The sequence below is a fragment of the Cellulomonas sp. P5_C5 genome, assembly GCF_054049655.1.
The window spans coordinates 53,176-108,535 of sequence record NZ_JBFULY010000009.1 but is presented as its reverse complement, the minus strand read 5'-3'; the positions used below and the strand labels follow the sequence as shown (position 1 = coordinate 108,535).

Annotated in this window: 55 protein-coding genes and 1 riboswitch (2 of these 56 running past the window's edge); of the genes, 33 read left to right on the top strand and 22 right to left on the bottom strand. The window is 72.7% G+C overall.

Features of this window, described 5'->3' with window-relative positions; genetic code table 11:
• The 3 genes from ACXJKF_RS10820 to ACXJKF_RS10810 form a co-directional block, all read left to right on the top strand.
• Positions 1-781: the 3' portion of a hypothetical protein gene (locus tag ACXJKF_RS10820; RefSeq protein WP_456787719.1), read on the top strand. Its footprint begins 371 nt before the window's first position; the window shows 781 of its 1,152 coding nt (coding positions 372-1,152); its start codon lies off the left edge, out of view; it ends in the stop codon at positions 779-781.
• Between the two features lie 130 nt (positions 782-911).
• Entirely contained in the window at positions 912-1,049 is a 138-nt protein-coding gene (locus ACXJKF_RS10815) for a hypothetical protein (protein ID WP_456787718.1), read from the top strand.
• 48 nt (positions 1,050-1,097) lie between these two features.
• Complete coding sequence (locus ACXJKF_RS10810) at positions 1,098-2,693, top strand: asparagine synthase-related protein (RefSeq protein WP_456787717.1); 1,596 nt, start codon at positions 1,098-1,100, stop codon at positions 2,691-2,693.
• Positions 2,694-2,766: 73 nt separating this feature from the next.
• Here ACXJKF_RS10810 and ACXJKF_RS10805 read toward each other — a convergent pair whose 3' ends face one another.
• Both ACXJKF_RS10805 and ACXJKF_RS10800 read right to left on the bottom strand, forming a co-directional pair.
• Entirely contained in the window at positions 2,767-3,114 is a 348-nt protein-coding gene (locus ACXJKF_RS10805; RefSeq protein WP_456787716.1) for a VOC family protein, read from the bottom strand.
• Positions 3,111-4,994 (bottom strand): ABC transporter ATP-binding protein, encoded by a 1,884-nt coding sequence (locus ACXJKF_RS10800; RefSeq protein ID WP_456787738.1) that lies wholly within the window; start codon positions 4,992-4,994, stop codon positions 3,111-3,113. Before ACXJKF_RS10800 ends, ACXJKF_RS10805 begins: the two co-directional genes overlap by 4 nt.
• 98 nt (positions 4,995-5,092) lie before the next feature.
• On the opposite strand from ACXJKF_RS10800, the gene ACXJKF_RS10795 reads away from it, so the two are divergent.
• Positions 5,093-5,536 carry a MarR family winged helix-turn-helix transcriptional regulator gene (locus tag ACXJKF_RS10795; protein ID WP_456787715.1) on the top strand — a complete coding sequence of 148 codons (444 nt, stop codon included), beginning with the start codon at positions 5,093-5,095 and terminating at the stop codon, positions 5,534-5,536.
• An 11-nt stretch (positions 5,537-5,547) separates the two neighbouring features.
• Here the strand turns inward: ACXJKF_RS10795 and ACXJKF_RS10790 are convergent, their stop codons facing one another.
• Positions 5,548-6,300 carry a class I SAM-dependent methyltransferase gene (locus ACXJKF_RS10790; RefSeq protein WP_456787714.1) on the bottom strand — a complete coding sequence of 251 codons (753 nt, stop codon included), beginning with the start codon at positions 6,298-6,300 and terminating at the stop codon, positions 5,548-5,550.
• Between the two features lie 87 nt (positions 6,301-6,387).
• On the opposite strand from ACXJKF_RS10790, the gene ACXJKF_RS10785 reads away from it, so the two are divergent.
• A complete protein-coding gene (locus ACXJKF_RS10785) occupies positions 6,388-7,653 on the top strand; it encodes a threonine/serine ThrE exporter family protein (RefSeq protein ID WP_456787713.1) in 1,266 nt (421 codons plus the stop codon).
• 4 nt (positions 7,654-7,657) lie between these two features.
• On the opposite strand, the gene ACXJKF_RS10780 is transcribed toward ACXJKF_RS10785, so the two are convergent.
• Positions 7,658-9,430, bottom strand: coding sequence for an ABC transporter ATP-binding protein (locus tag ACXJKF_RS10780; protein WP_456787712.1), 1,773 nt, complete (start codon positions 9,428-9,430; stop codon positions 7,658-7,660).
• Positions 9,431-9,615: 185 nt separating this feature from the next.
• Between ACXJKF_RS10780 and ACXJKF_RS10775 the strand changes: the two genes are divergently transcribed.
• From ACXJKF_RS10775 to ACXJKF_RS10735, 9 genes are all read left to right on the top strand, one after another.
• Complete coding sequence (locus ACXJKF_RS10775; RefSeq protein WP_456787711.1) at positions 9,616-11,082, top strand: pyridoxal phosphate-dependent decarboxylase family protein; 1,467 nt, start codon at positions 9,616-9,618, stop codon at positions 11,080-11,082.
• On the top strand, positions 11,079-12,344 hold the full coding sequence (locus ACXJKF_RS10770) for a lysine N(6)-hydroxylase/L-ornithine N(5)-oxygenase family protein (protein ID WP_456787710.1): 1,266 nt from the start codon (positions 11,079-11,081) through the stop codon (positions 12,342-12,344). The genes ACXJKF_RS10775 and ACXJKF_RS10770 overlap by 4 nt, the downstream gene beginning before the upstream one ends.
• Positions 12,341-12,880 (top strand): GNAT family N-acetyltransferase, encoded by a 540-nt coding sequence (locus tag ACXJKF_RS10765; protein WP_456787709.1) that lies wholly within the window; start codon positions 12,341-12,343, stop codon positions 12,878-12,880. The genes ACXJKF_RS10770 and ACXJKF_RS10765 overlap by 4 nt, the downstream gene beginning before the upstream one ends.
• Positions 12,877-14,631: an IucA/IucC family protein gene (locus tag ACXJKF_RS10760; protein WP_456787708.1), complete on the top strand. Its 1,755-nt coding sequence runs from the start codon at positions 12,877-12,879 to the stop codon at positions 14,629-14,631. The genes ACXJKF_RS10765 and ACXJKF_RS10760 overlap by 4 nt, the downstream gene beginning before the upstream one ends.
• Positions 14,628-16,673: a penicillin acylase family protein gene (locus tag ACXJKF_RS10755; protein ID WP_456787707.1), complete on the top strand. Its 2,046-nt coding sequence runs from the start codon at positions 14,628-14,630 to the stop codon at positions 16,671-16,673. The genes ACXJKF_RS10760 and ACXJKF_RS10755 overlap by 4 nt, the downstream gene beginning before the upstream one ends.
• A complete protein-coding gene (locus ACXJKF_RS10750) occupies positions 16,670-17,236 on the top strand; it encodes a GNAT family N-acetyltransferase (protein ID WP_456787706.1) in 567 nt (188 codons plus the stop codon). The genes ACXJKF_RS10755 and ACXJKF_RS10750 overlap by 4 nt, the downstream gene beginning before the upstream one ends.
• Positions 17,233-18,012 carry a siderophore-interacting protein gene (locus ACXJKF_RS10745; protein ID WP_456787705.1) on the top strand — a complete coding sequence of 260 codons (780 nt, stop codon included), beginning with the start codon at positions 17,233-17,235 and terminating at the stop codon, positions 18,010-18,012. Before ACXJKF_RS10750 ends, ACXJKF_RS10745 begins: the two co-directional genes overlap by 4 nt.
• A gap of 151 nt (positions 18,013-18,163) precedes the next feature.
• Positions 18,164-18,712 (top strand): RNA polymerase sigma factor, encoded by a 549-nt coding sequence (locus ACXJKF_RS10740; RefSeq protein WP_456787704.1) that lies wholly within the window; start codon positions 18,164-18,166, stop codon positions 18,710-18,712.
• A complete protein-coding gene (locus tag ACXJKF_RS10735; RefSeq protein WP_456787703.1) occupies positions 18,709-20,064 on the top strand; it encodes a hypothetical protein in 1,356 nt (451 codons plus the stop codon). The genes ACXJKF_RS10740 and ACXJKF_RS10735 overlap by 4 nt, the downstream gene beginning before the upstream one ends.
• A gap of 60 nt (positions 20,065-20,124) precedes the next feature.
• Here the strand turns inward: ACXJKF_RS10735 and ACXJKF_RS10730 are convergent, their stop codons facing one another.
• Positions 20,125-22,197: a (Fe-S)-binding protein gene (locus ACXJKF_RS10730; protein WP_456787702.1), complete on the bottom strand. Its 2,073-nt coding sequence runs from the start codon at positions 22,195-22,197 to the stop codon at positions 20,125-20,127.
• 327 nt (positions 22,198-22,524) lie between these two features.
• Between ACXJKF_RS10730 and ACXJKF_RS10725 the strand changes: the two genes are divergently transcribed.
• Genes ACXJKF_RS10725 through ACXJKF_RS10695 form a run of 7 tightly spaced genes read left to right on the top strand, consistent with a single transcriptional unit; the run spans position 22,525 to position 30,514 of the window.
• Entirely contained in the window at positions 22,525-25,626 is a 3,102-nt protein-coding gene (locus tag ACXJKF_RS10725) for a Na+/H+ antiporter subunit A (protein ID WP_456787701.1), read from the top strand.
• Between the two features lie 5 nt (positions 25,627-25,631).
• A complete protein-coding gene (locus ACXJKF_RS10720; RefSeq protein ID WP_456787700.1) occupies positions 25,632-26,117 on the top strand; it encodes a Na(+)/H(+) antiporter subunit C in 486 nt (161 codons plus the stop codon).
• Positions 26,114-27,658, top strand: a complete 1,545-nt coding sequence (locus ACXJKF_RS10715; protein ID WP_456787699.1) for a Na+/H+ antiporter subunit D — start codon at positions 26,114-26,116, stop codon at positions 27,656-27,658. Before ACXJKF_RS10720 ends, ACXJKF_RS10715 begins: the two co-directional genes overlap by 4 nt.
• On the top strand, positions 27,655-28,206 hold the full coding sequence (locus ACXJKF_RS10710; protein ID WP_456787698.1) for a Na+/H+ antiporter subunit E: 552 nt from the start codon (positions 27,655-27,657) through the stop codon (positions 28,204-28,206). Before ACXJKF_RS10715 ends, ACXJKF_RS10710 begins: the two co-directional genes overlap by 4 nt.
• Positions 28,203-28,616 (top strand): monovalent cation/H+ antiporter complex subunit F, encoded by a 414-nt coding sequence (locus tag ACXJKF_RS10705; RefSeq protein ID WP_456787697.1) that lies wholly within the window; start codon positions 28,203-28,205, stop codon positions 28,614-28,616. The genes ACXJKF_RS10710 and ACXJKF_RS10705 overlap by 4 nt, the downstream gene beginning before the upstream one ends.
• On the top strand, positions 28,613-29,014 hold the full coding sequence (gene mnhG / locus ACXJKF_RS10700; RefSeq protein WP_456787696.1) for a monovalent cation/H(+) antiporter subunit G: 402 nt from the start codon (positions 28,613-28,615) through the stop codon (positions 29,012-29,014). The genes ACXJKF_RS10705 and mnhG overlap by 4 nt, the downstream gene beginning before the upstream one ends.
• A gap of 51 nt (positions 29,015-29,065) precedes the next feature.
• Positions 29,066-30,514 carry a phytoene desaturase family protein gene (locus tag ACXJKF_RS10695; RefSeq protein WP_456787695.1) on the top strand — a complete coding sequence of 483 codons (1,449 nt, stop codon included), beginning with the start codon at positions 29,066-29,068 and terminating at the stop codon, positions 30,512-30,514.
• A 33-nt stretch (positions 30,515-30,547) separates the two neighbouring features.
• On the opposite strand, the gene ACXJKF_RS10690 is transcribed toward ACXJKF_RS10695, so the two are convergent.
• The gene (locus tag ACXJKF_RS10690) at positions 30,548-30,811 is read right to left on the bottom strand and encodes a DUF4235 domain-containing protein (RefSeq protein ID WP_456787694.1); all 264 of its coding nucleotides are present in this window, start codon (positions 30,809-30,811) and stop codon (positions 30,548-30,550) included.
• A gap of 85 nt (positions 30,812-30,896) precedes the next feature.
• Positions 30,897-31,014: riboswitch (TPP riboswitch) on the top strand.
• A gap of 55 nt (positions 31,015-31,069) precedes the next feature.
• On the opposite strand from ACXJKF_RS10690, the gene ACXJKF_RS10685 reads away from it, so the two are divergent.
• The 4 genes from ACXJKF_RS10685 (at position 31,070) to ACXJKF_RS10670 (ending at position 35,684) form a co-directional block, all read left to right on the top strand.
• Complete coding sequence (locus ACXJKF_RS10685; protein WP_456787693.1) at positions 31,070-32,092, top strand: thiamine ABC transporter substrate-binding protein; 1,023 nt, start codon at positions 31,070-31,072, stop codon at positions 32,090-32,092.
• Positions 32,093-32,094: 2 nt separating this feature from the next.
• Complete coding sequence (locus tag ACXJKF_RS10680; protein WP_456787692.1) at positions 32,095-33,831, top strand: ABC transporter permease; 1,737 nt, start codon at positions 32,095-32,097, stop codon at positions 33,829-33,831.
• Entirely contained in the window at positions 33,825-34,814 is a 990-nt protein-coding gene (locus ACXJKF_RS10675) for an ABC transporter ATP-binding protein (protein ID WP_456787691.1), read from the top strand. The genes ACXJKF_RS10680 and ACXJKF_RS10675 overlap by 7 nt, the downstream gene beginning before the upstream one ends.
• Positions 34,815-34,913: 99 nt before the next feature.
• Complete coding sequence (locus tag ACXJKF_RS10670) at positions 34,914-35,684, top strand: SRPBCC family protein (protein WP_456787690.1); 771 nt, start codon at positions 34,914-34,916, stop codon at positions 35,682-35,684.
• Here the strand turns inward: ACXJKF_RS10670 and ACXJKF_RS10665 are convergent.
• A complete protein-coding gene (locus ACXJKF_RS10665) occupies positions 35,671-36,774 on the bottom strand; it encodes a GNAT family N-acetyltransferase (protein WP_456787689.1) in 1,104 nt (367 codons plus the stop codon). The two genes, ACXJKF_RS10670 and ACXJKF_RS10665, sit on opposite strands and share 14 nt — an antisense overlap.
• 68 nt (positions 36,775-36,842) lie before the next feature.
• On the opposite strand from ACXJKF_RS10665, the gene ACXJKF_RS10660 reads away from it, so the two are divergent.
• A complete protein-coding gene (locus tag ACXJKF_RS10660) occupies positions 36,843-37,475 on the top strand; it encodes a hypothetical protein (RefSeq protein WP_456787688.1) in 633 nt (210 codons plus the stop codon).
• Positions 37,476-37,583: 108 nt separating this feature from the next.
• Positions 37,584-38,831, top strand: coding sequence for an Nramp family divalent metal transporter (locus ACXJKF_RS10655; RefSeq protein WP_456787687.1), 1,248 nt, complete (start codon positions 37,584-37,586; stop codon positions 38,829-38,831).
• A gap of 148 nt (positions 38,832-38,979) precedes the next feature.
• Here the strand turns inward: ACXJKF_RS10655 and ACXJKF_RS10650 are convergent, their stop codons facing one another.
• The 10 genes from ACXJKF_RS10650 to ACXJKF_RS10605 all read right to left on the bottom strand — a co-directional run bounded on the left by ACXJKF_RS10650 (position 38,980) and on the right by ACXJKF_RS10605 (position 48,439).
• Positions 38,980-39,480 (bottom strand): hypothetical protein, encoded by a 501-nt coding sequence (locus tag ACXJKF_RS10650; RefSeq protein ID WP_456787686.1) that lies wholly within the window; start codon positions 39,478-39,480, stop codon positions 38,980-38,982.
• Between the two features lie 614 nt (positions 39,481-40,094).
• On the bottom strand, positions 40,095-41,435 hold the full coding sequence (locus tag ACXJKF_RS10645; RefSeq protein ID WP_456787685.1) for an RNA polymerase sigma factor: 1,341 nt from the start codon (positions 41,433-41,435) through the stop codon (positions 40,095-40,097).
• 176 nt (positions 41,436-41,611) lie between these two features.
• Entirely contained in the window at positions 41,612-42,523 is a 912-nt protein-coding gene (locus tag ACXJKF_RS10640; protein WP_456787684.1) for a hypothetical protein, read from the bottom strand.
• 42 nt (positions 42,524-42,565) lie between these two features.
• Positions 42,566-44,197 (bottom strand): hypothetical protein, encoded by a 1,632-nt coding sequence (locus ACXJKF_RS10635; RefSeq protein ID WP_456787683.1) that lies wholly within the window; start codon positions 44,195-44,197, stop codon positions 42,566-42,568.
• Between the two features lie 106 nt (positions 44,198-44,303).
• Entirely contained in the window at positions 44,304-44,528 is a 225-nt protein-coding gene (locus ACXJKF_RS10630; RefSeq protein ID WP_456787682.1) for a hypothetical protein, read from the bottom strand.
• Positions 44,525-44,923 carry a YciI family protein gene (locus tag ACXJKF_RS10625; protein ID WP_456787681.1) on the bottom strand — a complete coding sequence of 133 codons (399 nt, stop codon included), beginning with the start codon at positions 44,921-44,923 and terminating at the stop codon, positions 44,525-44,527. The genes ACXJKF_RS10630 and ACXJKF_RS10625 overlap by 4 nt, the downstream gene beginning before the upstream one ends.
• 118 nt (positions 44,924-45,041) lie before the next feature.
• Entirely contained in the window at positions 45,042-45,965 is a 924-nt protein-coding gene (locus ACXJKF_RS10620; RefSeq protein WP_456787680.1) for a hypothetical protein, read from the bottom strand.
• 42 nt (positions 45,966-46,007) lie between these two features.
• Positions 46,008-47,645 (bottom strand): hypothetical protein, encoded by a 1,638-nt coding sequence (locus tag ACXJKF_RS10615; protein WP_456787679.1) that lies wholly within the window; start codon positions 47,643-47,645, stop codon positions 46,008-46,010.
• Positions 47,646-47,726: 81 nt separating this feature from the next.
• Positions 47,727-48,077 (bottom strand): YciI family protein, encoded by a 351-nt coding sequence (locus tag ACXJKF_RS10610; RefSeq protein WP_456787678.1) that lies wholly within the window; start codon positions 48,075-48,077, stop codon positions 47,727-47,729.
• Complete coding sequence (locus ACXJKF_RS10605) at positions 48,074-48,439, bottom strand: YciI family protein (protein WP_456787677.1); 366 nt, start codon at positions 48,437-48,439, stop codon at positions 48,074-48,076. The genes ACXJKF_RS10610 and ACXJKF_RS10605 overlap by 4 nt, the downstream gene beginning before the upstream one ends.
• A 111-nt stretch (positions 48,440-48,550) precedes the next feature.
• Between ACXJKF_RS10605 and ACXJKF_RS10600 the strand changes: the two genes are divergently transcribed.
• Together ACXJKF_RS10600 and ACXJKF_RS10595 are read left to right on the top strand one after the other, a co-directional pair.
• Positions 48,551-48,841: an ArsR/SmtB family transcription factor gene (locus ACXJKF_RS10600; protein WP_456787676.1), complete on the top strand. Its 291-nt coding sequence runs from the start codon at positions 48,551-48,553 to the stop codon at positions 48,839-48,841.
• Entirely contained in the window at positions 48,841-49,239 is a 399-nt protein-coding gene (locus ACXJKF_RS10595; protein WP_456787737.1) for a VOC family protein, read from the top strand. Before ACXJKF_RS10600 ends, ACXJKF_RS10595 begins: the two co-directional genes overlap by 1 nt.
• An 86-nt stretch (positions 49,240-49,325) precedes the next feature.
• On the opposite strand, the gene ACXJKF_RS10590 is transcribed toward ACXJKF_RS10595, so the two are convergent.
• Entirely contained in the window at positions 49,326-49,691 is a 366-nt protein-coding gene (locus ACXJKF_RS10590; RefSeq protein ID WP_456787675.1) for a YciI family protein, read from the bottom strand.
• Between the two features lie 96 nt (positions 49,692-49,787).
• Here ACXJKF_RS10590 and ACXJKF_RS10585 point away from each other — a divergent pair, with 96 nt between their 5' ends.
• The 3 genes from ACXJKF_RS10585 (at position 49,788) to ACXJKF_RS10575 (ending at position 51,643) form a co-directional block, all read left to right on the top strand.
• Entirely contained in the window at positions 49,788-50,495 is a 708-nt protein-coding gene (locus ACXJKF_RS10585; protein WP_456787674.1) for an SDR family NAD(P)-dependent oxidoreductase, read from the top strand.
• A 138-nt stretch (positions 50,496-50,633) separates the two neighbouring features.
• Positions 50,634-51,356: a PadR family transcriptional regulator gene (locus ACXJKF_RS10580; RefSeq protein ID WP_456787673.1), complete on the top strand. Its 723-nt coding sequence runs from the start codon at positions 50,634-50,636 to the stop codon at positions 51,354-51,356.
• A 92-nt stretch (positions 51,357-51,448) separates the two neighbouring features.
• Positions 51,449-51,643 (top strand): hypothetical protein, encoded by a 195-nt coding sequence (locus ACXJKF_RS10575; RefSeq protein ID WP_456787672.1) that lies wholly within the window; start codon positions 51,449-51,451, stop codon positions 51,641-51,643.
• Between the two features lie 5 nt (positions 51,644-51,648).
• Here ACXJKF_RS10575 and ACXJKF_RS10570 read toward each other — a convergent pair whose 3' ends face one another.
• Positions 51,649-52,371, bottom strand: a complete 723-nt coding sequence (locus tag ACXJKF_RS10570; RefSeq protein WP_456787671.1) for a YqjF family protein — start codon at positions 52,369-52,371, stop codon at positions 51,649-51,651.
• Between the two features lie 14 nt (positions 52,372-52,385).
• Complete coding sequence (locus ACXJKF_RS10565; protein ID WP_456787670.1) at positions 52,386-53,120, bottom strand: hypothetical protein; 735 nt, start codon at positions 53,118-53,120, stop codon at positions 52,386-52,388.
• 108 nt (positions 53,121-53,228) lie between these two features.
• Between ACXJKF_RS10565 and ACXJKF_RS10560 the strand changes: the two genes are divergently transcribed.
• Positions 53,229-53,945: a TetR/AcrR family transcriptional regulator gene (locus ACXJKF_RS10560; protein ID WP_456787669.1), complete on the top strand. Its 717-nt coding sequence runs from the start codon at positions 53,229-53,231 to the stop codon at positions 53,943-53,945.
• A gap of 136 nt (positions 53,946-54,081) precedes the next feature.
• Here ACXJKF_RS10560 and ACXJKF_RS10555 read toward each other — a convergent pair whose 3' ends face one another.
• On the bottom strand, positions 54,082-55,134 hold the full coding sequence (locus tag ACXJKF_RS10555; protein WP_456787668.1) for an NAD(P)-dependent alcohol dehydrogenase: 1,053 nt from the start codon (positions 55,132-55,134) through the stop codon (positions 54,082-54,084).
• A 39-nt stretch (positions 55,135-55,173) separates the two neighbouring features.
• On the bottom strand, positions 55,174-55,360 hold the 3' end of the coding sequence (locus ACXJKF_RS10550; RefSeq protein ID WP_456787667.1) for an SDR family NAD(P)-dependent oxidoreductase. 635 nt of this gene lie beyond the right edge of the window; only the last 187 of its 822 coding nucleotides appear in the window; its start codon lies off the right edge, out of view; its stop codon occupies positions 55,174-55,176.

The following is a 55,360-nucleotide window of genomic DNA, read 5'->3' as shown; positions in this document are numbered from 1 at the left end:
GGACCCCCGGACCGCCAAGCAGGCCATCACGACCTACGCGCTCGCGGCCAACTCCCAGCTCTACCAGGCCCTCGACGCGCTGACCGCGACGGCCGGGCGGCAGTCGTTCGTCAGCTCGGCGGGCACGACGTACACGCTGCCCATCTACTCGGCGACATCGGCGGGGGCCACGGCCGCGATCAACGGCGGCGCCTCGGCGACCATCGCGTTCGACAGCTCGACGATGAACACGACGCTGTCGCACACCACCGCCCAGGGGTCGGCGAGCGGCTTCTACGACATCTTCTCCGCGGGCGCGGGCACGTCGTTCGACCAGCTCAACACCACGGCGGCGGGGAGCGAGTGGACGATCGAGGGCACGATCGGCAAGTACGCGACGCTGGCCTCGGAGCCGGGCAGCTGGTTCACGAGCGGTGAGCTCACGCGCGCGTACAACGCCAAGAACGACTTCACGGTGTGGGACCAGAACGCGAACGCCGGCACGTGGGACTCGTTCTTCGCGCAGCCGGCCGGGGCGCTCGCGCGGCGCGTCAGCCAGCTGGTGCTGGTCAGCGACTACTCGATCACGGTGACGAGCCACGCGACCTACTCGCAGTCGGACGCCGAGACCATCTCCGCGCACGCGAGCTTCGGCATCTGGCCGTTCTTCTCCGCGGAGGCCAGCGGCACCCAGACCACCCAGGTGACGCTCAACTCCGACTCGACGCTGAAGGTCACGCACACGCTGCCCAAGGGCCTGATCCAGATCTGGGGCGTGACCGTCCAGGACGCGCCCAACTGACGTCCGACGTCCCCGGACCGACGGGGGGTGATCGCGCACGCCCACACGCAGTCCCGCACGACGGCCGGGTCGCCCGACCCGCCCGCAGCACCAGACAGGTGACCGACCGGTCGCCGGACAAGGATCTGACATGAACGACACCTTCGCGCTCGCCGCGACCTTCCGCCCCGCCGCACCCGCCCCGCAGGACCACGACGACGTCGTCGCCCGCATCTCGCTCATCAAGCCGAACGGCTCGGGCGACACGGGCATGGCGGAGGAGCGCTGACACCGTGACCGACGCCGCCCACGCCCCTCGGTCCGGTCGGGAGCCCTCGTGCTGACCCTCGCGATCCACGCCGGTGACCCCGGCACCGCACGGTGGCGCGCTGGCGACGACGGGTGGCACCGCGGCTCGTCCATGGTGCGGCCCGTCGCACCGGGGCTCGTCGACCTGGCCGCGTGGGCGGCGCCCGGCCGCACCGTGCTCCTCGTCGCTCGTCGCGGCGGGGCGCACGGCGCCCGGGGGGCGGGTCCGGGACCCATACCGGACCCGCTCCCCGTGACCGCCGCCCAGCTCGACGCGCACGTCGCGGCGGTGCTCGCGGACCCGGGGGACGTCGTGCTGGTCGACGTGCGTGACCCGGCCACCGTCGAGGTCACGGCGGGGGTGGGGTCGGCGACGCCGCTGTACCTGACCGTCGTCGGCGACGAGCTGCGGGGTGGCTGGGACCTCACCGCGCTGCGTCGCGCCGGCTCGGCCGCGCTGGACCCGGTGCTCGCCGCGCACTACCTGCACCGCAGCGTCCCGTACGCCGCGACGACGCTGTGGTGCGGCGTCCGGCACCTCACCGAGCGGGCGACCGCCCGGTGGACCGGGCAACGGCTCGACCTCCGGTACCCGCCGGCCGCTCCCGACGTGCCGCCCGGGGCGCTGCGCACCGGCGCCGACCCGCTCGGGGCGTTCCGCGGCGGCCTGCGCGCGCTGCTCGTCGACCTGCTCGCCGCGCAGGACGGTCCGGCCGCGCTCGAGCTCAGCGGCGGCGCGGACTCCGCGGCGGTGCTGGCGGCGGCGCGGGACGCTCGCGCGGGGGAGCTGCACACCTACGGGCTGCTGGTCCCCGGGCGGCGTGGGCGCCTCCAGGCCGCGCGGCGCACGGCGCTCGTCGACCGCTTCGGGGCCGTCGACCGGACGCTGGCCGCCGACGCGCACCCGCCGCTCGACCCCGCGGGGCCGCGGCTGGCGGGCGGCACGGCCCTCGGCCCGCACGAGGAGATCTACACCGAGGCGTTCGACGCCCTGCTCGGGATCGCGTCCCGCGACGGCGTCACGTCGATGCTCACCGGCACGGGCGGCGACGAGCTCTTCCTGCCGCACCCGTCGGAGCTCGGCGCCGACGACGTGCGCACCTGGCCGGCCGCACCCGCGCACGTGACCCGCACGGCCACCGAGGCGTTCCAGGACACCCGGTGGACCGTCGACCAGGCGCCGCGCACCGTCGTCCCCCGGTCGACGCTCGGGTCGCTGGCGAGCCGGTCGCCGGTGTTCCTCCGCGCGGGCGTGCTGCCTGTCGCGCCCTTCGCGACAGCGCCCGTCGTGCGGTTCTGCCGGCAGCTGCCCCGCTCGTGGCGGGTGGACAAGGCGCTCGAGCGCCGCTACCTGGCGTCGTGGGGGCTGCCGTGGCAGGTCACCCACCCGACGACGAGCGAGAGCTTCGGCGACTTCTTCGAGGCGACGCTCCGCGGTCCGGCCGTGGGCCTGCTCCGGGACCTCTTCCGCGACCCCCGGCTCGCCGACCTCGGGCTCGTCGACGGGGTGCGCCTGCGGCAGGACCTCGACGAGCACGTGCGCGGCGGGACGGTTCCGTCGCACCGGTTCTACGAGGTCGCCGCCCTCGAGCTCGCCCTGCGGGGGTCGGCCGCCGCTGCGTGACTCAGGACAGGCCGAGCGCCCGCAGCGTCGCCGGGTCGAGGAGGACCGGGCTCGTTCCGGCCGAGGCGGGACCTCATGCGGGCTTCACCACGCACCACTCGTTGCCCTCGGGGTCGAGCAGCACCTGGAACGAGCCGGCGGTGTCGACGTGGATCTCGCCGACCCGCGTCGCGCCCAGCGCCTCCGCCTGGACGGTGGCCGCGGCGATGTCCTCGACCTCGACGTCGAGGTGGACGCGGTTCTTCGCGACCTTGCCCTCGGGCACGCGCTGGAACGCGATCCGGGTCCAGCCCGGCGGGTCGACGTAGTGCCAGCCGTCGTTCCGGCCCACGGGGGTGCCGCCGAGGACGTCGGCCCAGAAGCGCACGAGGACCGCCGGCTCGGCACAGTCGAAGACGACCTCGTCGATGCGTCCGATCATGCGGCGACGGTAGCGCTGCCCTCGAACTGCGTGCGGTACAGCTCCGCGTACACGCCGCCGCGTGCCAGCAGCTGGGTGTGGGTGCCCTGGTCGATCACGCGGCCGTGGTCCAGGACCACGATCGAGTCGGCCTGGCGCACGGTGGACAGGCGGTGGGCGATGACGATGCTGGTCCGACCTGTCAGGGCCTCGTCGAGGGCGGCCTGGACCGCGGCCTCGGAGCCGGAGTCGAGGTGCGCGGTGGCCTCGTCGAGGATGACGACGTCCGGCGCCTTGAGCAGCATCCGCGCGATGGCGAGCCGCTGGCGCTCGCCGCCGGACAGCCGGTAGCCGCGGTCGCCGACCACGGTGTGGATGCCGTCGGGCAGGGTGGCGACGAGGTCCGCGATGTGCGCCTGCTCCAGCGCGCGCTCGATGTCCGCGTCCGTGGCCTCCGGGCGGGCGTAGCGCAGGTTCTCCGCGATGGTGTCGTGGAACAGGTGGGCCTCCTGGCTGACCACGCCGACCGTCGCGCGCAGCGAGGCGGTCGTGACGTCCCGCAGGTCGGCGCCGGCGATCCGGACGGAGCCCTGCGTCGGGTCGTACATGCGCGTGACCAGCTGCGAGATGGTCGTCTTGCCCGCCCCCGAGTGGCCGACGAGCGCGACCATGTGGCCCGCGGGCACGGTGAAGCTGACGTCGTCGAGGGTGTTCGCCGTGACCTCGTGCTGCAGCGTCGCGACCGACTCCAGCGACGCCAGCGAGACCTCGTCGGCACCGGGGTAGCGGAAGCTGACGGCGTCGAGCTGGACCGTCGCGCCGTGCTTCTCCTTGAGTGCGCCGAGGTCGACGGCGCCCGGCTTCTCCGCGACCGTCGGTTCCAGGTCCAGCACCTCGAGCACGCGCTCGAAGCTGACCAGGGCCGTCATCACGTCGACCTGGACGTTGGACATCGCGGTGAGCGGCCCGTACAGGCGGCCGAGGTAGGCGGTGAGCGCGACGACGACGCCGACGGTCAGCTGCCCGCGGATCGCCATGACGCCGCCCAGCCCGTAGACGATGGCGACGGCGACCGACGCGAGGGTGGTCAGGCCGACGCGGAACCAGGTGGAGTAGAGCGCGCGGGTAACGCCGATGTCGCGCACGCGGCCGACCTGGTCGGAGTACATCCGGGACTCGCGCTGCGGGTCCCCGAAGATCTTGACCAGGTGCGCGCCCGCCACGTTGAACCGCTCGTTCATGATCTGCGCGGCGTCGGCGTTCAGGGCGTAGCTCTCGCGGGTGATCGCCGCGATCTTCTTGCCGAACCAGCGGGCCGGGAAGATGAACGCCGGCAGCAGGACCAGGCTGAGCAGGGTCAGCTGCCAGGACATGCTCAGCATCGCCGCGAGCACGAACACGATGGTCAGCGAGTTGCTCACCACGTTCTGCAGGGTCGACGTGAACGCCTGCTGCGCGCCGAGCACGTCACCGTTGAGCCGCTGCACCAGCGCGCCGGTCTTGGCCCTGCTGAAGAAGGCGAGCGGCATGCGCTGCACGTGGTCGAAGACCTCGGTGCGCAGGTCCCGGATCAGGCCCTCGCCCACCTGGGACGACACCCAGCGGTCGGCGACGGACAGGCCGGCCGTCACGATGGCGAGCACCGCGACGACGGCCGCCATGGTGAGCACCACCTGGGTGTCCCCGGCCGTGATGCCGTCGTCGATGAGGGTCTTGAACAGCAGGGGGGTGACCGCGCCGGCGGCCGCCTCGACGGCGATGAGCGCGACGAACACCGCGAGCTTGCCCTTGTACGGGCGCGCGAACTGCAGGATGCGCCTGAGGGTGTCGCGCGTCAGCCGGTGGTCCGCGACCGTGCGGTCCTTGGCGAAGCTGCGCATGTTGGGGCTGCCGGAAGTCATCGACACGGGCACCACCTCCTTGGTCCTGGGCCTTGTGGGCCGATGGTGAGGTTAACTCACTATGTGCCTGGATCACAAGTTGGGGTAGTCTCGCGGCCGTGACCTCCACCGACGGCTCCGGGGAGCTCCTCGAGCTCCTCTACGGCGTGCTCCGTGGCGTCCGCCGCGACGCCGCCGCCCGGCTCGAGCTCCAGGGCACCACCCCCGGGCAGCTGCGGCTGCTCCGCACCCTCCAGCGGTGCGACGGGCCGCGCCGGCTCGGCGAGCTGGCCGCCGCGCTCGACGTCGCGCCACGATCCGTGACGTCGAAGGTGGACGTCGCCGAGGAGGACGGGCTGGTCCGGCGGCTGCCCGACCCGACCGACCGGCGCGCGACCCTGCTGGAGCTCACGCCCGAGGGGCACGCGATGCTCGCCGCGATCTCCGCGCAGCGGCACGAGGGGGCGGCGGAGCGGCTCGGTCGCCTGTCCGCCGACGAGCAGGCCGAGCTGCTGCGGCTGCTGCGGATCGTGGGCGACGGCGTGGCGCCCGCGGAGAGCTGACGCGCCTCTCGTCAGTCCGACTCGCAGACGCAGAGCTGGATCGCCGCGTCGCCGGTGAAGGGTCCGCCAGACCAGTCGCCGAAGCGCTCGACGAGCCGGAGCCCCGCCAGGGAGAGCAGCAGCGGCAGCTCCTGCGGGAAGATGCTCCTGATCTCCAGCGGCGCGACGGCGAAGTCGGGCTCGGCGCCGGCGGAGAAGTGCCAGGTCCCGCGGGTCACCTGCGCGGCAGCGTCGTAGGTCTCGGCGACCTCGACCCGCACGTCGCCACGGACGGGATCCACGAACGCCAACGCGTCGCGCGTGCGGCGGACGCCGTCGGCACCGGCAAGGAGGCGCACGTCCGGGTTGAACACGTCGAAGACGAGACGCGCTCCGGGTGCCAGGTGCGCGCGCACGGACCGGAAGCAGCTCACCAGGTCGGCAGCCTCGTGCAGGTGGAGCAACGAGTTGGCTGCGACGATCACGAGATCGAACGTGCGGCCGAGGTCGAAGTCGCGCATGTCGCCCTGCACCCACTCCACCGCCACCCCGCGCTCGGCCGCCTTGCGACGAGCCTCGGCGAGCATGTCCGGCGAGAGCTCCAGGCCGGTGCACGGATGTCCGTCGGCGGCGATGGGGATCAGCTTGTTCCCGGTGCCGCACCCCAGCTCCAGGACGCGCCCGCCGCGGCGACCCGCCTCGGCCCGGTAGAAGTCGACGGCCGGCCGGCCGCCCGGGAACAGCCGGTCGTACAGCTTCGCATCCGAGTAGAACTGTCCGCTCATGGAGCGCATCCTCCCCAGCCGGTCGGAACCGCGCCAGCGGTGTGCTGCCTGGCGCCGGTGTGCGTGCGAGCACGCCATCATGGGTCTGTGCCCACCGTGCCGGACGACGACGAGCTCGAGCTGATCCGTCGGTCCGGCGTCGTGCTGCGGGTCGGGCGGCTGAGCCTGTCGGCCGGGACGGGCTCCTACCGGGTCAAGGCGTCGATGGCGCGGGTCGCGCACGCGCTGGGGATCGACCGGCACGAGGCGCACGTGACGCTCACGGAGATCACGACGACGTCGCACAGCGGACCCAGCTTCCGCACCGAGGTGACCGAGGTGCGCACGATCGGGGTGAACGTCGACCGGCTCACCGAGCTGGAGCACCTCGCGGGACGCGTGGACGCAGCCGGCCACGTGACGACCGGCGACGTCGCCGCCGAGCTGGACCGCATCGCCGACAAGCCGCCGCTCTACCCGGTCCTGCTCAACGCGTTGTGGGCGGCGATCGCCTGCGCGGCGTTCTCGTTCCTGAACAGCGGCGGCGTCATCGAGATCGTCGGCGTGGTCATCGGCGCGTTCCTCGGCCAGGCGCTGCGCCGCACGATGCTGCACCGCGGGTTCAACCAGTTCGGCGTCACCATGCTGAGCGCCACGGTGGCGTGCCTGGGCTACCTCGGCTTCGTCTGGCTCCTGCAGGCCGTGGACGCCGGGTGGGCCGGCCACGAGGCCGGGTACGTGTCCGCCGTGCTGTTCCTGGTCCCGGGGTTCCCGCTGGTCACCGGGTTCCTCGACCTGGCCAAGCTGGACTTCTCGGCAGGGGTCGCTCGCCTGGTGCACGCGCTGATGATCCTGACGTCCGCCGCGCTGGCGCTGTGGGCGGTGTCGCTGGTCGTCGGGCTCAGTCCCGACCCACCCGTCGGCCCTGCGCTCGATCCCGTGCTCCTGCTCGCGCTGCGCTTCGTCGCCAGCTTCGTCGGCGTGCTCGGCTTCGCGCTGATGTTCAACAGCCCGTGGCGCATCGCGCTCGCGGCGGCCGGGGTCGGCATGGTGGCGAACGTGCTGCGCCTCGAGCTGGTCGAGGGGACGGTGCCTCCGCAGGCGGCCGCGGCGGTCGCCGCGCTGGTGGTCGGGCTGCTCACCGCCGTCGTGGCCCCTCGACTCGACGTCCCGCGGATCACGGTCTACGTCCCGGCCGTGACGATCATGGTGCCGGGGGTCCTCGCGTACCGGGCGGTGTTCCACATGTCCAACGGCAACACCGTGGAGGCGCTGGCGTTCGGGGTCGAGGCCGCTCTCATCGTCGCCGCGCTCGCCATCGGCCTGGCGATCGCCCGCATGCTCACCGACCGCTCGTGGGCGTACGAACGCTGAGGCGTCACACCTGCTGGGCGCGCTGGAGCCGGGCGTAGCGGCCGCCGGCGGCGAGCAGGTCGTCGTGCGTGCCGATCTCCACGACGCGGGCGTCGTCGAGCACGACGATCCTGTCGGCTGAGCGGATGGTCGACAGGCGGTGCGCGACGACGAGCGTGGTGCGGCCCTGCATGAGCCGGGCGAGCGCTTCCTTCACCGCGGCCTCGGACTCGGGGTCGAGGGCGGAGGTCGCCTCGTCGAGCAGGAGGATGCGCGGGTCGCGGACGAGGGCGCGCGCGATGGCGATGCGCTGCCGCTGGCCGCCGGACAGGCGTGCGCCGCGCTCTCCGACGACGGTGTCCCAGCCGTCGGGGAGGGCGTCGACGATCTCGGCGGCGTTCGCGTCGACCAGGGCCTGGCGGACGCGCTCGTCGGAGACCTTCGGCAGGCCGTAGGCGACGTTGTCGCGGATCGACCCCTCGAAGAGCACGGACTCCTGGGGGACGACGGACACGTGCGTGCGGACGGAGCGCAGGTCGAGCAGGGCGGTGTCGACGCCGTCGAGCAGGAGGCGACCGCCGGTGGGCCGCAGGAAGCCGAGCGCCAGGTTCAGCACGGTCGACTTGCCGGAGCCGGAGGGGCCGACGAACGCGACGGTCTGGCCGGACTCGATGGTCAGGTCGATGCCGTCGAGGGCGTCGGTGTCGGCGTCGGGGTAGCGGAAGTGGACGTTCTCCAGGGTCAGCCGGCCCTCGACGTGGTCGACGCGACGCTTGCCCGCGTTGACCTCGAGGTCGGGTTCCTGCATGACCTCGGCGATGGACCGGACGGACTCGAGGCCCTTGGCGCCGATGGGCAGGAGCATGAGCAGCCCGGTGACGGAGCCGGTGATGAGCGCGAAGTAGGAGCTGAGCAGCACCACCTGACCGGCGGTGATGGCGAGGATCCCCGTGATGGACACCCAGGCGGCCAGCACCAGGCAGAGCACCCCGAGCAGCTGGAGGCTCACCCAGCTGAGCGACGCGAACCTGCCGTTGAGGACGTCGAGCCGGTACCCGGCGGACCGCACGCCCTCGGCGCCGACGGCGACCCGCTCCTCGGCGGTGGCCTCGAGCCCGTGCGCCCGGGTGATCGGCATGAGGGTGGCCATCTCGCCGACGCGCGCGGAGAAGTGCTCGACCTCGCGGCGGAACGACTCGTTGCGCTCCCGCGAGCGGCGCGCGAGGACGAACCGGAGCAGCACGGCGAGGGGGATGGTCAGCGCGTAGACGGGCAGGAACTCGGGGACGGCGAGCGCGGTCATGACGATCGCGCCGAGCATCACCATCGTCGCGGACAGCAACGGGTGGGCGATCTGCTGCAGCATCACCTCGACGTTCTCGACGTCGCGGACCACCTTGGTCTGCACGATCGACGCGCTGACCCGGGAGTGGAAGCCGATCGAGAGGCTCTGCAGCCGTGACGTGAGCCCGTTGCGCAGGTCGGCGCCGATCTCGCGGACCGCGCCCATGAAGAGCTTGGTCCACTGCACGTGGTTCGGGTAGTTCTGCAGGAGGGCGGCGACGGCGATGGCGGCCCAGAGCCACAGCTCGCTGGTCGGGCCGCCCGCGACGACGACGTCGATGACCTTGCCGGTGATCACGGGCATGAGCCAGAGCGGGACGTCCTTCATCGTGAAGAACGCGACCGCCGTGAGCACGCGCTTGCGGTGGGCTCCGAGGAGGCGGAACACCGAGCGGACCGGGTGGGCGCCGTCGATGTCGATCACGGCGAGGTAGGGCTGGGGGCCATCTGTCACGGGTTCCATCGTGACATCCGAGGCACCGCGGGGACAGCGCCTTCCCGGATGAGAACGTATCGATTCGATGAACGCCTACTGGTGGACCGCAGGTTGACGGATGTCCGGATTCCGCTACGTTAGGCGATGCTTACTTAGGATCACCTAAGATCGCGATCGTCTTTCGCCGACAAGGGGCTCTCCGCGTGCACCAGCTGCTCTCCGCCACGTCCGCCGACCGCTACGTGGAGGCGATGCGCGAGACCGTCGACCGGCTCGCCGGCCGGCTGCGCGACACCTCGCAACCGTTCTCGGGCGCCAGCCGCGCGCAGCTCCAGCAGCTGGTCGACGCGGTCGACCTCGACGCCGACGGTCTGGGCACGCGCTCGGCGCTCCGGGAGGCCGACGACCTCGTGGGCGAGCACGCGGTCTGGTTCCACCACCCGGCCTACGCGGCCCACCTCAACTGCCCGGTGGCGGTGCCGGCGGTCGTCGCCGAGGCGATCATCGCGGCGGTGAACCCGTCGCTCGACACCTACGACCAGTCGACGATCGGCACCCTGATGGAGCGCAAGCTCGTCGACTGGACGTGCGGGCGGATCGGGTTCGCCGCCGGGGACGGGGTGTTCACGTCGGGCGGCACGCAGTCGAACCTGCAGGCGCTGCAGCTGGCGCGGGAGGCGGCAGTCGCGAGCCGTCCTGCGCAGAGCCGCGCGGACGTCGTGCGTCGGCTCGTCATCGTCGCCACCGCGTCCAGCCACTTCAGCGTGCAGAAGTCCGCGCGCCTGCTGGGGCTCGGTGACGACGCCGTCCTGCTCGTGCGGACGGACGCCCGCGGCCGGATGGACCCCGCCGCGCTGGCGGGGGCGCTGGACACGCTCGCGGCGATCGACCGGGTGGCCATGTGCGTCGTCGCGACCGCCGGGACGACCGACCGCGGCTGCCTCGACCCGCTGGCCCTGATCGCGGACGAGTGCGACCGCGCGGGCGTGTGGCTGCACGTCGACGCCGCCTACGGGTGCGGGCTGCTGGTCTCGCCGACGCGGCGGCATCTGCTGGACGGCATCGAGCGCGCCCGCTCGGTCACGGTCGACTTCCACAAGAGCTTCTTCCAGCCGGTGTCGTCGAGCGCGGTGCTGGTGTCCCGGCCGGACGAACTGCGGCACGTCACCTGGCACGCGGACTACCTCAACCCGGCCGATGCCGAGGAGCCCAACCAGGTGGACAAGTCGCTGCAGACGACCCGCCGGTTCGACGCGCTCAAGCTGTGGACCACGCTGCGCGCGCTGGGTCCCGACGGGATCGGGGAGATGTTCGACGCGGTGCTCGACCTGGCCGCGGCTGTGCACGACGAGATCGAGCGCGACGTGGACCTCGAGCTGGTCGGTCGCACCGAGCTCAGCACCGTCTTGTTCCGGTACCAGCCCGTCGACGTCACGGACGCGCAGGCCGACCGCCTGGTGCCGCTGGTGCGCCGGGTGCTGTTCGAGTCGGGGCGCGCGGCCGTCGCGAAGACCGTGGTGGACGGGCGGCCGTGCCTCAAGCTCACGCTGCTCAACCCGGAGACGACGCTCGCCGACGTGCGCGCGGTGCTCGACCTGGTCCGCGGCGCGGGTGCGGCGCTGGTCGAGGGCGACGACCTGGTCACTGCAGCGGAGGTGGGTGCGCGGTGACTGTCCACGAGAGTGTCCACGACGTCGTCGGCATCGGCATCGGACCGTTCAACCTGGGGCTCGCCGCCCTGAGCGCCCCGCTGGACGACCTCGACACGGTGTTCCTCGACGCGGCCGACGAGTTCCGCTGGCACCCCGGGATGATGATCGAGGGCGCCACGATCCAGGTCCCGTTCCTCGCGGACCTGGTGTCGATGGCGGACCCGACCTCGCCGTACTCGTTCCTCAACCACCTCAAGGCGACCGGGCGGCTCTACCCGTTCTACATCCGCGAGAGCTTCTACCCGCTGCGCGCGGAGTACGACGCGTACTGCCGGTGGGTCGCCGCACAGCTGCCGTCTCTGCGGTGGGGTCGCCGCGTGACCGGGCTGGAGCAGGAGGACGACCACTACGTCGTCACCACCGACCGCGGCGAGACGTTCCGCGGCCGGCACGTGGTGCTCGGCGTCGGCACGCAGCCGGTGCAGCCGTCGACCGTGGGCGGGCCCGTGGTGCACAGCGCCGACTACCTCTCCCACCGGGACGCGCTGCGGGACGCGGGGTCCGTGACCGTCGTCGGCAGCGGGCAGTCCGCCGCGGAGATCTACCGGGACCTGCTGGGCACCACCGACCGGCTCGACTGGGTCACGCGGTCGCCGCGGTTCTTCCCGATGGAGTACACCAAGCTGACCCTGGAGCTGACCTCGCCGGAGTACACCGACCACTTCCACGCGCTCCCGGCGGACGTGCGCTCGCGGCTCGGACGCGAGCAGCGGTCGCTCTACAAGGGCATCAGCGGGGACCTGGTCGACGACATCTTCGACACCCTCTACCGGCTGAGCATCGACGGACCGGTGCCGACGACCCTGCTCACCGACACCGAGCTGCTGGGCGCGACGTGGGACGGTGCGGCGTTCACGCTGACCCTGCGGCACGCCCAGCTCGACGAGGTCTACGAGCGGCGGACGGACGCGCTGGTGCTGGCCACCGGCTACGCCGCGCAGGTGCCCGACTTCGTGCTCGGCATCCGGCACCTGCTCGACTGGGACGACACCGGGCGGTTCGCGGTGGCGCGCGACTACTCGGTCGACGGCGGGCGTGGCCGCGTGTTCGTGCAGAACGCCGAGGAGCACACGCACGGCCTCACGGCCCCCGACCTCGGCTTCGGGGCGTGGCGGAACTCGTCGATCCTCGCGTCGATCACCGGCCGGGAGATCTACCCCGTCGAGCGGCGGATCGCGTTCCAGGAGTTCGGCGTGCCGGCGGGGGTGGCGGTCCGATGAGCATCGCGATCCTCCCGCTCGACCGGCACCGGTACGCACCCCTGGTGCACGCCTGGTTCACGCATCCCGCGTCCGCGTTCTGGCAGCTGGGCGGACTGTCGCTCGACGACGTCCGCGCCTACCTGGCCGCGGTGGCGGCCGACCCCCGGCAGGACGCGTGGCTCGGGTTCGTCGACGACGAGCCGACGTTCCTCGTCGAGACGTACGACCCGACGGCCGTGCTCCTCGACGGTGTCCCCGAGGTGAGGACCGGCGACCTGGGTATGCACCTGCTGGTGTCCCCGCCGGTCGGCCGACCCGTGCGCGGGCTGACGTCCGCCGTGATGCGCGCGACCGTCGCGTTCTGCTTCGACGAGCTGCGGGCCACGCGGGTCGTCGTCGAGCCCGACGTGCGCAACGTGCGGGTCGCGGCGAAGAACGCGGAGGTCGGGTTCCGCGTGCTGCGGGAGATCGACCTGCCCGGCAAGCGCGCCTCGCTCGCGGTGTGCACGCCCGAGGACTTCCATGCACGCGTCACCACGGGGAGCCGACGATGACCGAGCTGCTCATCCGACCGGCCCTCGCGCCGCACCTCAACCCTGTCGCGATGGCCGTCGCGCACCGCCACCTCGTCACCAAGGCGCTGTCGGAGTTCGCGCACGAGCGCCTGCTCGCCCCTGTCGCCGACGGTGCGGGCTTCCGCGTGACCCTCGCCGACGTCGACTACCGGTTCCGTGCCCGCCGGCTGGCGCTCGAGCACTGGGCCATCGACGAGGCCTCGCTGACGCGGACGGTCGAGGGTGCGCCCGCGGAGCTCGACGCCCTGGCGCTGGTCCTCGAGCTGCAGCCGCTGCTGCAGATCCCTGACGCGCTGCTCGCGGTGTACCTGGAGGAGCTGTCGTCGACGCTGGCGAGCGCGGCGTTCAAGGTCCACCACGGCGGCCCGTCGGCGACCGACCTCCTGCACGCCGACCTGCCGACCGTCGAGCGCGCGATGACCGAGGGGCACCCGTCGTTCGTCGCCAACAACGGCCGGATCGGCTTCGGGGTCGACGAGCACGCCGCGTACTCGCCCGAGGCCGGGGCGCCGATCCGCCCACTGTGGCTCGGGGTGCGCAAGGCGGCCAGCCACCTCGCGCTCGGGTCCGGTCTGGACGAGGACGCCTTCTACCTCGACGAGCTGGGAGCGCGGACGCTCGACCGGTTCGAGGCCGTCCTGCTCTCGGAAGGTCAGGACCCCGCCGACTTCCGCTACCTCCCCGTGCACCCGTGGCAGTGGGAGCACCGGGTCGCCGTGACGTTCGCGCCCGACGTCGCGCGTCGCGACCTGGTGCCGCTGGGGAACGCCGACGACGACTACGCGGCGCAGCAGTCGATCCGCACGCTGTTCAACACCACGCGGCCCGACCGGCACTACGTCAAGGTGGCGCTGGCCATCCAGAACATGGGGTTCCTGCGCGGCCTGTCCCCGGCGTACATGCGGGCGACGCCGGCCATCAACGACTGGGTGTTCGAGCTGGTCAGCGAGGACCCGACGCTGGCCGCGTGCGGCTTCCAGGTGCTCCGGGAGCGGGTGTCCGTCGGCTACACCGGGGACGTCTACCACCGGACGCCGGCACCCAGCGCACACCGCAAGATGCTCGCCGCCCTGTGGCGGGAGAGCCCGGTGCCGCTGGTCGGGCCGACCGAGCGCCTGGCGACGATGGCCGCGCTGCTGCACCGGGACGCCGACGGCGACGCGTTCGTCACGGCCTGCGTGCGGGCGTCGGGGCTGGCGCCGCAGGACTGGGTCCGCCGGTATCTGCGTGCCTACCTGCGCCCGCTGGTGCACTGCCTGCTGGTGCACGAGCTGGCGTTCATGCCGCACGGCGAGAACCTCATCCTGGTGCTCGACGGGCACGCAGTCTCGCGCGTGCTCATGAAGGACGTCGGGGAGGAGGTCGCCGTGCTCGGTGCCCGCTCGCTGCCGGACAGCGTCGCGCGCGTCCGGCAGGTGGTTCCCGCCGACGAGCAGGCGCTGGCCATCTTCACCGACGTCTTCGACGGCGTGCTCCGGCACCTCGCGGCGATCCTCGACACGGACGGCGTGCTGCCCCAGGACGCGTTCTGGGCGCTGGTGCGCGAGTGCGTCGACGAGCACGCGGCCGACCATCCCGGCCTGGAGACCGCCGTCGACCTGCGTGCCGACCGCTTCGCGCACTCGTGCCTCAACCGCCTGCAGCTGCGCAACACGCTGCAGATGGTGGACCTGGCCGACCAGTCGTCGTCGCTGATCTACGCGGGCACGCTCGCCAACCCGATCGCATGACCGTCTTCCGCGACTCCCTCGGCGTGCCCCACGTCCGGGCGTCCGATGTTCTGGAGCTGGCTCGCGAGCAGGGGCGCGTCACCGCGCGCGACCGCGGCTGGCAGATCGAGGTCGACCGGTGGCGGGCCGAGGGGCGGCTCGCCGAGCGGGTCGGGGCCGACGGCCTCGAGTGGGACCGGTTCGCGCGGCGGGCACGCCTGGCGGACACCGCGCAGAAGGCGTACGCGGCGCTGGCCGACGAGGACCGCGCGTTCGTCGACGCCTACGTCGACGGCGTGAACGAGGAGAGGGAGCTGGTCGCCACGGAGCGTCGACCCGTCCCGGCTGAGCGCGCCGCCCTCGACGCGCGGTTCGGCTCCGTCCCGGACGAGCCGTGGCCCGCCTGGACGCCCCTCGGGATCATGCTCGTCAACCACGCGCTGTTCTCGATGTTCCCCCGGCTGCTGTGGAACGAGCACGTCCGGCTGACGCTCGGCGAGGACGCGATCGACCTGTTCAGCTCCGCCGAGACCGCGTCGTCGGGATCGAACGGGTGGGCGCTGCACGGGTCGCGCACGGCCTCCGGCAGGCCGCTGCTGGCGGGTGACCCGCACCGGATGATCGAGGTCCCCGGGGTGTACCAGCAGGTCAGGCTCGCGTGCGACGAGTTCGACGTGCTCGGCCTCGCGTTCCCGGGGGTGCCGGGCGTGCAGCACTTCGGGCACACCGGGTCGACCGCGTGGGGGATCACCAACGCGATCGCGCACCACGTCGAGGTGTTCCGGGAGCGGCTCTCGCCGGACGGCCTGTCGGCGCTCGGGCCGGACGGGTGGGCGCCCGTGGCGCGGCACGTCGAGACGATCCGGGTGCGCGGCGGCGCCGACGTCGACGTCGACGTGGTCGAGACCGAGCGCGGTCCGGTGGTCGTCGACGGGTTCAGCATCCGGTTCCCCGCCCGCGTCGCGTCCGACGTCGGGTTCTCGTGCCTGCTCCCGCTGCTCCGGTCCCGCACGGCCGCGGACGTGGTCGACGCCCTGCGGGGGTGGGTGGACCCGGTGAACCGGGTGCTCACGGCTGACACCGAGACGGTGCTCAGCCTCGACGCCGGGCTCGTCGTGACCCGGTCGTCGCCCGACCGTCGGCTGCCGCACGACGCCTGGTCGCCGGCCGCCCGACCGGCGCCGTGGCACCGGCTGGCGGAGCCCACGCGGGTCAGCGACGTGGCCGTCGACGCCAACGAGCGGCCCACGGACCCCGGGCGGGACCTCGGCCGCGCCTATGTGGCGCCGTACCGGGCACGACGGATCCGGGACCTGCTCGACGCGGGCGGCACGTCCGGGCCCGCGGACATGGCGGCGATCCACGGCGACACCCTGCTGGGCAGTGCCGACGAGCTGCTCGGCTGGGTACGTCGGACCGACGACCTGTCGCCGGGGGCCTCGGCGCTGCGCGACCGGCTGCTCGCGTGGGACCGGCACATGGATGCCGACAGCGCCGACGCGGGGGCGTTCGCCGCCTGGCGGACCGAGGTGGCCCTCGCCCTCGTGGAGCATCCGGCGCTGGCGCCCCTGCACGCCCCGCACGGTCGCGGTGCTCTGCTCGACCCCTGGCTGACTGTCGGACCACGGGTCGCCGACGCGCTGCCGCGGCTGCTGGGCGCCGCGACGACCGGGATCGACGGCGTGGCCGTCGCGCGCGTCGCTCTTGAACGGGCAGTGGCCGCCCCGGATGTGCAGTGGGGCGACCGCCATCGCCTTCAGCCGGTCCCGACCCTGCTCGGCTACCCCGGTCCCGTCGTCGACCCGGTCCCGCTGTCCGGCGACACCGACTGCGTCCGCTGCACCGCGAGCGTGCCGGGGGTCAGCGACCGGTCGTGGCGGGGCTCGGTGGCGCGGTGGGTGTGGGACCTCGGCGACCGCCGACGCAGCCGGTGGGGGGTGCCGTTCGGCGCGTCGGGCGACCCGGCGAGCCCGCACGCCACCGACCAGCTGGCGGCGTGGGCGTCGGCGCAGACCGTCGAGATCGTCACCGACTGGGACCTGCTCGAGGAGGAGTCCCGGTGAGCGTCGCCCTGCCCGTCGGTGCGCGCGGAGCCGTCGTGGACGAGCGGTTCGCCGACGGCCTCGGGCGGATCACGACCACGGTCCTCGACCCCGAGGGGGACCTCGACACGATCCACGGCTGGGTGACAGCGCCCGGGACAGGGTTCTGGGGCCTCGCGGAGCTGAGCCGCGACGAGCTGCGGGACACGTACGCCTTCGTCGACAGCCTGCCGACGCACCACGCCTACCTGGTCCGCCGCGACGGCGAACCCGTCGCGCTCCTGCAGGTGTACGACCCCGCGGACGACCCGCTCGGCGAGTGCTACGACGTGCAGCCGGGCGACGTCGGCATCCACCTGCTCGTCGGGGCGCGCGTCCGGCCGGGGTCCTCGACCCGGCTGTTCGACACGATCGTCGGCTTCCTGCGCGACCTGCCCGGTGCCCGGCGGGTCGTCGCCGAGCCCGACGTCCGCAACGACCGCGCCCTCGCCCGCATGACCCGCACCGGCTTCGTCGCCGGACCCGTCATCGAGCTGCCGCACAAGCGCGCCCAGCTCGCGTTCCTCACCCTGGAGACCCGATGAGCAGCATCACCGTCACGCACGCCCCCAGCGGCCTGGTGCACGCGCACGTCGCCCGCACCGAGCGCGTCACCCCGCACATGGTCCGTGTGACGCTGACCGGCGAGGACCTCCGGCGGTTCGACTACCGCGGGTTCGACCAGTGGTTCCGGCTCGCCGTCCCGGTCGACGACCACGCGCGCTTCGACAACCTCCCCGACAAGTTCGACACCCGTGCGTACCTGCGCTACCTGGTGCTGCCGAAGTCGACGCGGCCCGTCATCCGCAACTACACGGTGCGGGCGTTCCGGCGCGACGAGCTGGAGCTCGACGTCGACTTCGTCTGCCACGGCACCGCCGGCGTGGCGGGGCCCTGGGCGGAGTCCGTCGAGCGGGGCGCCGAGGTCGCGTTCATCGACCAGGGCTGCGGCTGGGCGCCCGTCCCGGCGGACTGGTCGCTGCTGGTCGCCGACGAGTCCGGGCTGCCGGCCGTCCTCGGCATCCTGCGGGACATGCCGCGCGACGCGGTCGGGCACGCGATCGTCGAGCTCATCGACGCCGAGGACGCGCAGGAGGTCGACGCGCCCGCGGGGATGACCCTGCACTGGGTCCCGCGGGGGGCCGGCGGCACGGCGCTGGAGCGGCTCCGGGAGATCGAGTGGCTGCCCGGCACGCCGTACGCGTTCGCCGTCGGGGAGTCGAAGATCGCCACGGGCGCGCGCCGGTACCTGGTCGGCGAGCGTGGCGTCCCGAAGGGCAACGTCACGTTCTGCGGCTACTGGAAGGCCGGCAAGGCCTAGCCCGAAGCCTTCGTCGCGCCCGGTAGGACGAAGTCTTCTGACTACGCCGTCCGGGTGACGGCCGTCTTCGCATCGGCCCCGATGGCCCAACGTTCTTCTGCACCTGCGCGTTGTGGTGTCAGGAGCAGGGTCGAGGCGACGGAGGTGGGCGATGCACTGGAGAGGGGTCCTGGACGACATGGTCCGGGAACGACGCTCGGCGCTGGTCGCCTACGCGTGCCTGTTCGTCGTCGACCGGCGTGACGCGGAGGACCTGGTGCACGACGCGATCGTGCGCACGTTCGCGCGCCCCCGTGCGGTCACGGAGATCCACGCCGCCGAGGGCTACGTGCGGCAGGCGATCCGGACGGTGTTCCTCGACCAGGCGCGGTCCCGCCGCACGGCACGCGGCAAGGCGCACCTGGTCGACGACGTGCCGACAGTGCCGGGAGCGGACAGTGCGGCGACCGCGTCGGCGGACGTCGGCGCTGCTCTGCGCGGCCTGACGCCGCGGGAGCGCGCCTGCGTCGTGCTGCGGTACTTCGACGACCTGCCCGTCGCCGAGATCGCTGCTGCACTGCACATCTCCGAGGGCTCCGTGAAGCGCTACCTCTCCGACGGGGCCGCCAAGCTCCGTACCACCCTGCAGGTGCCCGCCTCCGACGCCGCGGACGACTTCGAGTCCGTGCGCGTCACCGACCTGGGAAGGAGCGCACGATGAGCGACGACATCACGGCGGCCCTGCGCGGCTTCGCCGAGGCGCAGCGGCTCGCGGCCGACGCCAACGCACCCGACCGGACCGTCGAGTCCGGCTCGCTCGCCCGTAGGGTCTCTCGGCGTCGTGCCGTGCGCGCCGGGTCCGTCGCGCTCACCGCGGTGGCCGTCGTGGGCGGTGTCGTCGTCGGCACCCTGCTCTCCGGGAGCCGCACCCCGGCGCCGCCCGCGCTCCCGGCCCCGACCAGCACGTCGACGAGCACCTCGACGCCGATCCCCACGACGACGGCGACCACGACCTGGGCACTCCGCGACGCCCAGCCCCTGGTGCCGGGGATGCTGGACACCACTGGCGACGGCTGGACGATGTTCGCCTACATCGCCGTGAACAAGGACGGGACCACCCTCGTGCCGGAGACCAACTACCTGGTCAGCCCGGAGGGGCAGCCCTTCGTCGTCCCCCCGGGCGTCCTCGACGGCTGGCACCTCATGGACTGGCTCCCGGGGAGCTCGCTGGTGGCTGCGGTCGGCCCGGACGGGTTCGCGCACGTGATCGACCTGGTGACGGGTGACACCGGCCCGGCACTGGACGCCGGCGGCAGCGCGCAGTTCGTCGGCGACGGCACCTCCGACCTCCTGGTGACCGCGTGGGGCGAGCCCGAGGGTCGGTTGAGCAGGGTCGGGCCCGACGGTGTGGTCCGTGGGGCCAGCGTGCCGGTCGGCACCCCGTCCGGCGCGGCGGGGTGGGTCCAGAGCCCCGACCGGTCCCAGATCGTCGTGAACGACGCCGCCGGCCCCCGAGCGATCGCGACGGACGGGTTCACGCCGAGCACGCTCCCCGTCCCCTATCCCGACCGCCGCGACGCGTGCCGAGCGCGGATGTGGGTCGACGACACGCTGCTGCTGATGGTGTGCACGGCCGCGGGCGGGACGCCGTTCGACGTGGACGGCACGGGCACGGAGGTCTGGCTCGTCCCTGTCGACGGGGGCGACCCCCGACAGGTCGTCGGTCTGCCCGCGCAGGGGTACCTCGGTGGGGTGTGGCGCGTCGGGGACCGGCTCGTCGCCGGGACCATCGAACCCGGCGAGAGCGAGAGCGCGGCGTCGTGGTGGGAGATCACGGACGACGGCGTCGTGGCGCTGAGCACGGGCGGGCCGCCCGGGCTGGAGATCCAGGGCGTGCGCGGGTCCGAGATCGTGGCGACGTCCCGACCGCCCTCGACAGAGGCAGCGCCCGCCACGGCGTCGCTCGTCGCGATCGACCCGGTGCTCGGCACGACGCGCACGGTGGTCACCGGTGATCCTGCGTACTACGCGGAGCTGAGGGTCACCCCGGGCCTGTTGGCTCCGGCACCGTAGACCGCGTCGACGTCGTGCCCGAGCCGGGAGAGGGCGTCCTGGAGGCTCTGCGCGGGTCGGTCACTCGCGCACCCGGTCGAGGAGGAGCAGGGCGATGTCGGTGACCTCGGGCACGCCCACCGTCTGCGACGCGGCGACCCCGTCCGTCAGCATGACCGTGCAGAACGGGCAGGCCGTCGCGACGACGTCCGCCCCCGTCGCGATGGCTTCCTCCGCCCGGGCGGTGCCGATGCGGGTGCCGATCGACTCCTCCATCCACACGCGTGCGCCGCCCCCGCCGCAGCAGAACGACTGCTCGCGGTTGCGCGGCATCTCCGTGACCTGGACGCCGGGGATCGCGCCGAGCAGGTCCCGCGGCGGCGAGTAGACCTGGTTGTGCCGGCCCAGGTAGCAGGGGTCGTGGTAGGTCACGGTGCGCTCGTCGGTCTTCTCGAGGAGCGTCAGCCGGCCGTCCGCGACGAGGGTGTTCAGCAGCTCGGTGTGGTGGACCACCTCGTACCGGCCGCCCAGCTGCGGGTACTCGCGGGAGATGGTGTTGAAGCAGTGGGCGCAGGTCACGACGATCCGCTGCGCGCCGACCTCGTTGAGCATCTCGACGTTGCCGCTCGCGAGCATCTGGAACAGGAGCTCGTTGCCGGCCCGTCGGGCGGGGTCACCGGTGCAGGACTCGCCGTCGCCCAGCACCGCGAAGCTGACCCCTGCGGTGTGCAGCAGCTCCGCGACGGCCTTCGTCGTGCGGATCGCGCGGTCCTCGTACGCGCCTGCGCAGCCCACCCAGAACAGGTACTCGACCTCGGCCGCCGACTCGACGTCGACCCCGACCACGGGCACGTCGAACTCGAGGCCCTTCGCCCAGTTCAGCCGGTTGCGCGCCGGCAGGCCCCACGGGTTGCCCTGCCGCTCCAGCTTGGTGAACGTGCCGCCCAGCTCCTTGGGGAACGCCGACTCCATGAGCACCTGGTACCGCCGCATGTCGACGATCGCGTCGACGTGCTCGATGTCGACGGGGCACTGCTGCACGCACGCGCCGCACATCGTGCAGGCCCAGAGGGCGTCGGGGTCGATGACGCCGGTGCCCAGCAGGTCGAGGCCTTGATGAGAGCCCGCCTGGAGATACGGGGCCGTCGCGGCGGCGTGGTCCCGCAGCGCCAGCGTGACCAGCTTCGGGGACAGCGGCTTGCCCGTCGCCCACGCGGGGCACTGGTCCTGGCAGCGGCCGCACTCGGTGCACGTGGAGAAGTCGAGCAGCCCCTTCCACGTGAAGTCCTCGATGGCGCCGACCCCGAGGCGGGCGTCGTCGGGAAGGTCCTCCAGCGCCGCGAGGTCGACGGGCTGTCCACCCAGAGTCATCGGCTGCAGCGGACCGAGGGCGACGCCCCCGCGCGGGTCGCGGCGCGCGTACACGTTGACGACGGCGAGGAACCGGTGCCACGCGACGCCCATCGTGGGCTGCAGGCCGACGACGACGAACCACGACATCGACACGACGATCTTCACGGTCGCGACGACGACGATCGCGTTCTCCAGCGTCGCCGGCGCCACCCCCACCCACGACGCCCCGAACCAGGCGGTCAGCGGGAAGTGCCACGCGTCCCCGGAGTACAGCGCGTACTCCAGCCCGCGCAGCAGGATCACGCACAGCACCACCGCGAGCACGGTCGCCTCGACGAAGAACGCCTGGGCCTGGTTCGACCCGAAGAACCGGGACCCCCGATCCCGTGCGCCGAGCCGGATCCGCAGCGTGATCAGCGCCAGGATGCCGACCAGCGACAGCCACGCGATCGCCTCGATCGCCCACTCCAGCGGCGGGAGGTGCCCGATCAGGGGCAGCGCGAACGCGGGGTCGACCACCTGTCCGTACCCCGTGACCAGGGTGAGGAACAGGAGCGCGAACGAGACCATCACGACCCAGTGCGCCACCTTGACCACGGGCCGGTGCTGGAACCGCCCGTGCCCGAGCACCTCCCGGGTCAGTGTCGCCAGCCGGGGCCCGACGGGCGTCCACCGCCCACCGGTCGCCCGTCCGACCCGCACCGTCCGCACGATCTCGCGCGCACCGCGCGCGAAGATCGCGACCCCGACCACGGTCGCGACGAGCACGATCACCAGGCACACCACCTGCAGCGCATTCACGCCGCCACGCTAGCGGCGTCGGGCGCCCACACCCGCCGAACTCGACACCCGCAGCCGAACTCGTCGGGTGCAGCAGCCGAGCCGGCCCGGGAGCCGTGCGTCCGTGCGGCTCGTCGCATTCCCGGTGCGGACGTGACATGACCGACGCCCCGCTCCCGGCTCCGTGGGAAGAGGTGTGGGAATTCGGTTGGTAGAGTCTTGACCAAATCTCAGTGCATCGCGGGGGCGTTCTGTGTGGCTCCTGACGCGTGCCTGCACCTGTGCCTGACATCGAGAACCTGACGACCCCGACCGACCGACCACCCGCCCTACAGGACGGAGCCGGACGTGCTTCTGCTGCTCGCCGTTCACCTGGCCGCAGCCGTCGTCGCGCCCGTGCTGGTCCGCTGGATGGGCCGCAAGGCGTTCTGGGTCCTGGCGCTCGCCCCCGCCGCGGCCGCCGTCTGGGCGCTGAGCTGGACGTCGCGGGTGCAGTCCGGGAACGGGCCGGTCGAGAACGTCGAGTGGATCCCGGTCCTCGGCCTCAACCTCACGTTCCGGCTGGACACGCTGTCGTGGCTGATGACGCTGATCGTCGGCGGAGTCGGTGCCCTGGTGCTCATCTACTGCTCGGCGTACTTCAAGACGAGCGCGGCCGGGCTGGGCAGGTTCGGTGGCGTGTTCGTCGCGTTCAGCGGCGCGATGCTCGGTCTGGTCACCGCCGACGACCTGCTGCTCCTCTTCACGTTCTGGGAGCTGACGACGGTCACGTCGTACCTGCTCATCGGCCACTACGCGGAGCGCAAGGCGAGCCGGCGGGCCGCCATGCAGGCCATCGTCATCACGACCGCGGGTGGTCTGGCGATGCTCGTCGGCCTGGTGCTGCTGGGCGAGGCGGCGGGCACCTACCTGCTGTCCGAGGTCATCGCGGACCCCCCGCAGGGCACCACCGCGGTCACGGTCGCGATCGTCTGCCTGCTGGCCGGCGCGGTGACCAAGTCGGCGCTCATCCCGTTCCACTTCTGGCTGCCCGCGGCGATGGCGGCACCGACGCCCGTGAGCGCGTACCTGCACGCGGCGGCCATGGTGAAGGCCGGTGTCTACCTGGTCGCCCGGTTCGCCCCGGCGTACTCGACGGACCCGACGTGGGTCTGGATCATCGTCGTGCTCGGCTGCGGGACCATGCTGCTCGGCGGCTACCGGGCGCTGCGGCAGCACGACCTCAAGCTGATCCTCGCGTTCGGCACCGTCAGCCAGCTCGGCCTGATCGTGCTGCTGGTGGGGTTGGGCACCAGGGCGACCGCGCTCGCAGGCCTGGCGATGCTGGGTGCGCACGCGATGTTCAAGGCGGCGCTGTTCCTCGTCGTCGGCGTGGTCGACGCCGCCACCGGCACGCGTGACCTGCGGCGGCTGTCGGGGGTCGGCCGCGAGCTCAAGCTGACCGCGCTCGCGGGCGCGCTGGCGACGGCGTCGATGATCGGCCTGCCGCCGTTCGCGGGCTACGTCGCCAAGGAGGCCGGGCTCGAGGCGCTCGGGCACCTGGACGACACGACGGCCGGGATGATCGTGCTGGTCGCGGTGTCGGTCGGGTCGGTGCTCACGGTCGCCTACGGGCTGCGGCTGTGGTGGGGCGCGTTCTCGACGAAGCCCGCGGTCGTCCCGGAAGAGGTCAGCGAGTCGACGGCCCCGGGCACCTCCATCCACGAGGCCTCCCACGACAAGGCCGAGCCCGCCCCCATCACGCACCCGTCGCTGCTGCTGGTGTGGCCGGCGATGATCCTCGCGGTCCTCGGGCTGGCCGTCGCGCTGCTGCCGCAGCTGGGCGAGCACCTGCTGGCGCCGTACGCGGACACCTACCCCGAGGGCGAGCCCGGGCACCTGGTCCTGTGGGCCGGGTTCACGCCGACGTTCGTCCTCACGCTCGCGATCCTGCTCAGCGGCGCGCTGCTGTTCGCGATCCGCGACCGCGTCGAGCGCTGGCAGACCGCCGCGTACCACGGGCCGGAGGCGGACCGGGTGTACCGGCGCTTCATGCGGCGGCTCGACGACGTGGCGGCCGACGTCACCGCGGTCACCCAGCGCGGTTCGCTGCCCCTGTACCTCGGCCTGATCCTCGTCGTGTTCGTCGTGGCGGTCGGCGGCACCGCGCTGGGCAGCACAGTGTTCCCGTCGCAGGTCCGGTGGTGGGACACGCCCGCACAGCTCGTGTTCGCGGCGGGTGTGATCGCGTCGGCGCTGCTGGTCACCCGCGCCCGGCGGCGGCTCAAGGCCGTCATCCTGCTGGGCATCGGCGGCTACTCCGTCGCCGGTCTGTTCCTGCTGCACGGTGCCCCGGACCTGGCCCTCACGCAGGTGCTGGTCGAGACCGTGACGCTGGTCGTCTTCGTGCTGGTGCTGCGCCGGCTGCCCCCGTACTTCTCCGACCGTCCGCTCGCCGCCAGCCGGTGGGTGCGCCTCGCGCTCGGGCTCGCGGTCGGGCTGACCGTTGCCGGGATCGCGCTGGTCGCGCCCGGCGCGCGCGTGCACCTGCCGGTGTCGAAGGACTTCGCGGAGGAGGCGTACAGCTTCGGGGGCGGCAAGAACATCGTGAACGTGACCCTGGTCGACATCCGCGCGTGGGACACCATGGGCGAGATCTCGGTGCTGCTGGTGGCGGCGACGGGCGTCGCGTCGCTGGTCTTCCTCTCGCGCCGCGCGGGGGCGATCTACCGGGCCGACGAGGCCCGCACCGAGCGTGCCGTCTGGGGCGGCGTACCGGACCCGATGGCGGCGCTGCGGCGTCCGGGCGGCGACGACGCCGCGGTCGACGCGGGCGGGATGGTGGCCGACCGCGACGAGTCCGCGGTGCCGTCGAGCGCGTCACGCGGCCGGGAGTGGCTGCAGGCCGGACGGACGCTCGCGCCGCAGCGGCGGTCGGTGATCTTCGAGGTCGTCGTCCGGCTGCTGTTCCACACGATGATCGTCTACTCGGTGTTCCTGCTGTTCAGCGGGCACAACGCCCCCGGTGGCGGGTTCGCGGCGGGCCTGGTGACGGGCATCGCGCTCATCGTGCGGTACCTCGCGGGTGGTCGGTACGAGCTGGGCGAGGCGGCTCCGGTGCAGCCGGGTCTGCTGCTCGGTCTCGGGCTGTTCCTGTCCGCCGGTGTCGGCCTGCTCGCGCTGCTGGCCGGTGGCGAGGTGCTGCAGTCCTGGATCATCGACCTGCACATCCCCGTGATCGGCGACGTCCACCTGGTCACGTCCCTGTTCTTCGACGTCGGGGTCTACCTGGTGGTCGTCGGCCTGGTGCTCGACATCCTGCGCAGTCTCGGGGCGGAGATCGACCGTCGCGCGGAGACGGGCGAGGACCCGGTGAGCGGCGACGCGGTGGGCGGTGACGCCGAGGGGGAGGTCCCCGCGCAGGTCGGCGCCACCGCGAAACCGGTCGGCGGGGACGGGGGCGAGCCGTGATCGACATGAGCCCGAACATCGTCCTCGTCGTCACCATCGGCGTGCTGTTCGCCGCGGGCGTCTACCTGCTGCTCGAGCGCAGCCTCTCGCGGGTGCTGATCGGCGTCATCCTCATCGGCAACGGCGCGAACCTGCTGTTCCTCGTGGCGGGCGGCGCGGCGGGGCGACCCCCCATCGTCGGCGCGGAGCCCGAGGGGCAGATGAGCGACCCGCTCCCGCAGGCGATGGTGCTGACCGCCATCGTCATCACGCTCGGCATGACCGCGTTCCTCCTGGCCCTGGCCTACCGATCGTGGCAGCTGCACCGGCACGACGAGGTGCAGGACGACGTCGAGGACCGCCGCATCGCGCACCTCGCGGCGGTCGACGAGCGCGCGTTCGCCGACCTGGACACGGAGGTCGCGGCCGAGACGCTCGACGAGGAAGCGGCGGAAGCGCGCGACGAGACCGACGAAGGTGCACCGGCGCACGCCCGGGAGGTGCGCCCGTGAACGACTACACGTGGCTCGTCCCGCTCCCCGTCGTCATCCCGCTGTCCGCCGCGGGCCTCGCGCTCGCGCTCTACCGCCGGCCGAACGTGCAGCGGTTCGTCACCGTGGTGGCCCTCGCGCTCGTGCTCGTCGCCAGCCTCGCGCTGCTCGTGCTCGCCGACGACGGCCCGCTCGTCGTGGACGTCGGTGGCTGGGCGGCTCCCGTCGGCATCGACCTGGTGGCGGACCGGCTGTCCGCGCTCATGCTCACGATCTCCAGCGCGGTCACCCTCTGCGTCCTGCTCTACTCGCTCGCGCAGGGTGGTGAGGACGACGAGGAGTCCGCGCCGGTCTCGATCTACCACCCGACGTACCTGGTGCTGACCGCGGGTGTCGCCAACGCGTTCCTGTCCGGCGACCTGTTCAACCTCTACGTCGGCTTCGAGATCCTGCTGGCCGCCAGCTACGTGCTCATCACGCTCGGCGGCACCGGTGAGCGCATCCGCGCGGGGACCATCTACATCGTCGTCGCGCTGCTGTCCTCGGTGCTGTTCCTGGTCGCGATCGCGATGATCTACGCGGCCACGGGCACCGTGAACCTGGCGCAGCTGGCCATCCGCCTGCCCGAGATCGACCCCGGCGTCAGCCTCGTCCTGCAGGTGCTGCTCCTGCTCGCGTTCGCCATCAAGGCGGCCATCTTCCCGCTGTCCGCGTGGCTCCCGGACTCCTACCCGACCGCCCCCGCACCCGTGACGGCGGTGTTCGCGGGCCTGCTGACCAAGGTCGGCGTGTACGCGATCATCCGCACGCAGACGCTGCTGTTCCCCGGCGGGCGGCTGGACGACGCCCTGATGTGGGCGGCGCTGGCGACGATGGTGATCGGGATCCTCGGCGCCGTCGCGCAGGACGACATCAAGCGACTCCTGTCCTTCACCCTGGTCAGCCACATCGGGTTCATGGTGTTCGGCATCGCCATGGCCACGAACCTCGGCTACACCGCCGCCATCTACTACGTGGCCCACCACATCACCGTGCAGACCGCGCTGTTCCTGGTGGTGGGCCTGGTCGAGCGTGCGGGCGGGTCGACGTCCCTGACCAAGCTGGGCGGTCTGGCCAAGCTGACCCCCCTGCTCGCGATCCTCTTCTTCGTGCCCGCCATGAACCTGGCCGGGATCCCGCCGCTGTCCGGGTTCCTGGGCAAGGTGGGCCTCCTCGAAGCGGGTGTACAGCTGGGCACCCCGCTGGCGTACGTGCTGGTGGTCGGGTCGGTGCTGACCTCGTTGCTGACGCTGTACGCGCTGGTCAAGGCGTGGAACAAGGCGTTCTGGCAGACCCCCGAGGAGCCCCGCCCGCCGGTGCGCCTGCCGTTCGGGATGGTCGCGCCGACCGCCGCGCTCATCTCCGTCGGCCTGCTGCTCACCGTCGCGGCCGGCCCGCTGTACGCCTACACCGAGCGCGCGGCCGTCTCGCTGACCGAGCGCACCCCGTACGTCGACGCCGTGCTGCCCGACGGCGAGCGCGGCCAGGGCGTCTCCGACGACGTGGCGGAGGAGCAGCCATGAGCCTGCACCCGCGCCGGCACCGGTGGCGCACCCAGTGGGCGACGGTCGTCTGGCTGACCGTCGTGTGGGTCTTCCTGTGGGGGGACCTGTCCGTCGGCAACGTGCTGTCCGGCCTCGTGATCGCGCTCGCCGTGACCACCGGGCTGCGGATGGCACCCATCGACTTCCACGGGCGGTTCCGTCCGCTGGGCTTCCTGCGGCTGTCCGGCCGGTTCGCCGTCGACCTGGTGAAGGCGTCCTTCGAGGTCAGCCTCATCGCGCTCCGGCCCCGGTACGTGCCGCACGGCGCGGTGATCGGCGTGCAGCTGCGCAGCCACTCCGACCTGTACCTGACGCTGACCGCGGAGCTGTCCTCGCTGGTGCCGGGCTCGCTCGTGGTCGAGGCGCACCGGCTCACCGGGATGCTGTACCTGCACGTGCTCGACGTGCGGCAGAGCGGCGGCATCGAGGCGGCCCGCCAGGCGGTGCTGGACCAGGAGGAGCGGGTGCTGCGGGCGTTCGCGTCGGACGAGGAGCTGGCCGCGGCCGGGCTGGGGGTGCGCACATGACCGTCGTCATCTGGGTCTGCGGGATCCTGCTCACCGTCGGGGCGGTGCTGGCGATCATCCGCGCGGAGAAGGGTCCGTCGATGCTCGACCGGACCGTCGCGCTCGACATCGTGGTGACGTCGATGATCGTGGCCGTCGCGCTGTACGCCGCCGTCGAGCGCCGCACCGACGTCGTCCCCGTCCTCGTGGTGCTGTCGCTCGTCGGCTTCGTCGGGTCCGTGACCATCGCGCGGTTCGCGGCGGTCGAGCCGGAGGGCGAGGGCCGCGTGCGCACCCGGGAGGAGATCGCCGCCCAGGAGGCCGAGCGCATGGACGCCGAGGACGAGGCCGAGGGCGCGCGTCGCACGGGCCGTCGTGAGGGGTACGACGAGCACCACGGCGGCGGCGCCGAGGGGGAGGTCCGAGGATGACCCAGGACCAGTGGACGACGGTCGCCGACGTGGCCTCCGCCGTGTGCCTGCTGGGCGGCGCCTTCCTCGCGTTCGCCGCCGGCGTCGGCGTGCTGCGCTTCCCGGACCTGCTCGCACGCATGCACGCGGGCACCAAGCCGCAGGTCCTCGGCCTCGCGCTCGTGCTCATCGGCCTCGCGCTGCGGCTGCGGTCCGGCGGGGCGGTGTGGGCTCTGGTGCTCGTCGCGGTGTTCCAGATGCTCACCGCACCCGTGGCGGCGCACATGGTCGGACGGGCCGGCTACCGGACGGGCAAGGTCCGCAGCGACCTCCTGGTGGTCGACGAGCTGACCAAGGACCAGGAGCGCGCGCAGGTGCGGGACCATGGTCGCGCCGAGGACGACGACCCCCGAGACTGAGGCGTCGACCCGACGCCGACCCGCGAGACCGAGGGCGAGGAGGAGGACGCGATGACGCGACCGGACGTGGTGGTGGTCGGCTCCGGCCCCAACGGTCTCGCCGCCGCCGTCACCCTCGCGCGCGCCGGCCTGCGGGTGACGGTCCTGGAGGCGCAGCCGACCGTCGGCGGCGGGGCGCGGACCCTCGACCTCGGCCTCGCCGACGGCGTCACCCACGACATCTGCTCCGCCGTCCACCCGATGGCGTGGGCCTCCCCGTTCTTCCAGCAGTTCGACCTGCGGGCCCGCGGGGTCGAGCTCCTGGTGCCCGAGGTCTCGTACGCCCAGCCGCTCCCCGACGGGCGCGCGGGCGTGGCGTACCGGGACCTCGACCGGACCGTCGAGGAGCTCGGCGTGGACGGTGCGGTGTGGCGGTCGCTGGTCGGCGGGGACCCCGCGGCGGCGGTCCGGGTGGCGCTGTTCGACAAGCGGTCGGTGCCGCTGGTCGACCCCCTGGCGGCAGCACGGTTCGGGCTCGGCATCCTCGAGCAGGGCACGCGCGCGTGGGACCGCAGGTTCGTCGGCGACGTCGCCCCCGCCCTGCTCACCGGAGTCGCGGCGCACGCGATCACGCCCCTGCCGTCGATCGCGGGCGCAGGCACCGCCCTCCTGCTGGGCACCCTCGCGCACGCCGAGGGCGGCTGGCCCATCCCGCGCGGCGGCTCCGGGGCGATCACCGCCGCGCTGGTGCGCGACCTCGAGGCGCACGGCGGCACGGTCCGTAGCGACCACCGCGTCCGCACCGAGGCCGACCTCCCGATCGCGCACTGCTACGTCTTCGACACCACCCCGCGGACCCTCGTCGACGTGCTCGGCCACCGGCTGCCCCCGCGGGCGCGGGAGGCGCTCGACGCCTTCGAGTACGGCGACGCGGCGGCCAAGGTCGACTTCGTGCTCGACGGTCCCGTGCCGTGGACCGTGCCCGAGGTCGGGCGTGCCGGCACCGTGCACGTCGGCGGGACGCGTGCCGAGATGGCCCGCGCGGAGAACGCGGTCGCCCGCGGCGAGCACGCGGACCTGCCGATGACGCTGGTCAGCGACCCGTCCGTCGTCGACGACACCCGCCAGGTGCACGGCCGACGGCCCCTGTGGACCTACGCGCACGTGCCGTCCGGGTCCGACGTGGACGTGACCGAGGCCGTCACCCGGCACATCGAGCGGTACGCCCCCGGGTTCCGGGACGTCGTCGTCACGTCCCGGTGCATCCCGGCCGCGCACCTGAGCGACCACAACGAGAACTACGTCGACGGCGACATCTCCGCGGGGCGCGCCAGCATCGGCCAGCTCTTCGCGCGGCCGACCCGCCGACTCGACCCGTACTTCTCCGGCCGCGCCGGGGTGTACCTGTGCTCCGCGTCGACCCCGCCCGGCCCCGGCGTGCACGGCCTCGGCGGGTGGTACGCGGCGAAGCGGGTGCTGCGCGAGTTCGGGATCATGGCGCCGCCGAGCCTGGCGCCGTAGTGGCTCGCGTCAGTCCAGCGGGTCGACGTCCGGTCAGTCGTCGACCTTCGCCGTGAACCGCGCGGTGCCCCGGGTGGCCAGCACCCGGGACATCGCGACGAGCGCCCCGGTGATCGCCGCTGCGGCCACGATCTCCGCCAGCCCGGCGTCGCCCTGGTCGTCGGCGGGCGGCGGGTTGTGCCCGGTCTTCGCCCGCCACGCCAGGTTGAGCACCTTCTGCACGACCAGGGCGGCGGCGAACGCCGCGCCCGCGCCGATGAGCTTGGCGACGATGGACTGGGTCTGCTTGTCGGTCACGGGAGCCTCCGGGTGTGGTGACGGGTCTGCGACGACCGTAGCCCGGTGAGCGCGCGTGCGCTGCTCAGGGGCGGCGTAGGATCGCGGCGAACGACAGGGGAGCGTCGGACCCGCAGGGGTCTGGACGCTGAGAGTGCGGACCACCGCAGACCCTCGAACCTGATCCGGTTGATACCGGCGTAGGGAGTCGGGCTTCTCAGCCCTCGCAGGTGAGCCTGCGACGGCCCCCTCCTTTCCGACCAAGGAGGAGCATCACCCATGGCGAGGACTCACTCGCTTCTCGCTGGTCTCGGCATCCTGGCTCTGGCCGGGTGCTCGGCGATCGGCACGGACGACCCCGCCCCCAGCACGTCGGCGGGCACCGTCACCCTCGTCACGCACGACTCGTTCGTGCTGTCCGACGGCATCCTCGACGCGTTCGAGCAGGAGTCCGGCCTCACGGTCGAGCTCGTGCAGCCGGGCGACGGCGGCGCGCTGGTGAACCAGCTCGTGCTGACCAAGGACGCCCCGCTGGGGGACCTGGTGTTCGGCATCGACAACTCGTTCGCCTCCCGGGCGGTCGACGAGGGCGTCGTCGCGCCGACCGAGGCGCCGGACGCGTTCGAGGGCGCGCTGGTGCCGATCGACTACGGCGACGTCTGCATCAACGTCGACCACGCCTGGTTCACCGCCCAGGGCCTCGCGGAGCCGGTGACGCTCGAGGACCTGACCGAGCCGGCGTACAAGGACCTGCTGGTGGTCCCCAACGCGGTGACGTCGTCGCCGGGCCTGTCCTTCCTGCTGGCGACCGTCGGCGCGTTCGGCGAGGACGGCTGGGTGGACTACTGGACCGCGCTGAAGGCCAACGGCGTGAAGGTGGCCGACGGCTGGTCCGACGCGTACTTCACGGACTTCTCCGGCGGTGGCGGTGGCGGACCGCGCCCGATCGTCCTGTCGTACGCCTCGTCGCCCCCGTCGACCGTCCCCGAGGGTGGCACGGAGCCGACGACCGGCGCCCTGCTCGACACCTGCTTCCGGCAGACGGAGTACGCGGGCGTGCTCGAGGGCGCGGCGAACCCGGAGGGCGCGCAGCAGCTGCTCGACTTCCTGCTGTCCGACGAGGTGCAGGACGACATCCCGGTGTCCATGTACATGTACCCCGTGAGCGACACGGCCACGCTCCCCGAGGAGTGGACCGCGTTCGCACCCCTGGCGACCGACCCGTTCGAGGTCTCGCCCGAGGACATCAGCAAGAACCGTGAGGCGTGGCTGGCCCTCTGGTCGGAGACGGTGATCGGCTGACCATGTCCGTCTCGACGCTCACCCGACCCGACGTTGCTGCAGCGTCGGGTCGGGGACGTGTCGTCGTGTTCTGGACGGCCGCCGTCCTGGTGCCGCTGCTGTTCCTCGGCATCTTCTTCGCGTGGCCCGTCGCGGTCATGATCGCCAAGGGGTTCGTCGTCGACGGGCACCTGGACCTCAGCGGGTTCGCGGACGTGTTCTCGCGGCCGCGCACCTGGCGGATCGTCGGGCTGACGCTCGCGCAGGCGACCCTGGGGACGGTGCTCAGCGTGCTGCTCGGGGTGCCCGGCGCGTACGTGCTGTACCGGCACTCGTTCCGCGGGCGCACCCTCCTGCGCGCGTTCGTCACCGTGCCGTTCGTCCTGCCGACCGTCGTCGTCGGCGTCGCGTTCCGGTCGCTGCTCGTCGACGGCGGGCCGCTCGGGTTCCTGCACCTGGACGGCACGTTCGCGGCCATCGTCGCCGCACTCGTGTTCTTCAACTACGCGGTCGTCGTGCGGGCCGTCGGCGGGCTCTGGGAGCGGCTCGACCCCCGCGCGGAGCAGGCCGCGCGGGCGCTCGGCGCGTCGCCGTGGCGGGCGTTCCGGACGGTGACGCTGCCCGCGCTGACACCGGCGATCGCGTCGGCGGCGTCGCTCGCGTTCCTGTTCTGCGCGACCGCGTTCGGGACCGTCCTGGTGCTCGGTGGCCTGCAGTTCGGCACCATCGAGACCGAGATCTGGATCCAGACGACGCAGTTCCTGGACCTGCGGGCAGCCGCGGTGCTCTCGGTGGTCCAGCTGGTCGTCGTCGCGGGGACGCTCGTCGTCGCCGGCCGGGCCCGGTCGCGTCGAGAGACCGCGATGGCGCTCACCGTCCCGTCCGCGTCGGTCCGTCCGCTGCGGCTGCGACGACCCACCGGCATGCCGCCCGGCGACGGGCACGCGCTCACCCTCGTCGCCACGGCCGTGACCGCGGCCGTCGTCCTCCTGCTGGCCCTGCCCCTGGTCAACCTGGTCGTCCGGTCGCTGCGGACCGGCGACGGCTGGGGGCTCGACCACTACGCGGCTCTCGGCACCACCGGCGGGTCGCTCACCGTCACGGTCTGGCAGGCCACGCTGAACTCCCTGCGGGTCGCGCTCGACGCCACGGTGATCGCGCTGGTCGTCGGCGGGCTCGTCGCGCTCGTGGTGTCCCGACGGCCGCGCCGCGCGGTCGGTCGTCGGGCCGTCGCGGGCCTCGACGCGCTGTTCATGCTCCCGCTCGGCGTCTCCGCGGTGACCGTCGGGTTCGGGTTCCTGCTGTCCATGCACCACCCGTTCGGGCTGCCCGTCGACCTGCGGACCAGCCCGCTGCTGGTGCCGATCGCGCAGGCGGTGGTCGCCGTGCCGCTCGTCGTCCGGGTGGTGCTGCCGGTCCTGCGCGCGATCGACCCGCGGCTGCGGGAGGCGGCCGCGACGCTCGGTGCCACGCCCGGTCGCGTGCTGCGGACCGTGGACCTGTCGATCGCCGGCCGGTCCCTGGGCCTCGCCGTCGGGTTCGCGTTCGCCGCGTCGCTGGGGGAGTTCGGCGCCACGTCGTTCCTCGCCCGTCCCGACCGGCCGACGCTGCCCGTGGTGATCTTCCGGCTCATCGGCCGGCCCGGTGCCGAGTCCTACGGCATGGCGCTCGCCGCGTCGGTGGTCCTCGCGGTGCTCACCGCGGGGATCGTCGCGGCCTGCGAACGACTGCGCGCACCCGGCGCCGGAGGTGAGTGGTGAACGGACTGTCCGTGCGTGACGTCGTGGTGCGGTACGGCAGCGTGCCCGCGGTCGACGGGGTGTCCCTCGACGTGGCCCCCGGGTCGGTCGTCGCGCTGCTCGGACCGTCCGGCTGCGGCAAGTCGTCGCTCCTGCGCGCCGTCGCCGGGCTCGAACCGCTGGCCGCCGGGTCGGTGTCCTGGGACGGCGTCTCGCTGGCGGGAGTGCCCGTGCACCGGCGCGGGTTCGGGCTGATGTTCCAGGACGGGCAGCTCTTCGCGCACCGGACCGTCGGCGGGAACGTCGCCTACGGCCTGCCGGCCCGCTCGGCCGCGCGGGTCGCGGAGCTGCTCGAGCTCGTCGGGCTGGCCGGTTACGAGGACCGCGGCATCGCGACCCTGTCCGGCGGCGAGCGTCAACGCGTGGCCCTGGCCCGCGCGCTCGCCCCCGCACCCCGGCTCCTGCTGCTCGACGAGCCCTTGTCCGCCCTCGACCGTGCCCTGCGCGAACGCCTCGCCGTGGACCTGCGCGCCGCGCTCGTCGCCACCGGCACCACCGCCGTGTTCGTCACCCACGACCAGGACGAGGCCTTCGCCGTCGCCGACCGCGTCGCCGTCATGGCGGCCGGCTGGCTCCTGCAGGTCGACGCCCCCGCGGACCTCTGGGTCCGGCCGGCCAGCCGCGAGGTCGCGTCGTTCCTCGGCTACGAGGCCTTCGTGCCGCTGGACAGCCCCGCCGCCGCACCCCTGCGCGACGCCCTCGACGTCCCGCCGTCCGGGGCGACCCTCGCGCTCGCCGAGGGTGCGTTCGTCGTCGGGCGCACCGGCGTCGCCAAGGGCACCGTGCGCGGGGTCTCGTCGCGACGAGGACGGTCCGAGGTCCGCGTCGACGTCGACGGGATCGGCGTGGTCACCGCGCTCGGGCCGGTGGGCGGGCGGTGGTCGGTCGGGGACGTGGTGGAGCTCGGCGTGGAGCCGGACGCACTGGCGATCCTCGACGCCTGACCGGCAGCCGATCCACGGGTGCCTGATCGCGGTCCGCGCCCCAGCGGACTACGGTCGGAAGCATCCGGTCGAGCAGGTTCGAGCACCGAGGTGATGGCGATGACGCTGGAGCTCCGCGAGGTCGTGTCGGTCGACATCCCCGTGCCGCTGTCGAAGGTGTGGGCCTCCCTGCGGGACCCGGTCCTGGTGCGCCGCTGGTACGGGTGGGACCACGACGGCCTCGACGCGCAGGTCCGCGCGTTCGTCGACACCGCCGTCGAGACGCAGGACGTCGTCGGTGACGCCAGCATCCACACCCTGAGCTGGCCGCACCACGACAGGCTCACCCTGCGGTCCGCCGCGCACGAGCCCCACCGCACCCACCTGACCGTCACCCGGCGCAGCCACGAGGGCATGGCCACGTTCGACGGCGTGCGAGACCAGGTCGACGAGGGCTGGACCGCGTACGTCCACCAGCTGCAGTTCGCGCTGACCGTCCACCCCGACCAGGACCGGCGCACCCTGTCGACGTTCGGGCTGCCGTCCGGCGACCGCGGCGACCGGCTGCTCGACCGCGCCGGACTCGTCGGCATCCGCGGGGTGCCGATCGGTGGGCACGTCCAGGCGCGCCGGCCGGACGGGACCCTGCTCGGCGGCACGCTCGTCTACGAGACGCCGCTCCAGCTCGGGCTGCGCCTGCACGGCATCTCCGAGATGTTCCTGGTCCTCCAGGAGACGCCGGCCGCCCACACGCCACCGCACGGCACCGTCGACGCGATCCTGTCCACGTACGGGCTCGACGACGAGACGTTCGAGCAGATCCGCGAGCGCTGGTCCCGCTGGTGGGAGACGGCGCTCCCGCGGGGATCGTCGCGCGTCACGTCAGCCTGAGCTGCCACTCCCCGGAGCCACCGGCCGGGCGGAACCCGAGCGCGACGTTGATGGAGAGCATGTAGGAGTTCTCCTCGGCGTTCCACGTGCCGACGCGCCGCACGGACGGCCGCTCCGCCGCGAGGCGCTGCAGGTTCGCCGTCTTGACCAGCATCCCCAGGCGCTTGCCGCGGTGCTCCTTGATGACGAGCGTGTCGTCCTGGTGCACGAACTCGTCGGTGTTGGGGACCGCCATGAAGCACGTGAACGCCGCGAGGGTGTGCGTCGGGACGTGCTCGGCGGCCAGCACCAGCAGCTCGAGCTCCCGCTCCTGGTACTGCTGCTCCGTGACCCGGATCCGCTCGGCGTCCCAGACGTCCTCCTCGAGATCCAGACCGCCGAGGGGTGCGTCCGTGCTCATGCGGGTGTTCAGCAGCGCGTACTCGTCGACCCACTCGTCCGGCACGTGGCTCTGCCACGTGACCAGGCGGTAGTCGGGTCCGGCGTGCGCCTCGGCCTCGGCACGGTGCTTCGCGACGAGGTCCGCGTCGAAGGGCAGGTCGAACACCGAGTACCGCTCGACCTGCTCCAGCGCGAAGCCCCGCTGCAGCAGGAAGCGCGAACCGGCGGCGTCGGCCTCGACCCGCCCGACGCCCGTCGTCGCCGCGAGCGTGCCGGGGCCGTCGGGCGGCTCGACCTGCTGGTCCGTCGACGCCGTGACGGTCGTCCGGCCGGCGTCCCGGGCCAGTGCGAGGGACGCGTCGTACAACGACGCACCGACACCTCGACGGCGCTGCGACGGTCGCACGCCGATCTCGACCTGCGCCGTGTGCGTGTTGTCCTGCAGCGGGAGGTTCACCATCGCGTAGCCGAGGACACGCTCCGGGTCGGGGGAGTCGTGCTCGTCGTCGGCCACCGCGACCAGGCGTGGCTTGCTGATGTAGCGCTGGTCGTGCATCGACCCGAGGATCTCGGTGGCGGTGCGCTCGAAGTCGCGGTTGCCCCACGCGGCGAGCAGCACGTCGTTCATCGCGGCGGTGTAGCCGTGCAGGAGCCACGCCCCCTCGGGCGTCTCCGTCACCGGCACCTCACGGATCGACCACGTCGTCATTCCGTCCACGATCCGCCTGTCGATCGCCGGTGGCGAGCCCTTTTCGAGCCCGTCGCTACTCTCACGAGATGGTGTGGTTGGAGATCGTCGGCTGGGCCGGCTCGCTGCTGGTCATCGTCTCGCTCACGCAGGCGCGGGTGCTGCGCTTCCGGTGGCTGAACCTCGCCGGGGCCGTGATCGCGACGTTCTACAACGCGGTCGTCGGCATCTGGCCGTTCGCCGTGATGAACGGGGTCATCGCCGTCATCGACGTCTACTGGCTGGTCCGGCTGCACCGCGAGCGGCACGACGCGCAGGTCTACGGCGTCCTCGAGGTCCCCGCCGACGACTCCGTCCTGCGCCACCTGCTCGACACCCACGCCCCCGACATCGCCCGGTTCCACCCCGCGTTCGCCGCCGCCGACCCCGGTCCGTCCGCCGCGTTCGTCGTCGTGCGCGGCGACGAGCTGATCGGGGCCGTCGTCGTCCGGTCCGCCGGTGACGGCGTCGGTCGCGTGGACCTCGACTACGTGACGCCGCGGTACCGGGACTTCACGCCCGGGGAGTTCGTGTACCAGGACAGCGGGGTGTTCGCCGCGCACGGGTTCCGCCGGCTGGTGGTCAGCGGCTCGCCCGCTCCCGAGTCGCGCGCCTACCTCGAGCGGGTCGGCTTCCACTCGACCGCCCACGGCTGGGAGCGCGAGGTCCCGACGGCGGCCTGACCCGCGCGATTCGCTCGCCGCACGCTGGGGGGCGTCCGGCCGTCTGGCCGGGTTCCGTCCCTCCGCTAGCATGAGTTCGGACAGCCGAACTTTCCGGAAGGTGACCCGATGACGAGCAGCGCGACCGACGACGCCGTCGAGGTCACCACCCGGCGCCCTCGTCGTGCCCCGCTGCTGCTCGGTCCGGCGTTCGTCGCGGCCATCGCCTACGTCGACCCGGGCAACGTCGCCGCCAACCTCACCGCCGGCGCGCGGTACGGCTACCTGCTCCTGTGGGTGCTCGTCGCGGCGAACGCCATGGCCGTCCTGGTCCAGTACCAGTCCGCGAAGCTCGGTCTGGTCACCGGGGACTCGCTGCCCGGGGTGCTCGGGCAGCGGATGCGGCGCACCCCGCGGCTGGCGTTCTGGATGCAGGCCGAGGTGGTCGCGGCGGCCACCGACATCGCCGAGGTGGTCGGCGGTGCCATCGCCCTCCAGCTGCTGTTCGGTGTTCCGCTGCCGGTCGGCGGGCTGATCGTCGGCGTCGTGTCGCTGCTCCTGCTGGCCACGCAGAACCGATACGGGCAGCGCCGGTTCGAGCGCGTCATCATCGGGCTGCTCGCCGTCATCACGGTCGGGTTCCTCGCGGGCCTGTTCGTCTCGCCGCCCGACGCCCGCGGGATGCTGTCCGGGCTCGTCCCGCGCTTCGACGGCACCGACTCGGTCCTGCTGGCGGCCTCGATGCTCGGCGCCACCGTCATGCCCCACGCGATCTACGTGCACTCGGCGCTCGCCCGCGACCGCCACGGGCGCCCCACCGGCGCGGGCCTCCGGGAGGTCCTGCGGTCGACCCGCTGGGACGTCGGCATCGCGCTGGCCATCGCCGGCGCCGTCAACATCGGCCTGCTCCTGCTCGCCGCCTCCGGCCTGCGCGGCGTCCCCGGCACCGACTCGATCCCCGGCGCGTACGACGCGATCGCCGACGCGCTCGGCATCGGCATCGCGATCGCGTTCGCCATCGGGCTGCTCGCGTCGGGCCTGGCGTCCACCTCCGTGGGCGCGTACGCGGGCGCGACGATCATGGAAGGGCTGATCCACCGTCGGATCCCGTTGCTGGTCCGCCGCGTGGTCACCCTGATCCCGGCGATCATCCTGCTGGCCGTCGGCGCCGACGCCACCTGGACCCTCGTCCTCTCGCAGGTGGTGCTCAGCTTCGGCATCCCGTTCGCGGTCATCCCGCTCGTCGCCCTGACCCGCAACCGGACCGTCATGGGCACCCACCGCAACGGCCCCTGGCTCCACGCCACCCTGCTCCTGGTGGTGACCCTGGTGGTCGCCCTGAACGTGACCCTCCTGGTTCTCCTGCTCCTGGGCTGACCCGTTCAGCCCAACCCGGGCGCCCCACCGCCCTCTCCGCCCGCGAGAACGTCATTTCTCCGCGAGAACGTCACTGTGAACTGCCGATCTCGCGACGAACTGACGTTCTCGGCGCCAGGGGACCCGGGACGGGAGCGGGTAGGGATGCTCACGCGAGGGCGGGGCGAGGGCGGAGGGTGGCGATCAGGGAGGGTGGAAGGAACGGGGTCACCCGAGCGGCCAGCGAGCCGCGCTGGCGAAAGTCGTCACGCGTCACGCGGATGACGTGCCAGCCGGCTTCGACGATGGCGTCGTGCCGGCGCTTCTCCCGCACCAGCTGCTCGTTCGCGCCGCTCCGGTACTTGGTGCGACCGTCGTACTCGATGACGACACGCCACTCCTCCCAGCCCAGGTCCCCCCAGTAGGTACCCAGCCGTGTGGCCACCTCGACCTGTGTCTCGGGAGCGGGAAATCCTGCGCGGAGCAGGGCGAATCGGCACGCGGTCTCCCACGGTGACTCCGAGCCGCCATCCGCCAGCGCGACGATCGTGCGCGCCCGAGCGACGCCGCGTCGGCCGGAGGCCCGTGCGACCCTCTCGGCGAGGGCCGCTGCATCGAGCCCGGCTCGCAGCGCAGCATCGAGGATCACCATGCCGTCGAGCGGCGGCATCGTGGCGGCGCAGTCCCACGCGGTGCGCTCGAGGGTTGTCGTCGGGAGGTCGCCGACAGTGACGACGTCGCCCGGCGCAGGGAGCGGGCTGTGCCGGCTGATCGTGCGCAGACGCCGACTGCTGGGCGACGACGCCTGGTACAGGTGCGTCGTGCGGGAGGGGGTCCAGAGCGGCAGTCCGTGCAGGAGCGCGGCTGACTCGTGACTGGAGCAGTGCTCGGCTGTCGTCTTCGCGTGGACCCCCAGAATCCGTGCGAGGGCATCCGCACGTGGATCTCCTGCCTGTTGCGTCGGCACGTAGATGCCACGCCCGACCCGGCGCCACTCCCCGGAGGCGACCTGTGCCGACGGCACATGGGGGCCGACGTCCCTGGCGAGCAGCACACTCGGACGAACGAGCTCTGCCGTTCGGATGGCCCCAGGTCGACGACTCACACCGCAGAGTCCCCCCAAGGTGCCTGCTCAGGACTCGCCCGACCGTCCCCCTGTGGAGGAGCCCCCCCCGCCGAGGTGTCGGTGGGTCGGCTCGCCGCCCGCACGAGAACGTCACGTTCCCGCGAGAACGGCAGTTCACAGTGACGTTCTCGCGGGGGAGTGACGTTCTCGTGGAAGAGCTATCCCTCGGGCAGGTCCGCCAGGCGGGACTCCAGGTGGGTGCGTTCCGTCGGGTTGGTGACCAGGGTCAGGGCTGCGCGGAAGGCCGATGCGGCTGCGGCCGGGTGTCCTGCGCGGCGGAGGAGCTCGGCACGGACGGCGGGGACCCGGTGGTGGCGGGGGAGGGCGTCGTCGAGCCCGTCCAGCAGCCGCAGGCCCGCCTCCGGGCCGTCCGCCTCCGCCACGGCGACCGCTCGGGCCAGCCGGACGACCGGCGAACCCGTGAGCGCCTCGAGCTGCGCGTAGAGGTCGGCGATGACGGACCAGCGGGTGTCGGCCGCCGTCGGGGCGGTGGCGTGCTCGGCCGCGATGAGCGCCTGCAACCGGTACTCCGTCGCGAGGCGCGACTGGAGGCCGGCCGGAGGGGCGGTAGGACCTGCGCCGACGGTGTGGGCCGGACCGGCAGCCGCACCCCCACGGGTGCCTGCGTCCGCGCGGCGGTCGCCCGGCGCGAGCGACTCCAGCAGGCTCACGCCCTCCGCGATCTCGTCGCGGTGCCAGCGGGTGCGGTCCTGGTCGGGGAGCAGGACCAGCGCGCCGGCGGCGTCCAGCCGGGTGTCCCGGCGGGAGTGCTGCAGGAGCAGCAGGGCGAGCAGCGAGCGGACGACGGCGCGTTCGGGGAGCAGCGAGTCGAGCACGCGCAGGAGCCGGATGGCCTCGTCGCCGAGGTCCACGCGCAACGGCTCGTCGCCGACGCCGGGGTGGTAGCCGGAGGTGAAGGCGAGGTAGACGACGGTCGCGACGACGTCGAGGCGCTCGTCCAGGCGTTCCGCGGCGGGCGTGGCGAAGGGGATGCCGGAGGAGGCCAGCCGCTTCTTGGCGCGGGTCAGCCGGGCGGCCATGGTCGACTCCTGCACGAGCAGGAGCCGGCCGATCTCGGTGGTGGTGAGGCCGACGACGAACCGCAGGGTCAGGGCGACGCGGTCGTCGGGCGCGATGGCGGGGTGGCAGCAGGCGAAGATCAGGCGGAGCCGCTCGTCGGCGACGTGGGCGCCGGGGTCGACGACGGCCGCCGCGGCGGCGCGCATCTCGTCGTCGACCACCATCAACGGTTCCTTCCGTCGGGCGACCGCCTCGGAGCGGAGGCGGTCGAGGACCTTGCGGCGCGCGGCGGTCAGGAGCCACGCACCGGTGTTCGTCGGGACCCCGTCGACGGGCCAGTGCTTCGCGGCCGACTCGAAGGCGTCGGAGACGGCGTCCTCGGCGAGGTCGGGGCGGGCGAACTGGCCGATCAGCAGGCCGATCAGCCGGGACCAGTGGGCCCGCCACGCCTCGGCGAGCGCGTCGTCGGAGCTGGTCATCGTGCGGACGCGCCGGGGAGCGGCGAGGGTGCGCTGTCCTGCATCGGTACCACCGTGTCCCTGGGTGCCAGCGTGATGCTCCTCCTTGGGTGGCGAGGGACGTCCGGTGCGTCCCGCTGACCCGATGACGCGCGACCCGACGGCGGATCGACACGTCCCACGGACACGGTCTCCCGTCAGCCCGCGTACGCGTGCAGCACGGCGGCGAACAGGCCCGGGTCCCGCTGCTGCGTGAGGTGCTCCGCCGCGGAGTGGACGAGCCCGGCGCGCGCGTCGCCCTTCTCGTCGACCCGCTTGATGAACGGTCGCCCGACGAAGGGGTCGCTGCCGGGCTCGCCGGGGCGCAGGCTCCACTGCCCCGGTGACTGGCGCAGGAGGACGGTGCCGAGGTAGCTGGCGTACTGCGCGACGCGCTCGGCGCCCGCGTCGCTGCCAGCGGCCGTCAGGTCGACCTCGGCGAGGCGTTCGAGCAGCGCCAGGGACTCCGGGCTCAGGTCGAGGTCGGCGCCGTGCTCGCCGGCGTGCGCCCGCAGCGCGGCGATCCGCTCGTCCACCAGCGCGACCCACGCGTCGCGCTCGGGGGTGTCTCCGGGGTCGTGCTCGGGCGGCGTGATGCCGGGCACGGGCCGCCGCTGGGGTTCCCAGTCCGGTCCCTCGGCGTCCCTGCGTTCCTGGACCTCCTCCAGCTGACCGTCGTAGACCTGGGTCAGCACGCGACCCGTGCGGCGGTCGAGCAGCGCGGCCAGGAGGTGGCGCGGCGAGATCGGGACCGGGCCGATCGTGTCCAGCCGGATGATCGGCACGCCGCTGAAGACGAAGTCCGGGTCGGTGTCCAGGTACCAGCCGCCGCCCCCGATCCGCAGGTAGGTCTCGCCGACGTACCGCACCGCGCCGTCGATCCAGTCCTCGTCGTCCTCGTCGAGGAAGGCGCGCGGGTCCGGCCAGCGCTCCAGCGCGTACTGCTCGAGCTCCGCGAGCGACTCCCGGGTGAACCCCGCCGTCCAGCCGGTCGGCATGAGGAAGTCCTCGAACCGCGCCAGGCGCGGGTGCATGGCGTCCAGCCACTCCTCGAACTGCTCGTCGCTCACGACATCCTTCCGTCCACGTCTGTCGGGCACCTTACCGAACCACTACCGCAGCACCGGCGTGCCGTAGATGATCTCCCACTGGATGCCGGCGGCCGCCAGGTCCTTGACCGCCTCGGCATCCGGCTGCTCGCCGAAGATGTACCGGATCTCCCAGCCGGCCCGGATGAGCTTCTTGTCGTTCGCGAGCTGCGCCGGTTTCACCGAGGGCCCCGACTTCAGCTCGATCCCGACGAGCTTGCCGTTCTCGGTGAGGACGGCGTCGAAGCGGCGGTCGATGCCGTAGTTCTTCTTCATCCACCCGGCGGGTGGGGCCGTGTACCCGCGGAGCTCACGGACGGCGTTCTCGTAGGCGGCTCCGAGGAGCTTGTTCTTCCGGACGTTGACGTACCTGTCCCGCCACTGGTCCCAGGTCAGCTTGTTGGTGCCCGCCTGGTACTTGAGCCAGGCGGCGAACATGTGCTCCTTGCTGCCGGCGGGGTACTTGACGTTCGGGTCGAGCTTCAGGAGGTCCGCCGCGGTCGGCGCAGGGGTGCCGCGGAGAGCCTCGGCGGGGTTGGTGTACTCGAAGACGATCGGGTCGTTCTGGGTCCCCGTGCCGCGCCAGGTGCGGTTGTCCTGCGGCCTCTTCAGGAGCTCGTCGATCTTCTTGCGCCAGGAGTCGGGCAGGTGCTTGTAGATCTTCTGGGCGATCTTGCCGGCCCCACCGATCAGGACCAGGGAGGCGATGGCCAGGGCGAGCTCGAGGGAGCCCTTCTTGACCAGGTCCTGGCCGTCGATCTTGCCCTCGCCCCAGTCGGCCACCACGTCCAGGAAGTCCCCGACGGACACGAGGGTGAACCCCACCCCGAGGATCTTCAGCCCGAACGACGCCCCCGCGAAGGCGCCTGCCCACCCGCCGGGCACGGCCCCGACGCCGAACCCGAACACCGCTCCGATGGTCGCCCCACCCATCGCGCCGATGATCGCCAGGGCGATCGTGAGCACGACGCCGACGACGACCAGGATCCAGCCGACGATCCGGCAGGCGGAGGCCAGGAACCGGAACAGCCCGGCGAGCTCACCGATCAGCTCTCGGAGGTCTGAGAGGTTCTCGTCGATCCAGCCGCCCAGGTCGGCGGTGGTGGACTCCCACCAGTCGCTGATCGCGGCACCGGCGTCGGTGATGGAGTCCCAGGCGTCCGACGCGGTGGAGGCGACCCAGTCGGTGCCCTCGTCGACGGCGTCGGTGACGTCGTCCCAGCGGTCCTCGAACCAGCCGCCGATGCCCTTCGACTTCTCGGTGTCCTGCTTGTCGGCCTCGTGCTCGGGCGTCGGTTCCGGGCCCCAGGTCAGGACCGTCCCGCCGGACGCGAGCTGGACCTGGGTGTAGGCGGGGAGCTGGGTGAACGGGTCGGGGTCGTCGTCCACGACCGGGATGACCGGGCCCATCGCCCCGCCGTAGCGCAGGTCGGCCAGGGTCCGGGCGCGGGTCAGGTGCGTGTCCACGACGGGCAGGACCCGGGTGCCGAGCCGGTCGGCGATGTTCTGTGCCTCGTCGAACCCCGACGTCGAGACGCCCAGCGCCGACGCCCGGTACCGCAGCGACCCGAACCCGTCCAGCGCGTCCCGGGTCGCGACCAGGTCAGCACGCACCCCGGCGAGACTCTCGGCGCTGATCTCCACGATCCGCGTCAACGCAGGCCCCCTCCGCGTCCGGACGGGGCAGCGGTCCCGTCCGTGGCGTCGAACGTAGCGGAACCGGACATGTCACCGCTGCCGGTCTGACGGCGATCCACCGGCGTCAGACGACCGGCCGCACCTCGAACGTGCCGACTGCGGGCAGCCCCTCCAGCACCGCGTCGAGATCCGGCTCGTCGAGCACCTGGACGCCGGTCAGGGCCGCCGCAGGCCCGTCGAACGGGCCGTCCCGCAGCTCGCGGTCCAGCACCGACGTCGCCGTGTCCACGGAGCCCAGGGTCAGACCGGCAGGCAGTGCGGACCCGAACGCCAGGACGACGAACCTCACGACGCCGTCAACGCGTCGTCGCCGTTCACGGGGACGCCGTCGACGAACCGCTCGGTGGGCCGGATCTCGGCGGTCTCCCCGTTCAGCACGAGCGCGGAGACCGCCTCGGTCAGTGCGTCCAGCGACGTGCGGGCGACCAGGTAGAACCCGGCCACCTGCTCCGCGGTCTCGGCGTACGGGCCGTCGGAGACGACGACCCCGTCGCGCCCGTCGGACCGCAGCGACCGCGCCCGGGCGGCCGCACCGAGGGCTCGAGTGGTGACGATCTCCCATCCCTGGTCGGCGCAGTGCTGGTGGAACCCGGCGTGGGCGGCGTAGGCCCGCTCGCGCTCCTCGGTGGTCAGCGCGGCAGCGCGGGCGTCGTCTCGGTACAGCACGACGGTGAACTCGGCCATGTCAGCTCCTGCTCGTCGGAGGGACGCCCGGTGCGTCCCGCTGCCCCGATGACGTGCGGGCCGTGCGGTGATCGACAGTTCGCACCGCAGGATTGTCGGAGAGTGCCGCGAGGGTGCGTCAGCCCGCGTACGCGTGGAGGATGCCCGGGAAGAGGCCGGGTTCGCGCCCGTCGGCGAGGCGTTCGACTGCCGAGTGGACCAGACCGGCGCGCCAGATGCCGTTCTCGTCGAGCCGCTTGACGAACGGCCGGCCGACGAAGGGGTCGGTGCCCGGCGCGCCGGGTCGCAGGATCCACCGTCCCGGTGCCTGCTGCAGGAGCACCGCGCCGAGGTAGCTGGCGTACCGGGCGACGACCTCTGCTCCCTCGGCGGACCGGACGTCGATGGCCGCATCGGTCAGGTCGGCCTCCGAGAGCTGTTCGAGCACCGTCAGGGACTCCGGGCTCAGGTCCAGCCGGGCGCCGTGCTCACCGGCGTGCGCCCGGAGCGCCGCGACGCGCTCGTCGACCTGCGCGGCCCAGGCGTCGCGCTCGGGGGTGTCACCGGGGTCCTGCTCGGGTGCGGTGTAGCCGGGGACGGGCAGGCGCTTCGGTTCCCAGTCCGGACCCTCGACGTCCCGGCGGCGCTGCACCTCGCGCAGCTGACCGTCCCACAGCTTGGTCAGCTCGTGGCCCGTGCGGCGCTTGAGCAGCAGGCCCATCTGGTTGTACGGCGAGATCGGGAATCCGTGGAGAGTGTCGGGCCGGATCACAGGCTGACCGCGGAAGACGGTGTCCGGCTTGTTGTCGAGATGCCAGCCGCCGCCCGCGATCCGCAGGTAGGCCTCACCGATGTACCGCATGGCGCCGTCGATCCAGTCGGAGTCGCCATCGTCCTTGAACGAGTCCCGGTCGGGCCAGCGCTCCAGCATGTACTGCTCGAGCTCCTGGAGGGACTCGCGCGTGAAGCCCTTGGTCCAGCCGGTCGGCATGAGGAAGTCCTCGAACCGCGCCAGTCGCGGGTCCATGGCTTCCAGCCAGTCCTCGAACTGCTCGTCCCTCACTACGACCTCCAGTCGACCGGCGCGCACGCGCCGGCACGCAAACTATCGGACCACGGCTTCGCTGTGGACGACCTTCCACTCGATGCCCGCATCCTCGAGCTTCCGGATCGTCGCGGCCGACGGCTGGCTGCCGAAGACGTACCTGATCGTCCAGTTGGAGTTGACGAGCGTCTCGTCCTTGGCCAGCTGCCCCGGGTCGATGGTGTTCCCGGACTTGATCTCGACGCCGATCTGGTCCTCGAAGTTGACGACGTCGTAGTTGCGGTCGACGCCGCTGACGTCCTCCACTGACGTGTTCCGGGACCAGTCGTCCGGCGAGTACTCGTCGAGCTCGTACACCGCGTTCTCGAACGCATCTCCCCGCGGCTTGTTGCCCTGGTTGCGGATGTACTGGTCCCGCCACTGCTCCCAGGTCAGCCGGTTGGAGCCGCTGGTCTGGTAGTGGCCCCAGCGGGCGAGCATGTGCTCCTCGCTGCCGGCCGGGTAGTCGGTGTACGGCCCGAGCCTGTCCAGCTCCGACTGGTCCGGCCGGCCGCGGCCGCGGAACGCCTCGGCCGGGTTGGAGTACTCGAACACCACGGGGTCGTCCGCGGTGCCGGTGCCGCGCCAGGTGCGGTTGTCCTGGGGCTTGTTCAGGAGCTCTTCGAGCTTCTTGCGCCAGGACGCGGGCAGGTGCTTGAAGAGCTTCTGCGCGATCTTGCCGGCGATGCCGATGCCGATCATCGAGGTGATCGCGAAGGCGAGCTCGAGGGAGCCCTGCTTGACCAGGTCCTGGCCGTCGATCTTGCCCTCGCCCCAGTCGGCGACCACGTCCAGGAAGTCCCCGACGGAGACGAGGGTGAACCCGACGCCGAGGATCTTGAGCCCGAACGTGGCCCCGGCGATGGCGCCGGCACCGCCGCCGGGCACGGCTCCGACACCGAACCCGAAGATCGCGCCGATGGTCGCCCCGCCCATGGCGCCGATGATGGCCAGGGCGACGGTCAGGATCAGGCCGACGACGACCAGGACCCAGCCGATGACCCGGCACACGGTGGCCAGGAACCGGAAGATCCCGGCGTGCTTGCCGATCCAGTCGCGGACCCCGGCGAGGTTCTCGTCGATCCAGCCGCCCAGGTCGGCGGTGGTGGACTCCCACCAGTCCCCGATCGCCGCGCCGGCGTCGGTGATCGAGTCCCAGGCGTCGCTCGCGGTCGAGGCGACCCAGTCGGTGCCCTCGTCGACGGCGTCGGTGACGTCGTCCCAGCGGTCCTCGAACCAGCCGCCGATGCCCTTGGACTTCTCGGTGTCGGCCTGGTCGGCCTCCTGCTCCTCGGCCGGTTCGGGCCCCCAGGTCAGGACGGTGCCGCCCGTGGTCAGGGCGGTCTGGGTGTAGATCGGGAGCTGGGTGTACGGGTCGGGGTCGTCGTCCACGACCGGGATGACCGGGCCCATCGCCCCGCCGTAGCGCAGGTCGGCCAGGGTGCGGGCGCGGTTCAGGTGCGTGTCGACGACGGGCAGGACGCGGGTGCCGAGCCGGTCGGCGATGTTCCGTGCCTCGTCGAACCCCGACGTCGAGACGCCGAGCGCCGAGGCCCGGTACCGCAGCGACCCGAACCCGTCCAGCGCGTCCCGCGTCGCGACCAGGTCCGCTCGCACCCCAGCGACGCCCTCGGCGCTGATCTCCACGATCCGCGTCACGCAGCCACCCTCCGCGTCGGAACGGGGGGGTCCCCGTCGGTCGCGTCGAACGTACAGCGCGACGGCAGCCTGTGGGGACGGCTACATCTGTGCGATCTCCCGGACCTCGATCGTGTACTCCGGCAGCAGCATCGCGTGCTTGAGCACCGCCTCGCGGTTCGGTGCGGTGACCAGGTAGAAGCCGCCGAGCTGTTCGACCGTCTCGGCGAACGGGCCCTCGGTGACCTCCGCGTCGTCGCCGGTCCGCCGCAGAGTGACGGCCGTCGTCACGGACTGGAGCGCCTCGCTCGCCAGGAACGTCACGCCGAAGTCGGCCGCCTGGTCGTCGTAGTCGCCGTGCTGCCGGTAGTACTCGGCCTTCGTCGCCTCGTCGGCGTTGTCCCAGTCGCCCTCGGTGGCGTACATCAGGAGGACGAACGTCTTCTCGCTCATGCGTCGTGCACCACGACGGGGCGCAGCTCGATACCGCCGCCGTCGGTGAGCAGGTGCTCGCCGGCCAGCCGCGCCAGGCCGCGGACGTCGTCGGTCTCGATCACGTAGTAGCCGCCGACGTGCTCGGCCAGCTCGACGTACGGACCCTCGGTGATCGAGAGCTCGCCGCCCTCGGGGCGCTGGACCGTGACGGCGTTCTTGGAGAGCCCCAGCTCCTCGCCGCCGAGGATGCGGTAGCCCCGCGTCTCGCACGCCTCCGAGAACGCGCCGTGCTCGCCCATCACGCGCTCCTGGACCTCCGGCGAGGCGTTCTCCCAGAAGTCCTCGTCGCCCCAGAGCAGGAGTGTCCACCGGTCTGTCATGACGTCATCTCCCTCATGTGTCCACTGTGCCTGTCGGGGTGATGACGCGCGAGGGTGGCGAGAATCGACAGTCCTTGACATGCAAGTGGATGCTTGCATATAACGGGAGGCGTGGCAGCCGACGTGTTCAAGGCACTCGCCGACCCGACGCGCCGCGCGATCCTCGACGAGCTCCAGGACCGCGACGGGCAGTCGCTGTTCGAGCTGTGCACCCGGCTGACCATGCGGCACGGGCTCGGCTCCACCCGGCAGGCGGTCTCGCAGCACCTGGAGGTGCTCGAGGACGCCGGCCTGGTGACCGTCCGCCGCGAGGGTCGCTACAAGTTCCACCACCTCGACACCGGGCCGCTGCGGCAGATCGCCACCCGCTGGCCCGTCCCCGACCAAGGAGAGTCCCCATGATCCGCATCACCGTGACCAGCGTGTTCGTCGACGACCAGAGCGCAGCGCTCGACTTCTACACCCGGGTCCTCGGGTTCGAGGTGAAGAACGACATCCCGCTCGGCGGCGAGGACCGCTGGCTGACCGTCGTCTCGCCGGCGGTCCCGGACGGCGTCGAGCTCCTCCTGGAGCCCAGCGGTCACCCGGCGGTCGGTCCGTACAAGGCGGCGCTGGTCGAGGACGGGATCCCTGCCACGTCCTTCGGGGTCGACGACGTCCAGGCGGAGTTCGAGCGGCTGACCGCGCTGGGGGTGCGGTTCGTGCAGCCGCCCACGGACATGGGGCCGGTCATCGTCGCGGTCCTCGACGACACGTGCGGCAACCTCATCCAGCTCGCGCAGATGAAGCCCGAGGGCTGAGCCGGAGCGCAGCGGAGGGTGGGGGCGCGCCAGCGCACCCGCCCGTAGCGGAGCGCAGGTTCAGCGCGAGAATCGAGTTCCGCTGATCAGAGGCCGGGCGGGGGAGCGATCGACTCGCGGATCTCGGCCACCTCACCGGTCCCGCGGATCAGCTCGCCGACGAGCGCGGTGAGCCCGTCGACGTCGTCGGTCGCGATCCGGTAGAAGCCCGCGAGGACCTCCGTCGGCTCGGCGAAGGGGCCGTCCGTCACGGAGGTCCGGCCGTCCCGCAGGCGCACGACCCGCGACACCGAGTGGTGCAGCTCGGCGCTGTCGTGGATGTCGTGCCCGGCGTCGGCGCAGGCGCGTCCGAAGTCCTCGTGCACCCGGTGGCCGGGGAGGCGGTCGGGGGCGTCGTCGCCGTGCCAGATCGTCTGGTCGCCGTACAGCGCCACGATGTACTCGGTGGTCATGGTCGTCCTCTCGTGCTCGTCGACGGTCGGTCGTGCCCATGACGCACACCGCCGGTTCCGATCGACAGAGTCGCACGACGGTGTTTCGGTGGACCGATGACAACGGCGGTGGTGACGGGCGGCGGGACGGGAATCGGACGCGCGGTGGCGCACAGGCTGGCCGCCGACGGGAACGACGTGGTGATCGTCGGGCGCCGTCGGGAGGTGCTGGAGGACACCGCGGCCGGAGCGATGCGCGTCGAGGTCGCGGACCTGCGCGACCCGGGAGAGGTGACGGCGCTGGCAGAGCGGCTGGGCGCGGTCGACGTGCTGGTGCTCAACGCCGGCGGCTCGCTCGAGCGCCGGGACGGCAGCCTGCAGGCGACGGCCGACCTGTGGGTCGACGAGTTCCGGCTGAACGTGCTGACGACGGTGCTGCTCGGCGAGGCGCTGCTGCCCGCCATGCCGCGGCCCGGTGGCCGGATCATCGCGATGAGCTCGGTGGCCGCCCTGCGCGGTGCGGGGTCGTACGGCGCTGCGAAGGCGGCGATCAACTCCTGGGTCACGGGGACTGCCGCCCGGGTGGCGACCGACGGGATCGCGGTGAACGCCGTCGCGCCGGGGTTCGTGCCCGACACCGAGTTCTGGGCCGGGCGGCTCGACGACGCCGAGTACGCGCGCCGGCTTGCGCGGGTGCCGATGGGCCGGCCGGGGACCGTCGAGGAGGTCGCCGCCGCGGTCGCGTACCTGGCGTCGCCGGAGGGCGGCTGGACGACGGGCCAGGTCCTCGGCGTGCACGGCGGGGCGGTGCTGGCGCGGCTCTGAGGAACGATGTATCGCTAGGGGTTGTCAAAGATAGATCGACGATATATCGTTACGGCATCCGGTCGAGATCGCACGACCTCCCGGACGCCGCGGCCGAGCGATCCCGCCCCCGCGACCCACATCGTCAGGAGACCTCCCATGCGACACCCCCAGCACCCCTTCCGCAGCACCACCCCCGACCCGACCGCCGAGCGCGGCCGTACCCGTCGCCGTCGCGGCGACTTCCCCGACGCCCCCTACGAGGAGGGCTTCGACCCGCGCCGCGGCGGCCCCCGCGGAGCGTTCCCGCACGAGCACCACGAGCACGACGGACGCCGCGGCTTCGGCCCTGGCTTCGGCGGCCCTGGCTTCGGCCCTGGTGGCCGTGGCCGCGGCCCCGGTCGGCGCGCAGGTCGCGGTGACATCCGCGCCGCGATCCTGCTGCTCCTCGCCGAGGAGCCGATGCACGGCTACCAGCTCATCCAGCAGATCGGCGAGCGGTCGGGCGGCACGTGGCGGCCCAGCCCGGGCGCCATCTACCCGGCGCTCAACCTCCTCGAGGACGAGGGCCTGGTGGTCATCACCGCCGAGTCCGGCCGCAAGATGGCCACGCTCACCGAGGCGGGCGGCACCTACGTCACCGAGAACGCCGAGCAGCTGGGCAGCCCCTGGGAGGACGCCGCGAGCCGGCCCACCTCGCCGGGTCGCGCGCTGCGCGGAGCCCTCGAGGCGCTCGGCGCGGCGGCCCACCAGGTCGCCCGGACGGGCACCGACCAGCAGGCGACGAAGGCGCTCGAGGTCCTCGACCGCGCGCGCCGGGACCTGTACCTGATCCTGGCGGGCGACGTGCAGCCGGTCCCGGACCCGGCACCGGAGGCCTGACCTCCGGCTCTCCGACGAGGCACCCCGCGGCTCGCGCTGCGGGGTGCCTCGCTGTCGTCCACCGGACGTGGCGCCGGTGGAACAATCCCGCCATGGTCGACTCGACAGCACCGCTCACCCCTCTGCCCCGCGAGATCGGCGGGCCCGCGACGGCGGCGCTCGCACTCGAGGGCATCACGACGCTCGACGACGTCCGCGACGTGGACCTCGACGGGCTCCTCCGGCTGCACGGCGTCGGGCCGAAGGCGGTCCGGGTCCTGCGCGAGGCGCTGGCCGCGACCGACTGACCCGGCTACAGCGGCATCGCGAACCGGGCGTGCACGCCGGGCGAGTACAGCACCGAGTCGGGCGGGCGTGACGCGACCCCGGGCAGCCCGCCGGCCGCGACGAGCTCGTCGTCGAGCGACACGAGGGTCGCCCGCCGCAGCGGCCAGGGCTCGTGCTCGTTGGGCACGAACCGGGTCCGTCCCCGCAGGACGGTGTGCATGCCCCAGCGGGCAGTGAGGAAGTCGGCCAGCGGGTCGTCGGTGACGGCGTCGCGTGACGGCCGGACGACGATCCGCGACGACGGTCGGTCGCCCGTGAGCCGCGTCGAGCGGTAGTCGATCGCGGCACCGTCGTCGGATCTCCGGATCGACATCCGTGCCCACTGGTACGGCACGTTCATGACCGTCCGCGCGCCGAGCACGGTCAGCGCCCGGGACGCCTCCAGCGACCGGAACAGCACCCCGCGCCGGCCCTCGTCGTCGACCGTGTAGAGCCGGACGTTGGTCTCGGGGAAGTCGCCGATGTACGGCAGCGCCGGCCCCGGGACGAGGGTGAACCGCTCCATCCGGAACGCGATGAGGCCCACCCAGGAGGTGCCGTCGTGCTCGTCGGGACGCGTGCCGGGTGGGAGGAGCGGCGCGACGAGGGCGGACGGCACCCGCCAGTGCAGGAAGCTGACCTTCGACCAGTCCTGCGAGAGGATCACGCGCCCACGCAGCGGCGGCGCGACGGTCTGGAGGGGATCCACCCCGCCACCGTAGGTCAGGCGGAGGCGGCGACGAGGGTCGTACCTGTGCGGGAGGACGATCGCAGCAGCGCCACGCCCAGGACCAGCAGGACCAGGTACCAGACGGAGTAGATCGTCGAGCCGATCGCGGTCAGCGGGTCGTCGGCCAGCCAGCCGGCGGGCACCAGGGTGACGGCCCACGCGACGGCGACGACGGCCAGCGACCGGCGCAGCCAGGCGGGGGCGACGTCGGCCGCGCGCCAGGCGAGGATCCCGAGCCCGACGGCCCACACGCCCTGGAGCAGCCAGCCGAGGTTCTCCCCGAGCGCGCCGCCGGCGTAGGCGTTGAGGAGCTCGTAGGTGGCCGCGGTGGCCTCCGTGGTCGCGGCGGAGGCGGACGGGTCGAGGTAGCGCTCGGCCAGGCCGGGCACGACGAGGGGCCAGCGGATCCAGCCGAGGCTCTGGACCACGGGCGCGAGCACGCCGAACGCGGTCACCGTGAGGAGGGCGGCATCGGTGCCGCGGCTGCGGGCGAGGAGCAGGTGCAGGGCGATGACGCCGGGAATGAGGACGAGGCTGCCGGCCATCTGGAGCAGGAACAGCGTCTGCACGGTCCCGGCGATCTCCGCGAACGCGGGCAGGACCTCGGCGGCGGGGGCGTCGAGGATGTCGGGCCAGCCGAACCGCACGCTCAGGCCGACGCTGGCGACGAGGGCGAGGGTGCCGGAGGCAATGAGGGAGAAGGCGGCGGTGCGGCGGTCGCTGACCATGGCGGGCTCCTGAACGGACGAAACGAGAACACTGTTCTCTCTTGTGTGAACAGTGTTCTCGCAGAGCGCCGCGAAGTCAAGAACAGTGTTCTCGTTTATGCTGCGCGGATGGCTGCCACCGTCCGCGAGCGACGTCGTCAGGAGACGACCGACGCGATCCTGCGCTCCGCCCGCACGCACCTCGAGCAGGCCGGCGTCGAGGGGGTCACGCTGCGCGCGGTGGCTCGCGACCTCGACATCGCGGTGTCGGCGCTCTACCGGTACGTCGACAGCCGTGACGACCTGCTCACCGAGCTCCTGGTCGAGGCGTTCACCGAGCACGGCGACGCGGTCGACGCCGCGGTCGACGCCGCCCTCGCGACCGGTCCCGACGACGTCGCCGCCGCCATCACGGCCGGCCTGCGCGCCTACCGGGCGTGGTCGGTGGCTCACCCGGCGCAGTTCGGCCTCGCGTTCGGCGCCCCCGTGCCCGGCTACCGCGCACCCGCGGGCCGCACCATCGCGGTCGCCGTCCGGCCGGGCAGCCGGATCATGGGTCTGCTCGCGAGGGCCCACGAGCGCGGGCTGGTCGACGAGGACGTGCTGGCCGCGAGGGCGGCGACTCTCGACGACGGCACCGCCGCCGGGTTCGACGCCCTGGCCGCCCGGCAGTCCTACCCGCTGCCCGCCCCCGTCATCGCGCTGGCCGTCGACGCGTTCGTCCGCGTGCACGGCTTCACGGTCATGGAGGTCTTCGGCCAGCTCCGTCCGCTGGTCGGCCCCGCGGACGCGTACTACGAGCAGCTGCTCCGCGAGATCGTCGCGACCCTGGGCCTGCGCGCCTGACGATCAGCTGCGCGAGATCGGCACTTTCGGACGAGATCGGCAGTCGCAACTCACGATCTCGTCGGAAACTGCCGACCCCGGTGGTTGCGGTCGAGCTCGGTGGTTGCGGCCACCGAGCTCGGCGCCCCGGGGGCGATCAGCTCGCCGGGATCGTCGACGTGTCGATGACGAAGCGGTAGCGGACGTCGCTGTTGACCACGCGGTCGTAGGCCTTGTCGACTTCGTCGGCCGTGATCGTCTCGACGACGGAGCCGATCCCGTGCTGCGCGCAGAAGTCGAGCATCTCCTGGGTCTCGCGGATGCCGCCGATGTTGGACCCGGACAGGTTCCGACGAGCACCGGTCAGCGAGAACACGCGGAACGACTGCTTGTTCTCGGGCAGCCCGACGAAGACCAGCGACCCCTCGAACCGCAGCAGCGACAGGTACGCGTCGACGTCGATGTCCGCGCCGACTGTGCTGATGATCAGGTCGAACGACTTGCGCAGGTCCCGGAACGTCTGGCGGTCGCTCGTCGCGTAGTAGTGGTCGGCGCCCAGCGACAGCCCGTCGGCCTGCTTGGACAGGGACTGGCTGAGCACGGTGACCTCGGCGCCGAGCGCGTGCGCGAGCTGGACGCCCATGTGCCCGAGCCCGCCCAAGCCGACGATCGCGACCTTCTTGCCCGGACCGGCACCCCAGTGCTTCAGCGGCGAGTAGAGGGTGATCCCCGCGCACAGCAGCGGCGCGGCGACGTCGAGCGAGATGCCCTCCGGGATGCGCAGCGCGTAGCTCTCGTCGACGACGATCTGCGTCGAGTAGCCGCCGTACGTCGGGGACCCGTCGTAGGACTTGCTGTTGTAGGTGCCGACGTTGCCCTTCTCGCAGAACTGCTCCTCGCCGGCCAGGCACATCTCGCACTCGCGGCACGAGTCGACGAAGCACCCGACCCCGGCGCGGTCACCGACGGCGTGCTTGGTCACGGCGGACCCGACGGCGGAGATGACACCGGCGATCTCGTGCCCGGGGACCATCGGGAACGTGCCGACGAACCACTCGTTGCGCGCCTGGTGGATGTCGGAGTGGCAGATGCCCGCGTACGCGATGTCGATCAGGACGTCGTGCGGGCCGAGGTCTCGGCGCTCGACGGTGCCGCGCTCGAACGGGGCGCCGGCGGACGGGGTCAGCAGGGCGGGGACGGTCAAGGACACAGCGATCTCCTCAGAGGCACGACGGGTGGGCTGGTCCCATCATGCGCCCGCTGCGATCCAGGCGCGTGTCGTCGACTGCACGGTGGACCCGTCGAGGTCGGCCAGCTTGGTCCCCGCGAACGCCCGCGCGCTCGGCGAGGTCTGCACGCGGACGGGCGGGTCCTCGTCCATGAGGAGCTCGACCAGGAGGGCCGCGACGTCGTCGGCGGACTGGGCGTGGGCGAAC

What these genes read in the sequence shown, in the direction of transcription:
- ACXJKF_RS10605 (WP_456787677.1), bottom strand. Translation starts at nt 48,439, where the DNA reads ATGACAGACCGGTGGACACTCCTGCTCTGGGGCGACGAGGACTTCTGG.
- ACXJKF_RS10665 (WP_456787689.1), bottom strand. Translation starts at nt 36,774, where the DNA reads ATGACGACGTGGTCGATCCGTGAGGTGCCGGTGACGGAGACGCCCGAG.
- ACXJKF_RS10710 (WP_456787698.1), top strand. Translation starts at nt 27,655, where the DNA reads ATGAGCCTGCACCCGCGCCGGCACCGGTGGCGCACCCAGTGGGCGACG.
- ACXJKF_RS10800 (WP_456787738.1), bottom strand. Translation starts at nt 4,994, where the DNA reads ATGACTTCCGGCAGCCCCAACATGCGCAGCTTCGCCAAGGACCGCACG.
- ACXJKF_RS10565 (WP_456787670.1), bottom strand. Translation starts at nt 53,120, where the DNA reads ATGGTCAGCGACCGCCGCACCGCCGCCTTCTCCCTCATTGCCTCCGGC.
- ACXJKF_RS10765 (WP_456787709.1), top strand. Translation starts at nt 12,341, where the DNA reads ATGAGCATCGCGATCCTCCCGCTCGACCGGCACCGGTACGCACCCCTG.
- ACXJKF_RS10705 (WP_456787697.1), top strand. Translation starts at nt 28,203, where the DNA reads ATGACCGTCGTCATCTGGGTCTGCGGGATCCTGCTCACCGTCGGGGCG.
- ACXJKF_RS10645 (WP_456787685.1), bottom strand. Translation starts at nt 41,435, where the DNA reads ATGACCAGCTCCGACGACGCGCTCGCCGAGGCGTGGCGGGCCCACTGG.
- ACXJKF_RS10655 (WP_456787687.1), top strand. Translation starts at nt 37,584, where the DNA reads ATGACGAGCAGCGCGACCGACGACGCCGTCGAGGTCACCACCCGGCGC.
- ACXJKF_RS10685 (WP_456787693.1), top strand. Translation starts at nt 31,070, where the DNA reads ATGGCGAGGACTCACTCGCTTCTCGCTGGTCTCGGCATCCTGGCTCTG.
- ACXJKF_RS10585 (WP_456787674.1), top strand. Translation starts at nt 49,788, where the DNA reads ATGACAACGGCGGTGGTGACGGGCGGCGGGACGGGAATCGGACGCGCG.
- ACXJKF_RS10760 (WP_456787708.1), top strand. Translation starts at nt 12,877, where the DNA reads ATGACCGAGCTGCTCATCCGACCGGCCCTCGCGCCGCACCTCAACCCT.
- ACXJKF_RS10575 (WP_456787672.1), top strand. Translation starts at nt 51,449, where the DNA reads ATGGTCGACTCGACAGCACCGCTCACCCCTCTGCCCCGCGAGATCGGC.
- ACXJKF_RS10720 (WP_456787700.1), top strand. Translation starts at nt 25,632, where the DNA reads ATGAGCCCGAACATCGTCCTCGTCGTCACCATCGGCGTGCTGTTCGCC.
- mnhG (WP_456787696.1), top strand. Translation starts at nt 28,613, where the DNA reads ATGACCCAGGACCAGTGGACGACGGTCGCCGACGTGGCCTCCGCCGTG.
- ACXJKF_RS10560 (WP_456787669.1), top strand. Translation starts at nt 53,229, where the DNA reads ATGGCTGCCACCGTCCGCGAGCGACGTCGTCAGGAGACGACCGACGCG.
- ACXJKF_RS10755 (WP_456787707.1), top strand. Translation starts at nt 14,628, where the DNA reads ATGACCGTCTTCCGCGACTCCCTCGGCGTGCCCCACGTCCGGGCGTCC.
- ACXJKF_RS10650 (WP_456787686.1), bottom strand. Translation starts at nt 39,480, where the DNA reads ATGCCGCCGCTCGACGGCATGGTGATCCTCGATGCTGCGCTGCGAGCC.
- ACXJKF_RS10590 (WP_456787675.1), bottom strand. Translation starts at nt 49,691, where the DNA reads ATGACCACCGAGTACATCGTGGCGCTGTACGGCGACCAGACGATCTGG.
- ACXJKF_RS10680 (WP_456787692.1), top strand. Translation starts at nt 32,095, where the DNA reads ATGTCCGTCTCGACGCTCACCCGACCCGACGTTGCTGCAGCGTCGGGT.
- ACXJKF_RS10805 (WP_456787716.1), bottom strand. Translation starts at nt 3,114, where the DNA reads ATGATCGGACGCATCGACGAGGTCGTCTTCGACTGTGCCGAGCCGGCG.
- ACXJKF_RS10580 (WP_456787673.1), top strand. Translation starts at nt 50,634, where the DNA reads ATGCGACACCCCCAGCACCCCTTCCGCAGCACCACCCCCGACCCGACC.
- ACXJKF_RS10745 (WP_456787705.1), top strand. Translation starts at nt 17,233, where the DNA reads ATGAGCAGCATCACCGTCACGCACGCCCCCAGCGGCCTGGTGCACGCG.
- ACXJKF_RS10625 (WP_456787681.1), bottom strand. Translation starts at nt 44,923, where the DNA reads ATGGCCGAGTTCACCGTCGTGCTGTACCGAGACGACGCCCGCGCTGCC.
- ACXJKF_RS10670 (WP_456787690.1), top strand. Translation starts at nt 34,914, where the DNA reads ATGACGCTGGAGCTCCGCGAGGTCGTGTCGGTCGACATCCCCGTGCCG.
- ACXJKF_RS10735 (WP_456787703.1), top strand. Translation starts at nt 18,709, where the DNA reads ATGAGCGACGACATCACGGCGGCCCTGCGCGGCTTCGCCGAGGCGCAG.
- ACXJKF_RS10790 (WP_456787714.1), bottom strand. Translation starts at nt 6,300, where the DNA reads ATGAGCGGACAGTTCTACTCGGATGCGAAGCTGTACGACCGGCTGTTC.
- ACXJKF_RS10740 (WP_456787704.1), top strand. Translation starts at nt 18,164, where the DNA reads ATGCACTGGAGAGGGGTCCTGGACGACATGGTCCGGGAACGACGCTCG.
- ACXJKF_RS10815 (WP_456787718.1), top strand. Translation starts at nt 912, where the DNA reads ATGAACGACACCTTCGCGCTCGCCGCGACCTTCCGCCCCGCCGCACCC.
- ACXJKF_RS10660 (WP_456787688.1), top strand. Translation starts at nt 36,843, where the DNA reads ATGGTGTGGTTGGAGATCGTCGGCTGGGCCGGCTCGCTGCTGGTCATC.
- ACXJKF_RS10695 (WP_456787695.1), top strand. Translation starts at nt 29,066, where the DNA reads ATGACGCGACCGGACGTGGTGGTGGTCGGCTCCGGCCCCAACGGTCTC.
- ACXJKF_RS10610 (WP_456787678.1), bottom strand. Translation starts at nt 48,077, where the DNA reads ATGAGCGAGAAGACGTTCGTCCTCCTGATGTACGCCACCGAGGGCGAC.